Annotated in this window: 54 protein-coding genes, 1 tRNA gene and 3 pseudogenes (2 of these 58 cut by a window edge); 18 read left to right on the top strand and 40 right to left on the bottom strand. The window is 67.3% G+C overall.

The window, feature by feature from the left end; genetic code table 11:
* Nucleotides 1-979, bottom strand: the 5' portion of a protein-coding gene (locus AB0B25_RS18940) for an isocitrate/isopropylmalate family dehydrogenase (protein WP_357180858.1). Its footprint begins 122 nt before the window's first position; the window shows 979 of its 1101 coding nt (coding positions 1-979); it begins with the start codon at nt 977-979; its stop codon lies beyond the left edge, outside the window.
* An 80-nt stretch (nt 980-1059) separates the two neighbouring features.
* On the opposite strand from AB0B25_RS18940, the gene AB0B25_RS18935 reads away from it, so the two are divergent.
* Nucleotides 1060-1590, top strand: coding sequence for a 2'-5' RNA ligase family protein (locus AB0B25_RS18935; RefSeq protein WP_357180856.1), 531 nt, complete (start codon nt 1060-1062; stop codon nt 1588-1590).
* Between the two features lie 48 nt (nt 1591-1638).
* The gene (gene trxA / locus AB0B25_RS18930) at nt 1639-2019 is read left to right on the top strand and encodes a thioredoxin (RefSeq protein ID WP_357077942.1); all 381 of its coding nucleotides are present in this window, start codon (nt 1639-1641) and stop codon (nt 2017-2019) included.
* A gap of 134 nt (nt 2020-2153) precedes the next feature.
* Here trxA and AB0B25_RS18925 read toward each other — a convergent pair whose 3' ends face one another.
* Nucleotides 2154-2591, bottom strand: coding sequence for a 2-keto-3-deoxygluconate kinase (locus tag AB0B25_RS18925; RefSeq protein WP_357180853.1), 438 nt, complete (start codon nt 2589-2591; stop codon nt 2154-2156).
* A gap of 1263 nt (nt 2592-3854) precedes the next feature.
* Here AB0B25_RS18925 and AB0B25_RS18920 point away from each other — a divergent pair.
* Both AB0B25_RS18920 and AB0B25_RS18915 read left to right on the top strand, forming a co-directional pair.
* The gene (locus AB0B25_RS18920; protein WP_357180850.1) at nt 3855-4307 is read left to right on the top strand and encodes a hypothetical protein; all 453 of its coding nucleotides are present in this window, start codon (nt 3855-3857) and stop codon (nt 4305-4307) included.
* Nucleotides 4307-4675: an Imm8 family immunity protein gene (locus AB0B25_RS18915; RefSeq protein ID WP_357180847.1), complete on the top strand. Its 369-nt coding sequence runs from the start codon at nt 4307-4309 to the stop codon at nt 4673-4675. Before AB0B25_RS18920 ends, AB0B25_RS18915 begins: the two co-directional genes overlap by 1 nt.
* 104 nt (nt 4676-4779) lie before the next feature.
* Here the strand turns inward: AB0B25_RS18915 and AB0B25_RS18910 are convergent, their stop codons facing one another.
* From AB0B25_RS18910 to AB0B25_RS18870, 9 genes and pseudogenes are all read right to left on the bottom strand, one after another.
* Nucleotides 4780-5274 (bottom strand): carbonic anhydrase, encoded by a 495-nt coding sequence (locus AB0B25_RS18910; protein ID WP_357180844.1) that lies wholly within the window; start codon nt 5272-5274, stop codon nt 4780-4782.
* 196 nt (nt 5275-5470) lie between these two features.
* Complete coding sequence (polA, locus tag AB0B25_RS18905; protein ID WP_357180918.1) at nt 5471-8137, bottom strand: DNA polymerase I; 2667 nt, start codon at nt 8135-8137, stop codon at nt 5471-5473.
* A 192-nt stretch (nt 8138-8329) separates the two neighbouring features.
* On the bottom strand, nt 8330-10006 hold the full coding sequence (locus AB0B25_RS18900; protein ID WP_357180842.1) for a DUF885 domain-containing protein: 1677 nt from the start codon (nt 10004-10006) through the stop codon (nt 8330-8332).
* Between the two features lie 50 nt (nt 10007-10056).
* Nucleotides 10057-10752: an ABC transporter ATP-binding protein gene (locus AB0B25_RS18895; protein ID WP_357180915.1), complete on the bottom strand. Its 696-nt coding sequence runs from the start codon at nt 10750-10752 to the stop codon at nt 10057-10059.
* A 204-nt stretch (nt 10753-10956) separates the two neighbouring features.
* A pseudogene (locus tag AB0B25_RS18890) lies at nt 10957-11901 on the bottom strand (ABC transporter ATP-binding protein); the annotation flags it as partial.
* Entirely contained in the window at nt 11898-13316 is a 1419-nt protein-coding gene (locus AB0B25_RS18885) for a branched-chain amino acid ABC transporter permease (protein WP_357180839.1), read from the bottom strand. The gene AB0B25_RS18885 and the pseudogene AB0B25_RS18890, both read right to left, overlap by 4 nt.
* On the bottom strand, nt 13313-14341 hold the full coding sequence (locus tag AB0B25_RS18880) for a branched-chain amino acid ABC transporter permease (RefSeq protein ID WP_357180836.1): 1029 nt from the start codon (nt 14339-14341) through the stop codon (nt 13313-13315). The genes AB0B25_RS18885 and AB0B25_RS18880 overlap by 4 nt, the downstream gene beginning before the upstream one ends.
* Nucleotides 14342-14436: 95 nt before the next feature.
* On the bottom strand, nt 14437-15648 hold the full coding sequence (locus tag AB0B25_RS18875) for a branched-chain amino acid ABC transporter substrate-binding protein (RefSeq protein ID WP_357180834.1): 1212 nt from the start codon (nt 15646-15648) through the stop codon (nt 14437-14439).
* A 216-nt stretch (nt 15649-15864) separates the two neighbouring features.
* Entirely contained in the window at nt 15865-16482 is a 618-nt protein-coding gene (locus AB0B25_RS18870) for an ANTAR domain-containing response regulator (protein WP_357077916.1), read from the bottom strand.
* Between the two features lie 204 nt (nt 16483-16686).
* On the opposite strand from AB0B25_RS18870, the gene AB0B25_RS18865 reads away from it, so the two are divergent.
* A tRNA-Leu gene (locus AB0B25_RS18865) sits at nt 16687-16773 on the top strand.
* Between the two features lie 597 nt (nt 16774-17370).
* Here AB0B25_RS18865 and AB0B25_RS18860 read toward each other — a convergent pair.
* Nucleotides 17371-17575 (bottom strand): annotated as a pseudogene (locus tag AB0B25_RS18860) (VOC family protein); the annotation flags it as partial.
* Nucleotides 17576-18091: 516 nt separating this feature from the next.
* Here AB0B25_RS18860 and AB0B25_RS18855 point away from each other — a divergent pair.
* The 3 genes from AB0B25_RS18855 (at nt 18092) to AB0B25_RS18845 (ending at nt 19989) form a co-directional block, all read left to right on the top strand.
* Complete coding sequence (locus AB0B25_RS18855) at nt 18092-18625, top strand: DUF4188 domain-containing protein (RefSeq protein WP_357180831.1); 534 nt, start codon at nt 18092-18094, stop codon at nt 18623-18625.
* A 184-nt stretch (nt 18626-18809) separates the two neighbouring features.
* Nucleotides 18810-19430: a low molecular weight phosphatase family protein gene (locus AB0B25_RS18850; protein WP_357180828.1), complete on the top strand. Its 621-nt coding sequence runs from the start codon at nt 18810-18812 to the stop codon at nt 19428-19430.
* 139 nt (nt 19431-19569) lie between these two features.
* The gene (locus AB0B25_RS18845) at nt 19570-19989 is read left to right on the top strand and encodes a hypothetical protein (RefSeq protein ID WP_357180825.1); all 420 of its coding nucleotides are present in this window, start codon (nt 19570-19572) and stop codon (nt 19987-19989) included.
* Nucleotides 19990-20014: 25 nt separating this feature from the next.
* Here the strand turns inward: AB0B25_RS18845 and AB0B25_RS18840 are convergent, their stop codons facing one another.
* The 11 genes and pseudogenes from AB0B25_RS18840 to AB0B25_RS18790 form a co-directional block, all read right to left on the bottom strand.
* Complete coding sequence (locus AB0B25_RS18840) at nt 20015-20824, bottom strand: acyl-CoA thioesterase II (RefSeq protein ID WP_357078007.1); 810 nt, start codon at nt 20822-20824, stop codon at nt 20015-20017.
* 95 nt (nt 20825-20919) lie between these two features.
* On the bottom strand, nt 20920-22338 hold the full coding sequence (pyk, locus tag AB0B25_RS18835) for a pyruvate kinase (RefSeq protein WP_357180823.1): 1419 nt from the start codon (nt 22336-22338) through the stop codon (nt 20920-20922).
* Between the two features lie 104 nt (nt 22339-22442).
* Nucleotides 22443-23111, bottom strand: coding sequence for an amino acid ABC transporter permease (locus AB0B25_RS18830; protein ID WP_357180820.1), 669 nt, complete (start codon nt 23109-23111; stop codon nt 22443-22445).
* An 11-nt stretch (nt 23112-23122) separates the two neighbouring features.
* Complete coding sequence (locus AB0B25_RS18825) at nt 23123-23875, bottom strand: transporter substrate-binding domain-containing protein (protein WP_357180817.1); 753 nt, start codon at nt 23873-23875, stop codon at nt 23123-23125.
* 178 nt (nt 23876-24053) lie between these two features.
* The gene (locus AB0B25_RS18820; protein ID WP_357180814.1) at nt 24054-24656 is read right to left on the bottom strand and encodes an NINE protein; all 603 of its coding nucleotides are present in this window, start codon (nt 24654-24656) and stop codon (nt 24054-24056) included.
* A 632-nt stretch (nt 24657-25288) separates the two neighbouring features.
* Nucleotides 25289-26155 (bottom strand): annotated as a pseudogene (lgt, locus tag AB0B25_RS18815) (prolipoprotein diacylglyceryl transferase); the annotation flags it as partial.
* A 271-nt stretch (nt 26156-26426) separates the two neighbouring features.
* Nucleotides 26427-27227 carry a tryptophan synthase subunit alpha gene (gene trpA, locus AB0B25_RS18810; RefSeq protein WP_357180811.1) on the bottom strand — a complete coding sequence of 267 codons (801 nt, stop codon included), beginning with the start codon at nt 27225-27227 and terminating at the stop codon, nt 26427-26429.
* Between the two features lie 46 nt (nt 27228-27273).
* A complete protein-coding gene (gene trpB, locus AB0B25_RS18805; protein ID WP_357180912.1) occupies nt 27274-28542 on the bottom strand; it encodes a tryptophan synthase subunit beta in 1269 nt (422 codons plus the stop codon).
* Nucleotides 28539-29357, bottom strand: a complete 819-nt coding sequence (gene trpC / locus AB0B25_RS18800; protein ID WP_357180809.1) for an indole-3-glycerol phosphate synthase TrpC — start codon at nt 29355-29357, stop codon at nt 28539-28541. Before trpC ends, trpB begins: the two co-directional genes overlap by 4 nt.
* 183 nt (nt 29358-29540) lie before the next feature.
* The gene (locus AB0B25_RS18795; RefSeq protein WP_357180806.1) at nt 29541-30347 is read right to left on the bottom strand and encodes a TIGR02234 family membrane protein; all 807 of its coding nucleotides are present in this window, start codon (nt 30345-30347) and stop codon (nt 29541-29543) included.
* Nucleotides 30344-31903 carry an anthranilate synthase component I gene (locus AB0B25_RS18790; protein ID WP_357180803.1) on the bottom strand — a complete coding sequence of 520 codons (1560 nt, stop codon included), beginning with the start codon at nt 31901-31903 and terminating at the stop codon, nt 30344-30346. Before AB0B25_RS18790 ends, AB0B25_RS18795 begins: the two co-directional genes overlap by 4 nt.
* Nucleotides 31904-32177: 274 nt before the next feature.
* On the opposite strand from AB0B25_RS18790, the gene AB0B25_RS18785 reads away from it, so the two are divergent.
* The 4 genes from AB0B25_RS18785 to AB0B25_RS18770 all read left to right on the top strand — a co-directional run bounded on the left by AB0B25_RS18785 (nt 32178) and on the right by AB0B25_RS18770 (nt 34348).
* The gene (locus tag AB0B25_RS18785; protein WP_357180800.1) at nt 32178-32411 is read left to right on the top strand and encodes a hypothetical protein; all 234 of its coding nucleotides are present in this window, start codon (nt 32178-32180) and stop codon (nt 32409-32411) included.
* 174 nt (nt 32412-32585) lie between these two features.
* A complete protein-coding gene (locus tag AB0B25_RS18780; protein ID WP_357180797.1) occupies nt 32586-33041 on the top strand; it encodes a peroxiredoxin in 456 nt (151 codons plus the stop codon).
* Between the two features lie 67 nt (nt 33042-33108).
* Nucleotides 33109-33687 (top strand): permease, encoded by a 579-nt coding sequence (locus AB0B25_RS18775; protein WP_357180794.1) that lies wholly within the window; start codon nt 33109-33111, stop codon nt 33685-33687.
* 145 nt (nt 33688-33832) lie between these two features.
* On the top strand, nt 33833-34348 hold the full coding sequence (locus AB0B25_RS18770; RefSeq protein WP_357180791.1) for a MarR family transcriptional regulator: 516 nt from the start codon (nt 33833-33835) through the stop codon (nt 34346-34348).
* Here the strand turns inward: AB0B25_RS18770 and hisI are convergent.
* The 5 genes from hisI to AB0B25_RS18745 all read right to left on the bottom strand — a co-directional run bounded on the left by hisI (nt 34343) and on the right by AB0B25_RS18745 (nt 37636).
* Nucleotides 34343-34702, bottom strand: a complete 360-nt coding sequence (hisI, locus tag AB0B25_RS18765) for a phosphoribosyl-AMP cyclohydrolase (protein ID WP_357180788.1) — start codon at nt 34700-34702, stop codon at nt 34343-34345. The two genes, AB0B25_RS18770 and hisI, sit on opposite strands and share 6 nt — an antisense overlap.
* 84 nt (nt 34703-34786) lie before the next feature.
* Complete coding sequence (hisF, locus tag AB0B25_RS18760; RefSeq protein WP_357180785.1) at nt 34787-35560, bottom strand: imidazole glycerol phosphate synthase subunit HisF; 774 nt, start codon at nt 35558-35560, stop codon at nt 34787-34789.
* A 4-nt stretch (nt 35561-35564) separates the two neighbouring features.
* Nucleotides 35565-36380 (bottom strand): inositol monophosphatase, encoded by an 816-nt coding sequence (locus AB0B25_RS18755; RefSeq protein WP_357180783.1) that lies wholly within the window; start codon nt 36378-36380, stop codon nt 35565-35567.
* Complete coding sequence (gene priA, locus AB0B25_RS18750) at nt 36377-37108, bottom strand: bifunctional 1-(5-phosphoribosyl)-5-((5-phosphoribosylamino)methylideneamino)imidazole-4-carboxamide isomerase/phosphoribosylanthranilate isomerase PriA (RefSeq protein ID WP_357180780.1); 732 nt, start codon at nt 37106-37108, stop codon at nt 36377-36379. The genes AB0B25_RS18755 and priA overlap by 4 nt, the downstream gene beginning before the upstream one ends.
* A gap of 63 nt (nt 37109-37171) precedes the next feature.
* Complete coding sequence (locus AB0B25_RS18745) at nt 37172-37636, bottom strand: MarR family winged helix-turn-helix transcriptional regulator (RefSeq protein WP_357180777.1); 465 nt, start codon at nt 37634-37636, stop codon at nt 37172-37174.
* Between the two features lie 97 nt (nt 37637-37733).
* Here AB0B25_RS18745 and AB0B25_RS18740 point away from each other — a divergent pair, with 97 nt between their 5' ends.
* Nucleotides 37734-38255: a nuclear transport factor 2 family protein gene (locus AB0B25_RS18740; RefSeq protein WP_357180775.1), complete on the top strand. Its 522-nt coding sequence runs from the start codon at nt 37734-37736 to the stop codon at nt 38253-38255.
* Nucleotides 38256-38438: 183 nt separating this feature from the next.
* Nucleotides 38439-38900 (top strand): hypothetical protein, encoded by a 462-nt coding sequence (locus tag AB0B25_RS18735; RefSeq protein ID WP_357180772.1) that lies wholly within the window; start codon nt 38439-38441, stop codon nt 38898-38900.
* Between the two features lie 45 nt (nt 38901-38945).
* On the opposite strand, the gene hisH is transcribed toward AB0B25_RS18735, so the two are convergent.
* From hisH to AB0B25_RS18690, 9 genes are all read right to left on the bottom strand, one after another.
* On the bottom strand, nt 38946-39581 hold the full coding sequence (gene hisH / locus AB0B25_RS18730) for an imidazole glycerol phosphate synthase subunit HisH (protein WP_357180769.1): 636 nt from the start codon (nt 39579-39581) through the stop codon (nt 38946-38948).
* A 67-nt stretch (nt 39582-39648) separates the two neighbouring features.
* Nucleotides 39649-40263 carry an imidazoleglycerol-phosphate dehydratase HisB gene (hisB, locus tag AB0B25_RS18725; RefSeq protein WP_357180766.1) on the bottom strand — a complete coding sequence of 205 codons (615 nt, stop codon included), beginning with the start codon at nt 40261-40263 and terminating at the stop codon, nt 39649-39651.
* Between the two features lie 46 nt (nt 40264-40309).
* The gene (locus tag AB0B25_RS18720) at nt 40310-41443 is read right to left on the bottom strand and encodes a histidinol-phosphate transaminase (protein WP_357180763.1); all 1134 of its coding nucleotides are present in this window, start codon (nt 41441-41443) and stop codon (nt 40310-40312) included.
* Entirely contained in the window at nt 41440-42777 is a 1338-nt protein-coding gene (gene hisD, locus AB0B25_RS18715; RefSeq protein ID WP_357180760.1) for a histidinol dehydrogenase, read from the bottom strand. Before hisD ends, AB0B25_RS18720 begins: the two co-directional genes overlap by 4 nt.
* Before the next feature lie 283 nt (nt 42778-43060).
* A complete protein-coding gene (locus AB0B25_RS18710) occupies nt 43061-44698 on the bottom strand; it encodes a serine/threonine-protein kinase (RefSeq protein WP_357180758.1) in 1638 nt (545 codons plus the stop codon).
* A 98-nt stretch (nt 44699-44796) separates the two neighbouring features.
* Nucleotides 44797-46548: a penicillin-binding transpeptidase domain-containing protein gene (locus AB0B25_RS18705; RefSeq protein ID WP_357180755.1), complete on the bottom strand. Its 1752-nt coding sequence runs from the start codon at nt 46546-46548 to the stop codon at nt 44797-44799.
* Between the two features lie 54 nt (nt 46549-46602).
* Entirely contained in the window at nt 46603-47469 is an 867-nt protein-coding gene (locus AB0B25_RS18700; protein ID WP_357180753.1) for an arylamine N-acetyltransferase, read from the bottom strand.
* A gap of 42 nt (nt 47470-47511) precedes the next feature.
* Nucleotides 47512-47676, bottom strand: coding sequence for a hypothetical protein (locus AB0B25_RS18695; RefSeq protein WP_357180751.1), 165 nt, complete (start codon nt 47674-47676; stop codon nt 47512-47514).
* 981 nt (nt 47677-48657) lie between these two features.
* A complete protein-coding gene (locus AB0B25_RS18690; protein WP_357180749.1) occupies nt 48658-49122 on the bottom strand; it encodes a MarR family winged helix-turn-helix transcriptional regulator in 465 nt (154 codons plus the stop codon).
* 99 nt (nt 49123-49221) lie between these two features.
* Between AB0B25_RS18690 and AB0B25_RS18685 the strand changes: the two genes are divergently transcribed.
* The 3 genes from AB0B25_RS18685 to AB0B25_RS18675 all read left to right on the top strand — a co-directional run bounded on the left by AB0B25_RS18685 (nt 49222) and on the right by AB0B25_RS18675 (nt 53087).
* Nucleotides 49222-50154 carry an NADP-dependent oxidoreductase gene (locus AB0B25_RS18685; protein WP_357180747.1) on the top strand — a complete coding sequence of 311 codons (933 nt, stop codon included), beginning with the start codon at nt 49222-49224 and terminating at the stop codon, nt 50152-50154.
* Nucleotides 50155-50208: 54 nt separating this feature from the next.
* On the top strand, nt 50209-51633 hold the full coding sequence (locus tag AB0B25_RS18680; RefSeq protein WP_357180746.1) for an FAD-binding oxidoreductase: 1425 nt from the start codon (nt 50209-50211) through the stop codon (nt 51631-51633).
* A 275-nt stretch (nt 51634-51908) separates the two neighbouring features.
* Nucleotides 51909-53087, top strand: coding sequence for a winged helix DNA-binding domain-containing protein (locus AB0B25_RS18675; protein WP_357180744.1), 1179 nt, complete (start codon nt 51909-51911; stop codon nt 53085-53087).
* Nucleotides 53088-53144: 57 nt separating this feature from the next.
* Here the strand turns inward: AB0B25_RS18675 and AB0B25_RS18670 are convergent, their stop codons facing one another.
* Nucleotides 53145-53900: a thioredoxin domain-containing protein gene (locus AB0B25_RS18670; RefSeq protein ID WP_357180742.1), complete on the bottom strand. Its 756-nt coding sequence runs from the start codon at nt 53898-53900 to the stop codon at nt 53145-53147.
* A gap of 251 nt (nt 53901-54151) precedes the next feature.
* Here AB0B25_RS18670 and AB0B25_RS18665 point away from each other — a divergent pair, with 251 nt between their 5' ends.
* Nucleotides 54152-54844 carry a nitroreductase gene (locus tag AB0B25_RS18665; protein WP_357180740.1) on the top strand — a complete coding sequence of 231 codons (693 nt, stop codon included), beginning with the start codon at nt 54152-54154 and terminating at the stop codon, nt 54842-54844.
* A gap of 77 nt (nt 54845-54921) precedes the next feature.
* On the opposite strand, the gene AB0B25_RS18660 is transcribed toward AB0B25_RS18665, so the two are convergent.
* A complete protein-coding gene (locus tag AB0B25_RS18660) occupies nt 54922-55707 on the bottom strand; it encodes an oxidoreductase (protein ID WP_357180738.1) in 786 nt (261 codons plus the stop codon).
* A 181-nt stretch (nt 55708-55888) separates the two neighbouring features.
* Nucleotides 55889-56691, bottom strand: the 3' portion of a protein-coding gene (gene nadC, locus AB0B25_RS18655) for a carboxylating nicotinate-nucleotide diphosphorylase (RefSeq protein ID WP_357180736.1). Its footprint extends 58 nt past the window's final position; the window shows 803 of its 861 coding nt (coding positions 59-861); its start codon lies off the right edge, out of view; its stop codon occupies nt 55889-55891.

Below are 56691 nucleotides of genomic sequence, written 5' to 3'. Positions count from 1 at the left end.
CACTCGCCCGCAGCCACGATGGCTCCGCGTCACGGGTTGCCAGCCACCGCAAAAGCATCCCTGCCGACAGCTGCAACGCGACCGGGTTGGCGCGATTTCGGCCCGCCAGCGACGGCGCGGCGCCGTGCACGGCCTGCGCCATGGCCCTGGTCGCCGAGCAGTTGAGTGCGGCGGCGGAGCCGAGTGAACCACTCAGCTCGCCCGCCAGATCGGACAGGATGTCACCGAACAGGTTCTCGGTGACCAATACGTCGTAGTCGGCCGCGGCGCGCACCAGGTGCGCGGCTGCCGCGTCGACGTGCTCGTCATCGACCTCGATGTCGGGATATTCCGTGGCGATCTCGTAGCAGACGTCGCGGAACAGGCCCATGGTCATCGGCAGCACATTCGCCTTGTGGACGATGGTGACCCGCTTGCGCCGCGTCGCGGCCAGACGAAATGCCTGGTGCGCGATTCGCTCGGACGCTGCGCGGGACACCACCGCGACCGACATCGCGAGATCAGGGGTCGGCCGGAACTCCCCCGCCCCGGCATACATATTGCGGTCGGCGTAGAACCCTTCACTGTTCTCCCGCACGATCACCATATCGATATCGCGCGCGGTCGCGCGCACGCCGGCGAACGCCCGCGCCGGACGGATATTCGCGTAGAGATCGAATCGCTTGCGGATGGCGCCGCCGGGCGGGACCACCGCGCGATATTCGGGCGGATAGGAGGCGTTGTCGTGCGGGCCGAGAATCCAGGCGTCCACCTCGGCGAGCGCGTCCAGCGTCTGCTTCGGCAGCGGGTCGCCGAACTCGGCGATGGCCCGCAATCCCATCGACAGTGGCACCCATTCGACCGGCGGGGCCCCCACGGCGGACATCGCCTCGTCGACCACCTGCCGCGCGGCCCCGACCACCTCGGGGCCGATGCCGTCACCGTCGATCAGACCGAGCCGCAGCGGGCGTGCTGCTCGCCGACTGTCCGCGTCGCTCATCACCACATCCTCCCGCCGCGGCGCCCATCGCGCACGAATCGGCCCGCGGACACGCGGGATACGGCTACCTTCTGGAGACCATGGTGCAGTCGGTCGAACTACTCCTGGACGAGGCCGCCGACGCGGAGATCCGCCGGCAATGGCAGTTGCTCGCGGAGGCCGGCGTGCCGAGCCTCGCCGCGCAGACCGCTGCATCGAATCGCCCGCACATCACCGCCGCGGTGGCCAAACAGATCTGGCCGCGCATCGAGCGAGCGCTGGACGAGCAGTCCGTCGCGCCGATTCCGGTCCGGCTCGGCGGGTTGGTGGTGTTCGGCGCGCGTCACCCGATCCTGGTGCGGCTGGTGGTGCCGTCCGAAACGCTGCTTGCGCTGCACCGTCGGATCTTCCACGCGATCTCGCCCTGCCCGGGCATTCCGGCCAACGTCCATCCGGACGCGTGGACCCCGCATATCACGCTGGCCAGGCGAGTTCCCGCACACCAGATCGGCGAGGCGATCCACGCGGTCGCACGCGACCGCGATTTTCCGGCGACTGTGCTGGGTATCCGTCGGTGGGACGGCGATCAGCGGCGTGAGTGGCGGGTCGGCCGGGACCGTTATGGAAGATAACGAAACCAGCCCGCGTTACAGCTGGCATACCGAACACGAGAGGACGTCATGGCCACCCAGACGCTGACCCAGCAGAACTTCGATGACATCGTCACCGGAAACGACGTGGTACTCGTCGATTTCTGGGCCGAGTGGTGCGGTCCGTGCAAGAGCTTCGCGCCGACCTTCGAGGCATCCGCCGACAAGCACCCCGACGTGGTGCACGGAAAGGTCGACACCGAGTCCGAACAGGGTCTCGCGGCGGCGGCCAACATCCGCTCCATTCCGACCATCATGGCCTTCCGGGAGGGTGTGCTGGTGTTCGCACAGCCCGGCGCGCTGCCGCCCGCGGCACTCGAGGACCTCGTCACCCAGGTCAAGGCACTGGACATGGACGACGTACGTAAGCAGCTGGCGGAGCAACAGGCCGAGCAGGAGGCCGAGAAGTAACGTCTCGGCGGCGCGGTAACATACTGCGCCGCAACCGAACCCGACTCGGGCCCGGAACCGGATGCCGTACAACCGGCGTGCTCCGTTTCCGGGCCCGACTCATGTCCGCACTCGCACGCGTGGCGCGCCCGGTGTCACGAAACGCCGAGCAGGTTGACGCCCGCGATCATGGCGCGGACCGTCGATTCGGCGCCGTCATCGGCGAGCCCCGCACCCCAGCCGCGCCTGCCGTCGCATTCGCACTGCACGAAGGTGACGGTGCCGTCAGGGGTACGCCGCTGGTGGAACTGCAGAATCTCCACCGGGTAGCCCTCTTCGTAAAGGGCCGAGGTCATCGCCGCGACCGGACTACCTGCGGCGGTGACGGTCCGGAGGTGGTCGGCGAATTCCACCGTCGCGGTGAACTCGGCGGTGCGACTGCCCGCGGGCGACCAGTCGTCCAGTCGGATCGGGCCGTTGTGCTCGCAGTAGCGGCTGCGGAACTCCGCCGCCGTCAGGTCCGCGCTTTCGGCGCGCAGGCCCTTGGGCGCGATGGTATGGAACATGTCGGTATCAAGAGTGAGGATGGTCATCGAAAGTAGGTCTTCCCGAAGAATGTCGCGGCTCAGTTGACAGAGGGGACCAGCACTAACAAGTCGAACAGCCCGCAGCGAGGGAGCCAGCCCGGATCAGACCCCGCTACGGCGGGCTACTACGAGCGGTCGCCGCTGCGCCACTATCGCGGTAAGCGGAACTAACCCGCCGCGACCCTCAGGTCCGCCGGCGGTAGCCGGCGTAACCACGGTGGGCCCGATTAACGACGCCATCGACCCAGCGCGGTCGCGGTCTGCGACGTGGAGCGCTGCGCGGCGGTCGGCGGGTTTCGGCACGCGATCGAGGATAAGGACATCACGGCGCAATAGCAACCACATTCCACGCCCGATTTGTCTACCGGTGAGTATCAACCGCGCAGTTCAGGCCGCTACCGGCGCCGCCGACGCGGGTGCTCGTCGGCCCCGCACTCCCGGCGGATTCCGCGCCACCTGGCTCCGCCGCGTGGCGTGTCACCGGCGTCGCGTCGTTCACGTCGTCGCCGACCCCGTAGGGAATTACCGACATCCGATGTACTACAGAGGCTTTCGGGGGCTTTCGGGGGCTTTCGGGGGCTTTCGGTTTCACAGCCGCAAGCCGCTGCCTGTGTCCCGCGAAAAGTCCCGCTGAGACCTCCGACCAGTGCAGCGGGGCCAATCGCCTTGGGAGTTCCGAAGAGCCATCCGGTCAGGCCGCGAACTATCACCGGAAAGGCCTGAGCACAGCCGACCTAGGAGTTTGCGGATAGCGGCACCATTCTTCTGACGACCGCTTCTCTCGCGTAGTTATAAGCGTTTCTTCACTTGTGTGGGTAACTGCACACTTACCCAGAAGATAGCGATAACCAAATGTTTACTACACTCAACCGTCACACGCAGCCGGTGGCAGTGGACGATCTTGGAATCCACCCGCGGCGGCGCCGAGATCGCAGAGGAGTCGACGATGGACTCGATGATCCGCCGGGTCCTCGTGAGGCCGGCCCCTGCCGTCGCGTTCCGCCGGCCCGCTGCGCCGCTCGACGCTCCGGTCTGCGACCTCAGCGCTTCGCTGCCGATTCCCCGCGCCATACAGACGGTGGCCGCGGACGAAAACCGCACGACCTATCGCACAGCACGAACCCGTAAAGGCCAGCGGTGTCGGACGTCGCAGCCCAGTTCGTCGCACTAGCCGGTCGTTTGTCCGCGTACCTGCAGAGGTACGTTCAGGACGTCCGCGCCGAGGCGGGACACCTGATCGATTCCGGGTTACGGACAACGCCGCGGAAGTTGCTGGAGGTTGACGCGGCGGGCGCTGAGCAGGTCCGGCACGCCGCGCTGGGCAACAATGGGGCGGCCCGCGATATCGGAGCCGTGCCGCATCGGGATGCTGACACTGATGCGTTCGCACCAAAATTGCCAAGTGGGAAGCATCCGATTTTTCCCGATCGACAAAAAGTCGCGGATATTGTGCGCCGCGCTGGCGCACGCCGCGGCAATTTCGGCATCGGCCGAGCCGACCGAGCCGAAGCGGATGCCGCCGGCCTCGCCTGGGTTGGTGTCGATGCACGAACAATGCCGTATGGGGAAACCTATCGGTTGGTCAGCAAGGACGGGTTGTGGCAATATCGTCCGCCCCAGCAGAAGCCGTCCGGCCGAGGAGTGGAAGCCAATTACGAGTGGCGGCCCGATTCCGACAGACACTGGGAAAGCAATGCGCATTTGGCGATAGAGGAGCGGTGATGAAAGCCGAACTGAAAGGAATCTACAGCCCGGATACCGATCTCGCCGACAGCAGTGCCGAGCTCCCGACCGATACCCTGTTGGTGCAGTTGATGATCGGACCGGAGAACGCACCGGGAGAAGAGTCGTTCGATGTCCTCGTCTGCACGCCCGAGTGGAACGTGCGGACCAGCGACTCGCGCCGACCCGAGACGAACGAACACACATTGGTTCTCGACCGTATTGATATTGCTTTGGTTCGCCGATACGTCAATGACTTCCTTCGGGACCTCGAACGCCCCACCTGGCAAGAGTTGGCCACGGAAATCAGCCGTGTCGGTAAATGGGAATTCCAGGATTACCGTCGTTATTCAGAGGAGACCGAGTAGGCGCCGACCGGGTGGATGGCGGCCATCGGAGTAAGACTGTACAGAGCAGTGGGATCCGGGGACAGTCGCCCGGATCCCACTGTCGCAATGTGACGTTCGGTCGATCAGCTGGTGACCACTTCGTTCAACGTGCCCGTGGCGACATCGAAGACGAAGCCGCGGATCGAGTCCTTGTGCGGCACGAATGGGCTGGCGACGATGCGCGCGATCGACTGGCGCACATCGGTATCCAGATCCGAGAACGCCTCAGCCGACCATTCCGGCTTGATCCCGGTCTCCTGGTAGATGGTCGCGGTGAAGTCGTCGTCGGTGAAGGTCAGCATGCCGCAGTCGGTGTGATGGATCAGAATGATCTCCCTGGTACCGAGCAGCCGCTGACTGATGGCCAGTGAGCGGATCTCGTCAGCGGTGATCACTCCGCCCGCATTCCGGATGACGTGCGCCTCGCCCTCGCCGAGACCGAGCGCGCCGTAGACGTTGAGCCGTGCGTCCATACACGCGACGACGGCGACACCTTTCGAGGGCGGCAGCGGTAACGGGCCCTGGAAGGTACTCGCATATGCCACGTTGTTCTGCAGGTACTCATCGGTGACGGTCATGGGTGATCCCCTACGCTCGGTATGCGTGCATCCCTTGTTGTCGTGTGCCTGACAGTAGGGTGCCGAGCGTAGCGGGACACGGCTTCCGTTCACCGTGATTCGTTTACTGGTGTGGCGTGTTGTGCGGGTGTTCGATCGACGGCAGGCGGACCGGCGGCCGCCCCGAAGCCGGCCTGCCTGTCGTCGTTCGGCGTGTTCAGTGCGCTGCCGCGTCCCAGCTGCGGCCCACGCCGACGGAAACCTCGAGCGGCACCGACAAACTGATCGCCGACGACATCTGCTCGCGCGCCAGCGTCTCCAGCGTGTCTCGCTCCCCGTCGGCGACCTCGAACAACAACTCGTCATGGATCTGCAACAGCATCCTGGACCGCAGATCGGTCGCCTGGATCGCGTTGTGCACGTTGATCATCGCGACCTTGATGATGTCGGCCGCGGTGCCCTGGATCGGCGCGTTGAGCGCCATTCGCTCGGCCGCCTCGCGGCGCTGCCGGTTGCTGGAGTCCAGATCCGGCAGATAACGGCGACGGCCGAACAACGTCTCGGTATAGCCGACCTTGCGTGCCTGCTCGACCACCTCGTACAAGTAGTCGCGGATCCGTCCGAAGCGGGCGAAATAGACCTCCATCTGCTCTTTTGCCTCGGCGGTGCTGATCTTCAGCTGTGCGGAGAGGCCGTAGGAGCTCAGGCCGTAGGCAAGGCCGTAGGACATCGCCTTGATCCGGCGGCGCACCTCGGGGGTCACCTCGCTGATCGGGATGTCGAACGCCTTCGACGCGACGAAGCTGTGCAGGTCCTCGCCCGAATTGAACGCCTCGATCAGGCCCTCGTCACCCGACAGGTGCGCCATGATGCGCATCTCGATCTGGCTGTAGTCGGCGGTCATCAGCGACTGGTAGCCGGAGCCGACCACGAAGGTGTCGCGGATCTGCCTGCCGGTGTCGGTGCGGATCGGAATGTTCTGCAAATTCGGCTCGGTGGACGACAGCCGGCCGGTGGCGGCGATCGTCTGGTTGAACGTGGTGTGGATACGGCCGTCGTCGGCCACACACTTGAGTAGGCCGTCGACGGTGACCTTCAGCCGGGTGGCGTCGCGGTGCGCGAGCAAATGTTCCAGGAAGGGGTGCTCGGTTTTCTCGAACAGCGACTCCAGCGCGTCCGCGTCGGTGGTGTACCCGGTCTTGGTGCGCTTGGTCTTCGGCATGTCCAGCTCGTCGAACAACACCACCTGCAACTGCTTGGGCGAGCCGAGGTTGATCTGCTTGCCGATCACCGCATAGGCCGCGTCGGCCGCCGCGTTGACCCGATCGGCGAACCGGCGCTGCAACGTCTGGAGTTGGTCGGTGTCCACCGCGATGCCCGCGTCCTCCAGTGTGGACAGCACACCGAGCAGCGGCAGTTCCATCTCGGCGAGCAGCGGGGTGGATTCGATCGCGCGCAGTTCCGCGTCGAGCGCGTCGGCGAGATCGGCGACGGCGCGGGCACGCAGCATCTGTGACCGCGCCAGCTCCGCATCGACGGTGTCCTCGTCGTCGAGCAGCGACAACTGCGGAGTCTCATCGGTTTCGGCGCGCAGCTCCCGATGCAGATAGCGCAGCGAAAGATCGTCGAGGTTGAAGGTGCGCTGTCCGGGCCGTACCAGGTAGGCGGCCAACGCCGTGTCGGTACTCATCCCGCCGAGGGTCCAGCCGCGCCCGCGCAGCGCGTGCACGGCGGCCTTGGCTTCGTGCAGTGCCTTCGGCACGGCCGGGTCGGCCAACCAAGCGCCCAGCGCGGTCTCGTCCTCGGGGGTGAGCACGGTGACATCGATGTAGCCGCTCTCGCCATCCCCCGCCGCGATCGCCAGCGCCCGCACGTCGCCGTGCGCCGGGGCGCCCGTACCGACGACCGAGAGGCCATGGCGCACACCGGCTTTCGCGTGCTCGGCGAGCCAGTCCGCGACCGCGCCGATCTCCAGCGCACCGCCGCTGATCTCGAAGCCCGCCTCGGCTTCGGGCTCCGGCGGAGCCAGCGTTTCGAACAGACGATCACGCAGCACGCGGAACTCGAGATCGTCGAACAGCTGATGGATCTTGTCTCGATCCCATGGCGCCTGCGCCAGCTGGTCGGGGGTGTAGGGCAGCGCCACGTCACGCACCATCTCGGTGAGCTGCCGGTTGAGCACCACGCTGCTCAGATTGGCCCGCAGCGCGTCACCGACCTTGCCCTTGACCTCGTCGACCTTGTCGACCAGGGTGTTCAAGTCGCCGTATTCGCGGATCCACTTGGCGGCGGTCTTCTCGCCCACGCCGGGAATGCCGGGCAGGTTGTCGCTCGGGTCGCCGCGCAGTGCCGCATAGTCCGGATACTGACTCGGGGTGAGGCCGTACTTGGCCAATACCTCCTCCGGGGTGAACCTGGTCAGGTCGGAAACGCCTTTGCGCGGGTACAGCACGGTGACACTGTCGTTCACCAGCTGGATGGAGTCCCGATCACCGGTGACGATCAGCACGCGAAAACCCTCGGCCACCGCTCGGGTGGTGAGCGTGGCGATGATGTCGTCGGCCTCGAAGCCGTCGATCGACATCACCGGAATGCCCAGTGCGCCGAGCACGTCCTTGGTGAGCTCGACCTGCCCGCGGAACTCGTCCGGCGTAGCACTGCGATTGGCCTTGTACTCCGGGTACGCCTCGGTGCGGAAGGTCTGGCGGGACACGTCGAACGCCGCGGCGACATGTGTCGGCTTCTCATCGCGCAGCAGGTTGATCAGCATCGCGGTGAAGCCGTACACCGCGTTCGTGGTCTGCCCGGTGACCGTTTTGAAGTTCTCCGCAGGTAGCGCGAAGAACGCGCGGTAGGCGATCGAATGCCCATCCAGCAACAGCAGCGTCGGCCGATCTCCCGACGCGGGATCGCTGGAGCCGGGTACGGTGGCGGGACGCGGGGAGGTCGTGGATGAACTCACGCCCCAGAGTCTAGGGACCGGCACCGACACGGTGATACGCCACACCCGCCCACGCCCGCAGCGCTGACGCGTCCGTGTCCTGGCGCGCCGCGGACGATCAGCGCGCCACCGCGCTCACAGCGTCGCGACCAACTCGCGCAGAACCGGCAGACTGACCGAACCCGAACCGAGCACCACGTCGTGGAAGGCCTTGATGTCGAAGTCCGCACCGAGTCGCTCGGTCGCCGCCACCCGCTGACGCCGGATCTCCAGCTGGCCGACCTTGTAGCCGACCGCCTGCCCCGGCATGGCGATGTAGCGGTCCACCTCGACGGTGATCTCGGCCAGCCCGACCGGCGCGTTGGCCACCATGAAGTCCACCGCCTGCTGTCTGCTCCAGCCCTTCGCGTGCAACCCGGTATCCACCACCAGACGGCAGCTGCGCCAGGAGTCACCCGCCAACATGCCGAGGCGGCCGAGATCGTCCTCGTACAAACCCATCTCGTCGGCCAGCCGCTCGGTGTAGAGCGCCCAGCCTTCGACGAACGCGGTGTTGGCGAAGGACTGCCGCTGGAAGCGAGGGAGGTGGTCGAGTTCGTTGGCGATGGCGAACTGAAGGTGGTGACCGGGAATCGCCTCGTGATAGGCCACCGACACGGTCTCGAAGCGCCCGCGACCGGTGGGATGGTGCTGGTTGACGAAGTAGGCGCCCGGCCGCGACCCGTCGGCGGCGGGCGAGAAGTAGTACGCCGCAGGCGCATCCGCGGCGAGGAACTCCGGGACCGGCAGGATGTCGCAGGATTGCTTCGGCAGCCGTCCGAACCAGTTTCCCATCTCGGCCTCGGCCAGTGACAGCGCCCGGCGCGCGTCGAACATGATCTGCTCGGCGTCGTCGTAGCGCAATGCGGGATCGTCGCGCAGCCGGCTGAACACCTCGGCGAGGTCCTCGGTGCCGAAAAGCCGTGCGCCCACCGTGGCGTACTCCTCGCGCAGCTTCGCCAGCTCGCTGAGGCCGAGTTCGTGGATCTCCTCGGCGCCGAGATCGGACAGCGTTGTGTGATGGCGCAGCAGCCGTCCGTAGATGTCCTCGCCATCGTCGCCCAGCCAACACAGGCCGGGCTTGTCGTCGGGCCGGCTCACCGGCAACAGTTCGTCGTGCAGCGCATCCCGATAGCGCTGGAACGCCGGCCGGATGACATCCCGTGCCACTTCGGCCAATTCGGCGCGCCAGGCCGGCTCACCATCCCAGCCGTCGGGTCCGGCGAAGGTGACGAACGGGTCGGCGGTGTGGTCGGAGGCCAGGTAGCCGTCGAGCTGATTGAGCGAGCGCTCGATGGTGATCCGCGCGGGCGGACGTCCCGCGGCCAGACCCGACCGGAACCGCTCCACGGCCTGGCCGAGCATGTCGCCGAATTGCCGATAACGTCGCACCAGCGCCAGCGCATTCTCCGCCTGCGGCGCGTTGATCTGCGGCGCCACCATCAGCACCGCGGAGTGCACACCGTTCATCTGGTCGGAGGCCATTTCCACCGGCCGCCATTCCAGGTGCTCGATGGCGCCGCTCAACTCGGTGCGCAGCAGGCTACGGGTGATGCGGTCGGTCGGGTTCAGCCGATCGGCGCCGAGCGCGTCGACCGCGCGCAGCAGATCGCGCCAGGTCGACAACAGCCGCTGCTCGGCGTCGACGGACAGATCCTCGATCCGGTCGTCGAATCGGCGGTCGCCGAGCAGCGTCGCGTCGCTCGGCGCCGCCGCAAGCACGCTGTCCCAGTACCGCTCGGCCAGGCTCGTCAGCTCGTCGTGACCATTCATGATCACGATCATGCCTCGAGCCCGGCCGAGCGGCACCGCCGTCGTCGGCCCTATCCCACCCCGAGATAGGCCGACTTCACCGCGGGATCGGTGAGCAGTTCGCCGCCACCACCGGTCTTGGTGACCTCGCCGGTCTCCATGATGTAGGCGCGGTGGCTGCGGGCGAGTGCCTGCTGGGCGTTCTGCTCGACCAGTAGGACGGTGGTGCCCTGCTGATTGATCTCGCTGATGATCCGGAAGATCTGCTGGATCACCATGGGCGCCAAACCCATCGACGGCTCGTCGAGCAGCAGCAGCCGCGGCTGGGCCATCAGCGCGCGACCGATGGCCAGCATCTGCTGCTCGCCTCCGGAGAGCGTGCCACCGACCTGTTTGCGTCGCTCCAGCAGCCGGGGGAACAACTCGAACACCCACTCCAGCGTCCGGTCGTACTCCGCCTTCTGCTTGAAGCCCCTTCCGTAGCACCCCATATCGAGGTTCTCCTGGACCGTCATGCCGGGGAAGACCCCGCGACCCTCCGGCGCCTGGATCAATCCGTGGGTCACCCGTTCGTGCGCTTTCATCTGGGTGATGTCGCGGCCCTCGAACAGGATTCGCCCGCGGGTCAGCGGCAGCAGACCGGACATCGCACGCATGGTCGTGGTCTTGCCCGCGCCGTTGGCACCGAGCAGCGTCACCAGTTCACCCTCCGCCACCCGCAGCGAGATCCCGTGCAGCGCCTGGATTCTGCCGTAGTTGACGACCATGTCCTCGACCTCGAGCAGCGCGTCGGCCGAACCGGCAGCGCGCCGGCCCGGTGTGCGGAGGCGATCGGCCCGCGAGCGTGGCTGCGCCGCCGTCGGCCGAGCGGAGGCACTCCGCTGCGACCGGTGCTCGGCAGAACCGGACTCCGCGTCGTCCTCGGCCGGCTCGCTCGCGGTCGAATCCCCGGCGGATCCGATCACGTCGCTATCCGGCACACCGAGGTAAGCCGCGATCACGGCCGGGTCGTCGCGGATGTCCGCGGGCAACCCGTCGGCGATCTTTCGGCCGAACTCCAGCACCACGATCCGATCGGTCACGCCCATGACCAACCGCATGTCGTGCTCGATCAGCAGCACGGTGAACCCGTCGTCCCGAATCTTGCGGATCAGATCCATGAGCGCGGATTTCTCGCTCGGATTGAACCCCGCCGCAGGCTCGTCCAGGCACAGCAGCTTCGGCTCGGTGGCCAGTGCACGAGCGATCTCCAGCCTGCGCTGGTCGCCGTAGGACAGATTGCGCGCCTTCTCCACCGCCCGCGGCGCGATACCGACGAACTCCAGCAACGCCATGCCCCGCTCGATCGCGTCGCGTTCCTCGCGGCGATGCCGCGGAGTGCGCAACACCGCGCCGGGCACCGACGTCTTGTGTCTGGCGTCGGTGCCGACCACAACGTTCTCCAGCGCCGTCATCTCGCCGAAGAGCCGCACATTCTGGAACGTGCGCGCGATCCCGAGCCGGGTGATCGCGTTGCGCTTGGTCTTGGTCAGCGGCTTCCCGTCGAAATACACCAGGCCCGCCGCCGGCTGGTAGACCCCGGTGATGGCGTTGAAGCAGGTGGTCTTTCCCGCGCCGTTGGGACCGATCAAGCCGAGGATCTCGCCGCGGCGGATCTCGAAACTCACATCGTCCAGTGCGGTGAGGCCGCCGAACTGCACGGTGAGGCCGTCGGTGCGCAGCAGCGGAGAGCCCACGGCAGTGTCGATCTCCCGATGCGGTGCGACGACATCCGCGACCGTCTCGGCATCGGCGAGATCGGGGACCACCGCGGTCAGGTCGACCGTGCCCGCGCTGCGCACCTCCGGCTCGGGCGCGTAACCCGCCGCCATGTCCTCGTTGTCGAAAAGCGCGTCGCCCGCGCCCGGCCCGGTCATCGTCCCGCTCCGATCGGCTCGCTCACGGCCGGTCTGCGGACCGCCTGATATACCTGCCTGCCATAGGTAAGCAGCTTCTGCCGCACCGGGAACAGACCCTGCGGACGCAGAATCATCATCACCACCAACGCGATACCGAAGTACAGATACTTGAGGTCGCCCAGCGTCTGCGCGCCGCCCTTGCGGAACAGCAGCACGCTACCGAGCAGCAGCAACGCCAGCACACCGGTGACCACCATGCCGGTGATCACCCCGCGTCGCGGCCACCCGACGAGCCGATCACCACGCAGCTTCCATCCGACGAACAGCACGACGAACAGCGCGACATCGAGCACCAGTAGCAGATATCCGGTCGACTCGTTGCTCACCAGGTTCACCGACTGCAGCCGCGCGGGCAGATAGGCGACCACGAACGCGCCGAAAATCACCCCGAGTTTGTTGCCCTGGCCGCCGATGACCACCGCGCACAGGAACAACATCGAGTTGATGATGTTGAAGCCGGTCGGGTTGATGAACTGCACCTGTCCCGCGTAGATCGCGCCGGACATGCCACCGACCGCGGCGCCGATCATGAAGGCCCACAGCTTGAACTTGAACGTCGGCACCCCCATGATCTCCGCCGCGTCCTCGTCCTCGCGGATGGCGACCCACGCGCGGCCGACCCGGCTGCGTTCCAGGTTGCCGACCAGCACCAGCACGATGATCACGAGCACCATGCCGAACCAGAACCAGTACGTGCCGTAACTGGCGCGCTCCAGAATGTTCGCGCTGTCGGAGTTCCCGCTGTTGCCGCCGGAGAACACGCCGTCCGGCCTGCTCTCGGACGCGCCGATGTGCGGATAGGCCACCCCGGACAGGCCGAGGCTGCCGTTGGTGACCTCGGTGAGGTTCTCGGCGAGCAGTCGGACGATCTCACCGAAGCCGAGCGTCACGATCGCCAGATAGTCCCCGCGCAGCCGTAGCGTCGGCGAACCTAGGACCAGGCCGGAAACCGCGGTCACCACTACCGCGATCGGCAGGCACGCCAGCCAGGCCCACTTCGAATCCAGCCAACCGCCGTCGGTCTGGTTCCACGGACTGTTGGGGCTGGTGAGCAAGCCGACGGTGTAGGCGCCGACCGCGTAGAAGCCGACGTAGCCGAGGTCGAGCAGACCTGCCTGCCCGACCACCACATTGAGACCGATGGCCAGCAGCGCGTACATCGCCACCTGCGCCATCACCAGGCCGAAGTTGTAGGACGGGGTGTTCAACAGCGGAGGGGGGAACACCGGCAACAGCGCCAGCAGCAGCAGGAACGGGACGCCGACACCCCACTGCGCGGGCCTGCTCAGGCCCTCCCACCAGGTGCGCAGCGCGTCACCGAGGCCGCGGCGCGCGGTTTCCGGCGCGGACGCCGTCGTAGTCGTTGCGGTCATGCGCGTGCCCTTCCGAGACTTTCGCCGAGGATGCCGGTCGGGCGAACCATCAGCACCAGGACGAGCACCGCGAACGCGACCACGTCACGCCACTCGGTGCCGAACAGGATCTGGCCGTACTGCTCGACGACGCCGAGTATCAAGCCACCCAGCAGCGCGCCCCGCAGGTTGCCGATTCCGCCGAGCACCGCGGCGCTGAACGCCTTGATGCCGAGAATGAACCCGCCGGAGTAGATGATCCCGTTCGGGATCTTGAGCGTGTACAGCATCGCCGCCGCGCCCGCGAGCACGCCGCCGATCAAAAAGGTCAGCATGATGACCCGCTCCCGCGACACGCCCATCAGCGTCGCGGTGTCGGGGTCCTGGGCGACCGCACGGATGCCACGACCGAACTTGGTCCGGTTGATCAGGATCTCGGTGACGATCGCCAGCACCACCGCGGCGATCACGATGAGAAGCATGATGTTGGTGACGTCCGCGCCGCCGAAGCTGAACTGCACGGTGGGCTCGACCAGTCGAATCGCTTGCTGTGCATTGGTGCCGCCGAGATCGGGGCGGATCTTCGGCAAGACGAAGTGCAGCAGCTCCTGCAGCACGAACGACATGCCGATCGCGGTGATCAGAAAGCTCAGCGGTTTGGCGCCGCGTCTGCGCAACGGGCGATAGGCCACCCGTTCCAATCCGACGGCCGCGCCACCCGATACCAGCATGCCCACGACCATTGCCAACCCGAGATAGACGACGGTCAACACGACGCCCTGGGTGTAGACATCTGGGCTCGCGACGAATCCGAAGATCATCAAGCCGATCAGTTGCCCGAACAAGCCGAGCATGAATATCTCCGAATGGGCGAAATTGATCAACCGCAATACGCCGTAGACCAAGGTATAACCCACGGCGACCAAGGCATAGATCGCGCCATAGGTCGCTCCGTCGACGGTCAGTCGCCAGAAACTATCGATCAACCCGTGATAGTTGAAGTCGATCGAGCCGCCGGCGAGTTGTATCACGCCGGCCGATGCCATTGTTTTCATTTTGTTCAGCCCTCATCCGATCGCCCACCGGACCACAGCACGTACCGGGATGCACTCCGGTACGTGCTGTGGTCCGGGAATCCGGGCTACTTGACCTCGTACACCCAGATCAGCGCGTTCGACAGTTCGCCGTTGGGGTCCCACTTGTACTGACGCGCGAGGCCGGCACCTTCATACGTCCGCACATATTCGAGCAGGTCGGGGCGGGTCGCCTTGCCGCTGTCGATGCCCTTGGCCAGTACCGTGGCCAGGTCGTATGCCTCGACCGAGTAGACGCCCGGCGCCTGGCCGTAGAGCGCCTGGTACTCCTTGGCGAACTTCTCCGGCGCCGGACCACACGGGCACGACAACTTGGCGCCCTTGGCAGCGCTACCGGCCTGAGCGACGAACTGAGGGTCGTTGGTGCCGTCGGCGGAGACGAAGACCGCCTTCACACCGCCGGACTTCAACTGCTGGGCGAGTGGAGCTGCCTCGGAGTAGTACCCGGAGTAGAAGATGGCGTCCGGATTCGCGCCGGCCACCTTGGTGACCGTCGCGGAGAAGTCCTTGTCACCTTTCTTGATGCTGGCGGCGCACGCCGGATCGGCGGCCGCGCCCAGCCCCTCGGTGATCGACTTCGCCAAGCCGGTGCCGTAATCGGTGTTGTCCTGGATGACGCAGACCTTCTTGTAACCTGCCGTGTTGACCAGGTACTTCGCCACCGACGGGCCCTGCACGTCGTCATTGGCCAGACCGCGGAAGAAGCTGGTCCAGCCGTTCTGGGTCAGCGTCGCATTGGTTGCCGACGAGGTCACCGACACCAGGCCCGCGTCGCTGAGGATCTTGCCGGTCGCCTTCGTCTCCCCGGAAAATGCGGGGCCGACCAGGCCGATGATCGACTTGTCGTTCACGATCTGCGGAATCACCTGGGTGGCCTTCTGCGGGTCGCCCTCGGTGTCGAACTGCCTGAGCTCGATCTTGCAGCCGGGGTTCGCCTTGTTGTGCTGGTCCAGCGCGAGCTTGACACCATTCACGATGTTGATGCCCAGTGCCGCGTCCGGGCCGGTCAGTGCACCCGCCATGGCGATGGCGGAGCCAGGGGCGCAGGCCGCCTTGCCATCCCCGGCGGGATCGGCCGCCTTGGCCGAATCGGTCTTCGGCACCTCCTTGCCCTGCTGATCGACCTGCAAGACCGGCTGGATGGACAGACCACCCGCGCCGCTGGTGCCCGAAGACTCCGAACCGCTGCTCGTGGATTTGTCACTACAACCTGTCAGCACCAGTGCGGCGGCAGCGCCGACGACCAGAAAACCTCGCATCGTACGACTCCGGCATGTCGAACTACGCACGTTTCACCTCTACGTTCTGTGCTCCCCCGGGATCACCGAGGAGGCCGACCACTGTCAGCCCGGTCAGAACATAGCGTTGGTGCGTTATTTCCGCATCACATCGGGATCATGCCTGTGACTTCACCGCGAATTCTTCTTTAAGTTCATGTTTCGTGGATGTTAAATCCGGGTCGGCCGAAGCCGATGTCACTGCGGAGCCAAGTTCTCCAACACGACCTCCGCGACCGCCTTCATCGTGGTCCGCCGATCCATTGCCGTGCGCTGAATCCACTTGAAAGCCTGTGGCTCCGTCAAACCTTGCGTCTGCATCAGAACACCTTTGGCGCGCTCCACCAGTTTGCGCGTCTCCAGACGCTCGGCAAGATTCGCCACCTCGCTTTCCAACGCGGTGATCTCATGGAATCGGCTCGCCGCCAATTCGATGGCGGGCACCAGATCCGACTTCGTGAACGGTTTCACCAAATAGGCCATCGCGCCCGCGTCACGCGCCCGCTCCACCAGATCGCGCTGACTGAACGCGGTCAAAATAACTACCGGCGCAACACGTTTCGACGCTATCTCCGCCGCCGCATCGATACCGTCCCGGCGCGGCATCTTCACGTCCATGATGACCAGATCCGGCCGGTGCTCCACCGCGAGATCGACCGCCTGCTGGCCATCGCCCGCCTCGCCGACCACCTGATAACCCTCTTCGGTCAGCATCTCGACCAGATCCATGCGGATGAGCGCCTCGTCCTCGGCGACGACGACCCGCTTCGTCCCGGCGTCTCGCTTCGTGCCGGCGCCCCCGGCTGCTGTGCTCATAGATAGACCCCTCTGGTTTCGATGCCTGTCCCGACCCACTGTAAGGCGGCGGCGATGCCAGCGCGGCCAACCGTCCGGGGCTGTCGAGTGATGTAAAGAGTACCTTTCACTCGGGCCTGGACCGCATATACCCTGCGCTCACACCGCGAAGAACAGCACATTCGCTTCCGACCCGCAGTACCCGCTATAGTTTCCAACCGGTGCGCCGAGTTGGCGGAACTGGCAGACGCGACGGTCTCAAAAACCGTTGTCCGAAAGGACGTGTGGGTTCGAGTCCCACACTCGGCACCAAGGTGAAACGCAGTGTGAGTGCCACTCCGCTCACCCAGTCACACAGTCCGCAGCTGCGCGACAGCTCTCGCATCCTGGTGTCGGCCACGGTGTCGAGATCGCCCGGGAAGAGATGTCTGTAGCGGTCCCAGGTCAGGTCGCGTTCTTGTGTCCGAGCATCCGCTGAATGACCTCGATGTTCAGGCCCGCGCAGATCGCCAGCGACGCGGCAGTGTGTGCGCAGTCCATGCGGTGCCGGCCGGTCCGACCTCATTCGCCGCCAGACCGAACCAACCCACCGGAACTCAGTCGGGTGAGTTGGCCTCCCATGTGACTCGGAGTCGACACTGGCTGTGCGCAAGGCGATGGCCGCACCGAACCTGAGTCCGGTGGAGCCCAGCGTGAACATGAACGACAGGAACGGACCAGCAGCCATAACCAGCCGCGTGACCTCCGGGTGTGAGATAGCGCCGCTCCCCCGGCAACATCGACGGCAGATCGATATCTTCGACCGGAATGCACCCGAAGCCGCTCGGCCTCGATTGCGAACTTCAGAGCTCGGCTGAGTACCCGATAGGCAGCGGTCTGCGGATAGAAGCGATCTCGCCGCGTCCGACGTCACTCCGGCGGCGCGAAGAACTCGAGGGCGATGCCGTCCGGGTCGCGGAAGCTCAGTGCCGAGCCGTAGCGCGCGTCCACGATGCCATCATGCTCGATGCCCAGCTCATCGAGCCGTGTGACCCACCTGCCCAAATCGGCGCGGTTCGCACAGCCGAAACCGACATGGTCGAGGCCGACGCGTAACTCGCTGAAATCGGCGATTTTCGACGCGGCGTTCCCCGTACCCTGCCGACAATGCCGTAAGCGGACCTCTATCCTGGCCGACATAGCCACCATCTTCGTCCGGATCGAATCAACCCTAGCGCTCCGCCGTGGATAGCCGACGAATTCTTCCGATAACCTGCTACCTCACCTCGACATACCCTGATCACGCGCGGGTGAATCCGGTTACCTGAGCGCCATTGCTGAATTTCGAGCGTCGGGCGACGTAGAACCGGCGACGATCGGCGAGAATATCCATTCGGCGTATCCGGCTGTCGCGTCCGGCTGAATACGATTTCGCGTGGCCATCGAGTTCGGAGTCGGCCAGGCCTGACCGAACGGCACTCGCGGAGCTGCCGTGTCGGGCCGGCCAGGCTCGACCCAGGTGCTTGCGCGCGGGATTCCTCGGTCCGGAGGGCCGATTCGAACGAAAGTTACTTCTATCGAACCAATTCGGCCGCAGGATCGTTGTTCTGCGTAGAGTGGGCGGTAGATGCGCGTTCAGCGGAGGTTTGCGATGCGGGTGAACCGGACTACCGTCGATCTGTCCGACTATCCGGACCTGGTTGTCATCTATCTGGGAATGCGCGTCAGACGACCCCGAGGTGTACTGCGGCTGCTGGGACTCGGGCCGAAACTCTATCGCTCGCACCAGGATCGGCCGGATGGGCTGCTCCTGCACGAAGACATCATCTGGGCGTTGCTCCCACCGCACTGGGGTGCGCGACAGTATTGGCGCGACCTCGACAGCCTCGAGGCATGGACCCGCACCGCACCGCACCGGGACTGGTGGCAACGGTTCCTGCACGACTCCGGCGGCACCGGGTTCTGGCACGAGGCATACTTCGCGCGCGGCGGAATCGACGCCATGTACGACGACATGGACGCCTCGACCGGGCTCGCGAGGTTCGCGCCCGTAATCGGCTCCCGCGGACGGATGTTCTCCACCCGGGGACGCGTCGAGAACAAACCGGCCACCATCGCACCCGTGGTAACCGAATCCGCGTTGTACGGCATCGAATCCGAGTCGGAGCCCACCCAGGCGGAATAGTACGAATTCGCCATCTGGGCGTTCGGACAGCGACGTCGCGCAGTGACGGACGTCGCAGGCCGCGGCCCGAAATCAGTACGTCTAGTGTACGGCGGGCAACCAGCAGATGAATATGTATTCCCACTACTGGGATCAGGCGCTTCAAGGGGTTCTGGTATGTTCCGCGCCGTTTATCGTGTCCGGTATGCACGTCCTGTTCGTCTGCAACGGCAACGTCTGCCGTTCGGTGATCGCCGAGCGTCTCACGCGCGCCCTCGCGGTCGAACACGGCCTGCCCCACCTCACCGCTGAGAGCGCGGGCACCCGCGCGCTGGTGGGCTTCCCGGTCGAGCCGCTCGCCGCGCAGGCCATCATCGGGCTCGGCGCCGACCCTGGCGATTTCCGAGCCCGCCGCCTGACGCCCGCGATGATCGACGATGCCGACCTGATCCTCGCGATGACCGAGAAAATCCGCGACCAGATAGTCGGCCTGGGCTTCGGTGCGCAGCGGCGCACCTTCACGCTGGTGGAAGCGCACCGGATCGCACACGTCACCGGCGCCCGGACGGTCGGCGAACTACACCGGGCGCGCAATAATCTGACGCTGGTCGGGCGGGAGAATATCGCTGACCCCGTCGGATTGTCGGCCCCAGCGTTCTGCGAGGTCGGTGACCGCATCGCCGGGGCGCTCATCCCGCTGCTCCTGGCGCTCGCCCCCCAGGAGCAGCCGCGAACGCACGAGGACGACCGGGCCGGGTTGGCGCTCCGCCCCGACGCGGGGCCCGCGCCACTGGCAGTCTTCCTTGCCGCGCAGCGCACACACTGACCCGCTTCGACGTTATCGAATTCATCGGGTGCAGCCCATATCACCACGAGATTGTGTTTAATTCGGGCCCGAAAGGTTTACACTCCCCGCGGACAGCAACTTCCACCGTTGATGCTTCGACACACGACAGGAATCAGACATGCCGAAACGAATTTCGGATGTTTCGCTCCATGTTTATGTGCCACCGGAGTCCCTGGAACGCGTCGTCGAGACCGTGCGCGAGGTGGTGGACGAACACCTCGCCGACCGCGACGTGTTCGCCTGGCGCTTCACCCTGCCGGTCGACACCGACGACCCGACGCATATCGCCCTCGAAACCCGCTGGCGCACAGACCATCTCGGCCCGGAGCCACAGAACCGGGTCACCTACGAGATTGCGCTCAGCCTGGTCGGTGCACCGGATCAGTTGACCGACAACGACGTCGCCACCCTGGAACGGCAACTACTGCACGGGATCTACGCCGTCGCACAGACCGAGCCGGGCCAGGAAATCCCGGTCTCGATCCGTGCCTCGCAACGCACCGACGTCGACATCGACATCGATCTCGAACTGCTGTAGCGACTCCCCGCTCCCCCGATTTCCGCTAGCGCGACGGGAAGTGGCGGATCAGTCCCTCCTGCACCGTGGTAGCGAGCAGTTCGCCACAGCGGGAGTAGAACCGTCCGGTCGCCAACCCGCGGGAACCCGCCGCCACCGGGGACTCGGTGGCATACAGCACCCACTCGTCGAAGCGGAAAGGACGGTGGAACCAGATCGAGTGATTGACCGTCGCCGCCACGATCCGATCCAGCCCCCACGACAGTCCGTGCGTGGTGATGATCGAGTCCAGCACTGTGGTGTCGGAGGAATAGCCGAGCGTCGCCACGTGAATCAGCGGATCGTCGGGCAGTCTGCCATCCGCGCGCATCCATACCCGATTGTGGTTGAGCCGCTCCCCCGTCCCCTTCAGGATCCAGGCCGGGTCGTTGGTGTAGCGCATGTCGATCGGGTGCGGCGCCTTGATGAACATCTCCAGCTTGTCCTCCAAGCCTTCGAAGCTCTCCTCCACCCGCAGCAGCGACTCCGGATCGGGCACCTCGGGCCGCGCGTGCGCGTGCTCCAGTCCCTTACCCCAGTCCTGGAACGCGGCGAGCATCACGAACAGCTCCTGGCCGTCCTGGCTGGCGGTCACCGTGCGGTTGGCGAACGCGCGGCCGTCACGGTGCCGGTCCACCCGGTACTCGATCGGCTTCTTCACGTCGCCGCCACGCACGAAATGCGCGTTCACCGCGTGCACCGGACGGTCACCGACCGTCCGGCCCGCCGCGATGATCGCCTGCGACACGAGCTGGCCGCCGAACGTGCGGCTCCACACCTTCTCCGGGTGCTGACCGACGAACACGTCCTCGTCCATCTGCTCCAGATCCAGCAAGCCGAGCAGCACGTCCAGGTCGGAGCGCTGTGCGGGCGGCTCCTGGATGCCGACGGGACTGCTCAGGGAAGCACTCACTAATGGTCCTCCTCACCGATACGGTGCACGTGGATCAGGTTGGTGGAGCCGACGGTACCCGGCGGCGACCCGGCCACGATGACCACGAGGTCACCCTTCTGGTATCGCTCCATCGACAGAAGTGCTACATCGACCTGGTGGATCATCGCATCGGTGCTGTCCACGGTGGGCACGATGAAGGTCTCCGTGCCCCAGGTCAGGGCCAGCTGACTGCGCACATCCGGCAGCGGCGTGAACGCCAGCAGCGGTAGTGGAGTGTGCAACCGCGCCAAACGACGCACCGTGTCACCGGACTGGGTGAACGCTACCAGGGCTTTGGCGTTGAGGCGCTCCCCGATGTCGCGGGCGGCGTAGGAGATGACGCCGCGCTTGGTCCGCGGTACGTGGGTCAGCGGAGGAACCCTGGTGGACTCGGTCTCCACCGCGTGCACGATGCGCGCCATCGTGCGCACCGTCTCGATCGGATACTTGCCTACCGACGTCTCTCCCGACAGCATCACCGCGTCCGCGCCGTCGAGCACCGCGTTCGCCACGTCCGAGGCCTCGGCGCGGGTGGGGCGGGAGTTCTCGATCATCGACTCCAGCATCTGGGTCGCCACGATGACCGGCTTGGCATTCTCCCGAGCCATCTGGATGGCGCGCTTCTGTACGATCGGCACCTGCTCCAGCGGCAGCTCGACGCCCAGGTCGCCACGGGCGACCATGACCGCGTCGAAAGCCAGCACGATGGCCTCCAGGTTGTCGATCGCCTCCGGCTTCTCCAGCTTGCCGATCACCGGCACCCGGCGGCCCAGCCGGTCCATCACGTCGTGGACCAACTCGACGTCGGACGGGGACCGCACAAACGACAGCGCGATGAAATCGACGCCGAGCTTCAGCGCGAATTCCAGGTCCTCGATGTCCTTGTCCGACAGCGCCGGCACCGACACATCCATGCCGGGCAGCGAGACGCCCTTGTTGTTGGAGACCGGGCCGCCTTCGGTGACCCGGCAGACGACGTCGTTGCCGTCGACACGGATCACGGTCAGGCCGACCTTGCCGTCGTCGACCAGCAGACGGTCACCGGACTTGGCGTCGGCGGCCAGTTCCTTGTAGGTGGTGGACACCCGGTCGTGGGTCCCGTCGATATCGTCGACGGTGATGCGGACCTCTTCACCCGTCGCCCAGACGGTCTTGCCCTCCAGGAAGCGGCCCAGGCGAATCTTCGGCCCCTGGAGGTCGGCCAGAATGCCGACCGCCCTGCCGAGGTGGTCGGAGGCCTGCCGCACCTTTTTGTAGTTTTCAGCGTGATCCGCGTGTTCGCCGTGGCTGAAGTTCAGCCGAGCCACGTCCATGCCGCTCTCGACGAGTTCGCGGATACGGTCCTCGGTGGCAGTAGCCGGGCCGAGCGTGCACACAATCTTCGTCCGTCGCATCACGGGTAGAGCCTAGTCCCGCCCGGTGCCCGGGTCCTGCCCTGGCCGGGGTGAAACCTCGATGAAATCTATGTACCGGACGTTCCGCGGACGCCAGCAACCGGCACTCAACGCGCGACATGGCGGGCCAGGCGCGTTTCCAGCCGGGTCTGTCCGAATCCGAGGATCAGGCAGATCACCCAGTAGTACAGCGCCGCGACCCCGTAGAGCGCGAAGAAATCGAAGGTCGGCGCGGCCGCCAGCTGCGCGACCCGCAACAACTCGGTCACCAGGATGGTCGAGGCCAACGAGGTCTCTTTCACCAACGAGATGAGCGTGTTGGACAGCGGCGGCACCGCGATCCGCGATGCCTGCGGGAGGATGATCAACCGCATCATCATCGGATACGACATCCCGAGCGCCTTGGCCGCCTCCCATTGCCCGCGCGCGACGCTGAGAATGGCGGCACGCACCACCTCGGCGGCGTAGCCGCCGACATTGAGGCTGAACGCGATCACCGCGGCGGGGAATGGATCGATCACAATGTGGAACTGCGGCAACGCATAGAACACGATGAACAGCTGGACCAGCAGCGGCGTGCCACGAATGATCGAGATATAGAACCGGGCGGCCGCCGACAGCGGCCACACCGGCGACATCCTGGCGAGCGCGACGAACAGCGCGATCGCGACGCCGATGGCGAAGCTGATCGCCGTCAGCGGAATCGTCTTGGTGATGGTGGCCTGCAGCATCGGCCAGAGGTTGTGCCAGATGAGATCTCTGGTGGTGGGGTGCATCTCTGGGTCCGCTACTGGCTGACGTCGGTACCGAAATACTTCTCGGAGATCTTCGCCAGGGTGCCGTCGGCACGCAACTGGTCCAAGGCCTTGTCCACCTCGGTGACCACCGCGTCGCCCTTCCGAGCCACGAACGCCTGCCTGGTCACGGCTCCGGGCCTGCCCGCGATCTTCACGCTGGTGTCGCCGGTCTTCTTCGTGTATTCGGCGACGACGAGATTGTCGTTGACGGTGGCGTCGACGCGGCCGGCCTTGAGCAGCTGGATGGCCTGCACGAAGCCCTCCACGGCCTCGATCCTCGCGCCAGCTTCCGCGGAGACCGTGGTCCAGTTGCTGACGGCCACCTGCGCGCAGGTCTTGCCTTTGAGATCGGCGAGGGTGGAGATGGCGGTGTTGTCGGCGCGAGTGACGATCACGCCCGCCGAGGTGGTGTACGGCATGGACAGCGCGTACTTGGCCGCGCGCTCCTCGTTCACCGTCACCTGGTTGGCGACCAGGTCGAAACGCTTGGACTCCAGACCGGCGAAGATGGCTTCCCACGGCGTCTGCACGAACTCGACCTTCTTGCCGAGCCTGTCCCCGACCGCCTGGGCCACGTCGACGTCGTAACCGCTGAGTTTGCCGTCGGCGCCCTGAAAGGTGAAAGGTGCGTAGACTCCCTCGGTGCCGACCTTCAGTACGTTCGGGTCGCTGCCCGCGCAACCGGTGAGTCCGCCGGCGGCGACCACGGCGAGCATTGCGACAGCGAACAGCTTGCGGCGCATAGGGATTCCTATCTTCGGTGCGTGGAACTCCACACAAAGCAAATCCGGCTCATGCTACGCCCGAACCTGTGGGGCGGACAGGGTTCTCATCGGGCGTACAGAGTCGGCTCACGGCTGGCATCAGAAAGGGCGGGCCCATCGTGCGCCCGCCCTCCGGTTCGTCCCGCCGCCGCTGTGATCAATCGCGCAGCGGGAGCCCGTTGCTGTCGGGCACCTTCCCCACGAGGATCATGATGCCGTCGATCAGGCCCCAGATGCTGCCGAGACCGCAGGTCACGATGGTGACCAACAGCTGGGCGACGCCGAGGCCGTTGTAGCCGAGGTAGAACCGGCCGACGCCGAAACCACCGAGGAAGATCTGCAGCAGACCCGCGATCAACTTCTGCTTGTCCGACAGTGGCACACCGTAGGGATCGCGGCCCCATGGCGCTTCCGGGTCATTCGGGTTGTACCCCTGCGGACCACCGAAGTACGGCGCCGGCGGGTAGCCACCCGGCTGCTGACCGTAGGGGCCCGGCGGCTGACCGTATTGCGGCTGACCGTAGGGGCCGGGCGGCTGACCGTACTGCGGCTGGCCGTACGGGCCCGGCGCCGGGGTGTACTGCGGCTGGCCGTGGGCACCCGGCGAGGGGCTGTACTGCGGCGGGCCATCCGGGCCGGACGGCGGGGTGTACTGCGGCTGACTCGGCGTATCCTGCGGCTTGCTCAGATCCGGACCCGTACCGGGTGGGCCGTACTGCGGCCCACCTGCTCCTGGGTTCTGCTGGTAAGGGTCGGTCACTCATGTCCTCCTCATAATGCGGGCACCCTCTTCTCGGCCCCCGGTCTTGATGAACCGCCGAATTGCTGCTCGCGACGGATCATGAGTCATTGTTGCCGGGTCGACCGGTTTGTCGCCGCCGGCCAACCCGCCACGAAGGGTAATCGCGGCGTATCTCAGGTTCGTTGCCACAGCGAAATCTCGGCATCGGCGGTGGCGGGTCCGCGTGTCAGCTGGTTCCCACCGACGCGCGGCTCGCACCGCACGCGAGATCAGCCGTTGTCCGTATTCGCGTTGTCGGACTCCGCATGTCCGGACTTTTCTCGGTCGGACGCGCCTTTGCCGGACCCAGCCGCGTCGGACTCCGCCTTGCCTGCAACGGATTCGACGGACTTCTCGGAGTCGGTGACGTCGCCGGACTGGACCACCCCGGTGTCGGCGGATCCGCTCACCGTCGACGCGCCATCGGTCTGCTCGCTCGACTCGGCCGTGGCGGCCCCGGTCTCGGATTCGCTATCGTCCTCGACCGCGGCGGCACCCGCGTCGTCGTCCGATACGCCGGTGCCCGACGATGGCTCCTCCGGCGGTGCCGCGGCGCCCGCGGCCCCCAGCGCACCGATCTGCCATGGCCACGGGCGCGGGCCCGCGCTCGGCTGCAACTGCTCGGCGGTCTCGCGACCCTTCGTCGCGAAAACGAAGTAGGCGATGGCGGCCAGGAACACCACCGCGGAGGTGAAGGAATTGATCCGGATACCGGCGATCTTGGTCGCCTCGTCGTCACGCATCAGCTCGACGAAGAAGCGCCCGAAGCAGTAGCCGGCGACGTACAGCGCGAACAGCCGGCCGTGCCCGATCTGGAAGCGCTTGTCCACGAATACCAGAAGCGCGACTACGAGCAGGTTCCAGACCAGTTCGTAGAGGAAGGTGGGGTGCACGATCTTGTCGACGACGCCGGTCGAGACGCCGTTCATCAGGTCGAGTCGACCGTCGGCGTCGACCCGGCGGAAGATCTGCAGCCCCCACGGCAGGTCGGTTTCGCGGCCGTACAGCTCCTGGTTGAAGTAGTTGCCGAGCCTGCCGATGGCCTGGGCGAGCAGAATCGGCGGCGCGACCGCATCACCCAACGCGGGCAACGGGATTCGGTACATTCGGCAGCCGATCCACGCGCCGACGCCGCCGAGTAGCACCGCACCCCAGATGCCGAGCCCACCCTGATAGATCTTCAGCGCGTCGATCGGATGCCCGCTCGCGCCGAAGTACTTCTGCCAGTCGGTGGCCACGTGGTAGAGCCGGCCGCCGACAAGGCCGAACGGTACCGCGAACATCGCGACATCCAGGATCGCGCCGGGCTTCCCGCCGCGTTCACGCCAGCGCCGCTCGCCCCACCAGATCGCGACGATGATGCCGACGATGATGCAGAGGGCGTAGGCCCGCAACGGGAACGGCCCGAGATGCCAGACACCCTGCGAGGGGCTGGGGATGTAGGCCAGCACGGCGCCGCTTACGCTACCGTCGGCCAGGACACTGTCTGCCAGGACTCGTAAGGTCACGGGGCCACCGTAGCGGAGATCCGCGACCGCGCTGCGACCACCGCACCGCGGTTGCCGCGGCAACGCTCAGCACTGCGACACCGAGCGCGGCACGGGCGCGTTGATCGCTGGTGGCGGGAGCGACCACGGACGCCACTGCGAAGAGTACGACGAGGGTCGCGGCGGGAGCTTCTGCTGCTGCTCGAGGCACAACCGGTCATACGACGGCGACGGCGATATGGTTCATCGCCTCGCGTGTCGGCTACGGTGCGACGGTTGCCGAGCGCACGCCCTGGGCCAGTTCCGCGGTGAGCGCGCGGACCGCGTCCAGCCCCTCACCCACGGCGCTCACCAGTGCCGAGCCGACGATGACTCCATCCGCGTACGAGGCGATCTCGGCGGCTTGCGCCCCCGATCGCACGCCGAGCCCGACACCGATCGGGATGTCGGAGTGGGCGCGGATGCGCGCGCAGAGGGTGGGCGCGGCCGAGGATACCGCGTCGCGGGCACCGGTCACACCCATCGTCGAAGCCGCGTACACGAAGCCGCTGCTGGCTTCGAGCGTTTTCACCAGTCGTTCCTCCGTGGACGACGGCGCGACCAGGAAGATGCGGTCCAGATTGTGGGTGGCCGAGGCGACGAACCAGTCGTCGGCCTCCTCCGGGATCAGGTTCGGGGTGATGATTCCCGCGCCGCCCGCGGCAGCCAGATCCCGGGCGAATCGATCCACGCCGTACTGGAGCACCGGGTTCCAGTAGCTCATCACCACCGCTTTGCCTCCGGCGCCGGCGATGGCCTCGACCACGGAAAATACGTCACGTACCCGGACGCCACCGCGCAGCGCCTGCTCGGCGGCGGCCTGGATGGTCGGGCCGTCCATCACGGGGTCGGAGTAGGCGACGCCGACTTCGACGACGTCGCAACCGGATTCGACCATCGCCCGCACGACCTCGATCGAACCGGCCAGGTCGGGGAAGCCCGCGGGCAGATAGCCGATCAGCGCGGCACGTCCGTCGGCGCGGCAGGACGCGAAGGTGTCGGCCAGACGCGACTGCTGACTCACGATTCGGCCTTGCCCGCGCTCGGCGCCGTCGGCGTGGTTCGCTCGCTCACTGTGCTTCCTCCGGCTCGGTATCTTCGAACAGCCCGAACCATCGTGCTGCTGTGTCCATGTCCTTGTCGCCTCGGCCGGACAGGTTCACCAGGATGATCGCGCCGGGGCCGAGTTCCTTGCCGAGGCGCAGCGCGCCCGCCACCGCGTGCGCCGACTCGATCGCCGGGATGATGCCCTCGCTGCGGCTGAGCAACAACAGCGCGTCCATCGCCTCGTTGTCGGTGATCGGCCGGTACTCGGCGCGTCCGATGTCCTTGAGGTACGCGTGCTCGGGGCCGACACCCGGGTAGTCCAGGCCCGCCGAGATCGAGTGCGACTCGATGGTCTGGCCGTCCTCGTCCTGCAGCAGGTAGGAGTACGCGCCCTGGAACGCGCCCGGCGTGCCACCGGTGAAGGTGGCGGCGTGCCGCCCGGTGTCGACGCCGTCACCGGCAGCCTCGTAGCCGATCAGACGGACCTGAGGGTCGTCGAGGAAGGCGTGGAAGATACCGATGGCGTTGGAACCGCCGCCGACACAGGCGGTGACCGCGTCGGGCAGCCGCCCGGTCGATGCCAACACCTGGGCTCGGGCCTCCATGCCGACGATCCGCTGGAAATCACGCACCAGCATGGGGAATGGGTGCGGGCCCGCGGCGGTGCCGAAACAGTAATAGGTGTTGTCGGCATTGGTCACCCAGTCGCGCAATGCCTCGTTGATGGCGTCCTTGAGGGTCTGCGAGCCGGTGGTCACCGAGATCACCTCGGCGCCGAGCAGCCGCATGCGCGCGACATTCAGCGCCTGGCGTGCGGTGTCGACAGCGCCCATGTAGACGACGCAGTCCAAACCCAGCAACGCGCAGGCGGTCGCCGTGGCCACGCCGTGCTGGCCCGCACCGGTCTCGGCGATCACCCGGGTCTTGCGCATTCGCTTGGCGAGCAGGGCTTGCCCGAGCACATTGTTGATCTTGTGCGAACCGGTGTGGTTCAAGTCCTCACGCTTGAGCAGGATGCGTGCGCCACCCGCGTGCTCGGCAAGGCGTCGGCACTCGAACACCGGCGAGGGACGGCCGGTGTAGTCGCGCTGCAACCGGTCGAGTTCGTTGAGGAAGGAGTCGTCGAGGCGGGACTTCTCGTACTCGGCGGTGACCTCCTCGATCACCGCCATCAGCGCCTCGGGGACGTGCCTGCCGCCGTAGACGCCGAAGTGCCCGCCCGCATCCGGCTCATGGCCGCTGCGCTGGGCAACGCCCTCGCTCGCTCGGGGAAGGGTGGCCACAGCCTTCACCGGCCCCGCCGCGCCGGCTTCGGGCAAGACGGATGGGTGCCCGCGGTCACCAGCTCGGATACCGCCGCGCGCGGATCGCCGCTGGTCACCAAGCCCTCGCCGACGAGGACAGCGTCCGCGCCCGCGCCCGCGTAAGCCAGCAGGTCGGCGGTGCCGCGGATGCCGGACTCCGCGATCCGGATGACTTCGGTGGGCAACCCGGGCGCGATACGAGCGAACACGTCCCGGTCGACCTCGAGCGTCTTGAGGTTGCGGGCGTTCACGCCGATCACCGAGGCGCCGGCCTCGAGCGCGCGATCGGCCTCCTCCTCGGTGTGCACCTCGACCAGCGCGGTCATGCCCAGCGACTCGGTGCGGTCGATCAGCGCGGACAGCACATCCTGCTCCAGCGCCGCGACGATCAGCAGGATGACGTCCGCGCCGTGCGCACGCGCCTCGTGGATCTGATACGGGCCGACGACGAAGTCCTTGCGCAGGATCGGAATGTTCACCGTGGCGCGGACCGCGTCCAGATCATCGAGCGATCCATTGAAGCGGCGGCCTTCGGTGAGCACACTGATGATCCGGGCCCCGCCGTCCTCGTAGGCCTTGGCCAGGCTCGCCGGGTCCGGGATGTCCGCGAGATCACCCTTGGACGGACTGGCACGCTTGACCTCGGCGATCACGCCGATGCCGTCTTCGAGGAGCGCGGCGCGGGCGTCCAGCGGCGCGACCGCCGCCGCGGCGGCGGCCTTGACCGCCTGGAAGTCGAGAAGGGTTTCCCGAGCGGCCACATCCGCGCGGACCCCGTCGAGAATCGAGTCGAGTACCGTCATCTGGCTCGAATCCTTTCTGGGGAGACGGACTTGCTACCTGAGAATCCCCCCAGGCGCTGTCTCACCGATGCTGTCAAAGAATAAATGGACGTACCGGCCGCGTTTGCGCCGGGGTTTGTCTTGGACCACGCGGAAGGATCCGGCACAAGGTAATACCCGCCACAGCCGCCGCGCGAGGACCGCTCACCCGCCATATCGGCCTACCTCACCACGATCCGGATCGCCCGGCCGCGCGGACTCCTCGGTCGGATCGGTGCCCGCGTCCAGCGCGTCCCACAGCACACGCTCGGACAGCTGTGGTGACGGCTCGTCGCCCGCACCCGGCGCACGGCGCTGCCTGACCTGCGCGGTGGCCGCGGCGCGCCGGAACACCGGGTTGTCGTACTTGCCGGACAGCCGCGCCGCTTCGGCGGGCATGCGCGCCGACACCACGCCCGCCGCGAACGCGGCCACCGCACCGAGCAACGCGAGCACGGCCGGGAACGCCGACGTGGTCGCCGCACCGACCTGTGCCCTTGCCGGGAGTTCGGCGAGTTTCGCGGCCCGCGCCGCGATTGCTCCGGAGTCGGTCAGCAGCGCGAACGACGGCACCGCGGCCACCGCGGCGACCAAGGCGATGAGTACGCCGACCACCCGGCGCAACCACCCCTTGGTGGCCAGCACGGCCGCGATCGAGGCGAGCAGCACCAGCGCCAACGGAGTCAGCGCGCCGAACCACACGCCGCCGTTCAGGTGGTCGGTGCGCGGCTGGGTGAGGCCGTCGGAGGAGGTGACCGTCACCCAGGTCATCCGAGCCGAACCCCAGAGGGCGGCAGCGGACAGGGCGAGCAATACGACGGGACCGACCGGGTATTCACGGTGCGAGCGTCCGCCCGGGGCGGCTGTCGCCGCTCGGGAATCGTCCGCCGACGACAGGATGGCTGCCCGCCCGGCTTCGCCGATCGCCTCGGTCGCCCGAACCGGACCCGACTCGTCGGTGGATTCGGTCATCGAGATCCGCCGTTCGCCGCACGGGGTTGCGCGCCGTAGGCCCGAACCGTCTCGGCCGCCGCGATCGCTTTCAACACCGCCATCGCCTTGTTCCGCGATTCCACGTCTTCGTAGTCCGGGTCCGAATCAGCGACGATGCCCGCGCCGGCCTGGACGTAGGCCGTGCCGTCCTTAAGCAGCGCGGTGCGGATGGCGATCGCGGTATCCGCGTCGCCGGCGAAGTCCAGGTAGCCGACGACGCCGCCGTAGACACCGCGCCGAGTCGTTTCCAGCTCCTCGATCAGTTCCATCGCCCGCACCTTGGGCGCGCCGGACAGCGTGCCCGCCGGAAAGCAGGCCCGCACCGCGTCCAACGCGATCCGGCCGGGTGCCAGTTCGCCCGATACGGTCGACACCAGGTGCATCACGTGACTGTAGCGCTCGATGTGCCGATACTCGGTGACCCGCACGGTGCCCGGCCGGCATACCCGACCCAGATCGTTGCGGCCGAGATCGACCAGCATGAGATGCTCGGCGTTTTCCTTCTCGTCCGCGAGCAACCCCTTCTCCAGCAGCAGGTCGTCCTCCTCGGTGGCGCCGCGCCATCGGGTGCCCGCGATCGGATGGGTCGTCGCGACACCGTCTTTCACCGTCACCAGCGATTCCGGGCTGGAGCCGACGATGGAGAACGCGGTGCCGCCGTCACCATCCGGCACGTGCAACAGGTACATGTACGGACTCGGGTTCGACGCGCGCAACATCCGGTACAAATCCACCGGCGCGCCGTCGTAGTCCATCTCGAAGCGCTGCGACAGCACCACCTGGAACGCCTCGCCCGCCTCGATCTCCTTGACCAGGCGACGCACCCCGGCGCCGAACTCCTCGGTGGTCCGTCGGCGCCGGTACCGCGGCTCGGGCCGATCGAACACCGACACCGTGGAATCGGCGGGCGCGCCCAGCGCCGCCGTCATCCGGTCCAACCGGGCCACCGCGTCGTCGTAGGCCTCGTCGACCCGCTCGGCGGTGCCATTCCAGTTCACCGCGTTGGCGATCAGCGTGATGGCGCCCTCGTGGTGGTCGAAAGCGGCCAAATCGGTGGCCAGCAGCAGCACCATCTCCGGTAGGTGCAGGTCGTCCACCGCCAGGTTGGGCAACCGTTCTATCCGGCGCACCGCGTCGTAGCCGAGATATCCGACCATGCCGCCGGTCAGCGGCGGCAGTCCGGGCAGCCGCTCGGTCCGCAGCAGTTCCAGCGTCTCGCGCAACGCGAGCAGTGGATCGCCACCGGAGGGCGCGTCGACCGGAATGGCGCCGAGCCAGGCGGCCTCGCCGTCGACGACGGTCAGCGCCGACGGGCTGCCTGCCCCGATGAACGACCAGCGCGACCAGGACCGTCCGTTCTCCGCGGACTCGAACAGGAAGGTTCCGGCCCGGTCGTCGGCCAGCTTGCGGTAGGTCGACAGCGGGGTTTCGGAGTCCGCCAGTACCTTTCGGATCACCGGGACTACCCGGTGCTCCGCGGCCAGCTGATGGAACTGTTCGCGGGTCGTGGTGGTGGGAGTGGACGCGCCTGGCATGTCCTCATCATCCCAGGCCGGGTCGACACGCCGGCCAGCGGTGTCGGCGACCGCGACAGAACGGTTGGTACGCACGACAAATCAGAGAGTCGACCGACCGGTTCCTACGCGGCTGCATCACCTGTGTCCGCCGTCACTACACTCGCTGCGTTCCACGTCGCACGCGGTATCCACCCCCGAGAGGAAACTACTGATGTACCCCTCGCAACCGGCAGCGCCCGGGGGCACTCGGCACGTCCCGGGTCACGGCGTTCCGCCGACCCACGCTCGGCAGATGGCACGTCCGAATCCGACCGGCCATCAGCACGGCGCCGGTTCCATCAACGCCCTCGCGTCCTTCGTCACCTATGTCAAAGCACTCGAGTCCCTGGACAAGAACCGATTCCCGGACGAGTACGCCACGTATCGCGACCGCATCAAGCAACTGAAGCCGTTCCTGCGCGCGCACGGCATCCTCGACGTGATGGCGATCAAGAACCCCGAGGTGGCCGCACTCATCGGCGCATAGCCGCACTGCGGCGCTCGCGCCGCGCACCCCTCGGCTCGTGCCCGGCCACCGACGCCGGCGATCGCCTCGCAGGCGCCAGGTCGGCGGGCACGAGCAATAGGAATCGACACGATCCAGACCGGCGCGGCCCAGGCGAATACCGCACTGCGCACCTGCCCGGTAATGTCCCCCCTCATGCAGCCAGGACAGCTCGCACCCGACTTCGAGCTTCCCGATCAATCCGGCGCCACCCGCTCGCTCGACACACTGCTCGGGGACGGCGTAGTGGTCCTGTTCTTCTACCCAGCGGCCAATAGCCCGGTGTGCACGGCCGAAGCGTGTCACTTCCGCGACCTGGCGGCCGAATTCGCCGCCGTCGGCGCCACGTGCGTGGGCATCAGCACCGACCGGGTCGACACCCAGGCCGGGTTCGCCGACAAGCAGCGGCTCGGCTACCCACTGCTCTCCGATGCCGACGGCGCTGTCGCGGCGCAGGTCGGCGTCAAACGCGGACTGCTCGGCGCACTGGCGCCGGTGAAGCGGAAGACGTTCGTCATCGACACCGATCGTAGGATCCGCAAGATCATCAGCGGCGAACTGCGCGCCGCCGTGCACGCCGACGAAGCCTTGGAGTTCCTGCGCACCAGGTAGGGCGCCGTACGACTCGCCGCGTTCGCGAAGTCGGGGTCGCGCCGGTAACCCGGCTTACGCTGAGTTCATGACTTCGACCGAGGTTCAGCCGGGCGGACAGAAATCCACGGTGGCCGTCTGGCGCACGCGGATCATCGCTGGACTCGCAGTCCTCGCGGTCCTTGTCATCGCTTATTTCATCCTGTCCGCATTCATCCCGCGCTGGTGGGCGCAGCGGATTGCGGAGATGGTGGGCGGCAGCTTCGCCAAGGGCATCGGCTTGGGGCTGACCTACGGCGTATTGTGTACCGCCGTACCACTTTTCCTCCTGCTGTTCGCCGTGCTGGTCTGGCGCCGCAGAGCGGGCAGATTCTTGGCGGGCGCCGCTGCCGTCATCGCGATCCTTGTCGCGATCCCCAACCTGATGACCTTGACCATCGTGCTGGGCAACGGCAATGCCGCGCACGCGGGCGAGCGAATCCTGGACGTGGACGCCCCCGCGTTCCGGGGCGCCTCCCTGGTCGGCGCGATCGTGGCGATACTGGCCCTCGTGGCGGTCGTCGGCTTGATGATGCTGCGCAGGTGGCGGCGCACACACCCGAAGGAGTCGGCCGATCAGCCGGGTCCCACGGCGAGCCCGAACTCCGCCCACCCCGACGGCCTGTGAGCGAACTCACGTCCCTCGACATCTTTGTGACGACCCGAGCGAAGTCATGGCAAACTCGAAGATGCGAGTGACTGTGAACATACTTCTCAATAATCACTAGGCTTCCCACCAACGACGCGTCACTTGGCTTGAAAGAAGGCACCCAGTGACGAAGTGGCTCGACCCCGTCGAACAGCGAGCTTGGCGCGCAATCGTCGCGTTGATCACCCGCCTACCCGGAGCTCTGGACACCCAGCTGCAGCGTGATTCCGGAGTGACGCACTTCGAGTACTGGGTACTGACGCTGCTGTCCGAAGAACCGGGACACCGACTGCAGATGAGTGATCTTGCACACAAGGCAAACGCATCGCTATCGCGACTGTCCCATGTGGTGTCCAAGCTGGAGCGGATGGGCTGGGCGCAACGGTCGGCGACCGCCGGTCGACGCGGCGTCCAGGCCGTGCTCACCGACAGCGGCTACCGGAAAGTGGTCGAGGCCGCGCCGGGATACCTGGACACCATTCGACAGTTCGCGTTCGACGGCTTGGACGACGGACAGAAGGCCCAGCTGGCCGAACTCGGCGAACGGCTGGCCGAGCACCTCACCGACGCGCTGAGCCGATCCGAATCCGGCGGGCTCGCCGCGTCGACGCCAGCCGACGACCACACACCCGGCTCATAGGTCTGTTCCGGGCTGCGCGGCGAGCAGCACATCCGCGTCGAAGCATGTGTGCGTGCCGGTGTGGCAGGCAGCGCCCTGCTGATCGACGACGAGCAGGATCGTGTCGCCGTCACAGTCGAGCCGCACTTCGTGCACATGCTGAGTGTGACCGGAAGTCTCTCCTTTGACCCAGTACTGGCGCCGCGAGCGCGAGTAGTAGGTCGCCTTGCGCGTCTGCAGCGTCCGTGCCAGCGCTTCGTCGTCCATCCACGCGACCATCAAGACGTCACCGGTGGCGCGTTCCTGCGCGACGGCGGACACCAACCCGGCGTCGTTGCGTTTCAGGCGGGCCGCGATGGCGGGATCGAGACTCATGAGACCGTTATAACAGGCGCGCGATGCACCACCCGCCCAGAGGTTCTCGCGCAGATCGTGCGCGACCGCTGAAGCTCGCCGCTGCTACCGCACAATGATCTGCTCCGCCCGCATCGAATCCTTGACCTGACCGATGGTCAGGTCGCCGAAATGGAACACGCTGGCAGCGAGCACCGCATCGGCGCCGGCGTGCACGGCCGGAGCGAAGTCCTCGACCGCGCCTGCTCCCCCGCTGGCGATCACCGGCACCGTGACCGCCGCCCGGACCGCACCGATCATCGGCAGGTCGAAACCAGCTTTGGTGCCATCCGCGTCCATCGAGTTGAGCAGGATCTCACCGACACCGAGTTCGGCGCCGCGTACTGCCCATTCGACCGCGTCGATCCCGGTGCCGCGCTTGCCGCCGTGCGTGGTCACCTCCCAGCCGGAAGCAGTCTCCGGCCGACCGGCCGGCACGGTGCGCGCGTCCACCGACAGCACGATGCACTGCGAGCCGAATCGCTCGGACATTTCGCGCAATACCTCGGGTCGCGCGATCGCGGCGGTGTTCACCGATACCTTGTCGGCGCCCGCGCGCAGCAACCGGTCCACGTCATCGACGGTGCGCACACCGCCGCCGACGGTGAGCGGAATGAATATCTGCTCCGCGGTGCGGGTCACCACGTCGATCATGGTGCCGCGGTCGCCGGTGGAGGCGGTGACGTCGAGGAAGGTCAGCTCGTCGGCGCCCTGCGCGTCGTAGCGAGCCGCCAGCTCGACGGGATCACCCGCGTCGCGCAGGTTGTCGAACCGCACGCCCTTGACCACTCGGCCCGCGTCGACGTCCAGACACGGAATCACACGTACCGCCAACGTCATTGCCTCACCCTTCCGCCGTGGTCGTCGGGTCGGCGACCGTGCAGATCATGTCGAGCAGTTCTTCATGCACTCCGGGCGCCGCCGCGAGCACCGAACCGGAGGTGATGGTCCACGGCGCGCCCGCCAGGTCGGTGACCACGCCGCCCGCGGCGCGCACCAACGCGACACCGGCCGCGTTGTCCCACGGATGGTGCCCGAAGACGATCGCGCCGCCGAGCACGCCGGAGGCGGTGAACGCCAGGTCGATACCGGTGGAGCCGTGCATGCGCACTCGCGAGGACAGCCTGCTCAGCGGACCGAGCAGGTCGAAGCGGAACTGTCCGGGGATGCGGCCGTGCGAATCCACGTTGAAGGCACCGAAACCGATCATCGCCTCGGCCAGCTTGCCGCGGGGCAGCGGCGGCTGTGCCGCGCCGTTCACCAGCACCGGGCCTCCGGCCATGGCCGCGTAGCGGCGGCCCAGCAGCGGCAACCAGGTCAGGCCGAGCACCGGTTCGCCGTCGCGTACCAGCGCGAGCAGCATGCCCGAGAGCGGGTGTCCCGACGAGTAGTTGAACGTGCCGTCGATCGGGTCGAGCACCCAGGCGGTGCCCGAGCCGAGTTGCGGACCGCCGAACTCCTCGCCGTGCACCTCGATCCCGGTGCGTCGCTCCAGTTCACCGGATACGGTCCGCTCCAGCTCCAGGTCGAGCTCGGTAGCGAAATCGTTGCGCCCCTTGGTGACCGCGCTCGGCGCGCCGACCCCCTCGACGAACCGCGGGCTCACCGAATCCAAGATCTCGCTCGCCACGGCGAACAGTGTCGACAGATCGCGGCTCATCTCACCGCGGCCAGCGCCTCGGGCAGTGTGAACCGGCCCGCGTAGAGCGCCTTGCCGACGATCGAGCCCTCGACCCCCTCCGGCACCAACCCGGCGATCGCGACCAAGTCTTCGATGGTGGAGACGCCGCCGGAGGCGATCACGGGCGCGTCGGTGGCCCCGCAGACCTCGCGCAGCAAGTCCAGGTTGGGACCGGTGAGCGTGCCGTCTTTGGTCACGTCGGTGACGACGTAGCGCGAGCAGCCGTCCCGCTCGAGGCGTTCGAGCACCTCCCACAGGTCGCCGCCGTCACTGACCCAGCCACGACCGCGCAAGCGGTGTTCGCCGTCGATCACGCGCACATCCAGGCCGACGGCGATGCGCTCACCGTGGCGTGCGATCGCCGTGGCGCACCAGACCGGGTCCTCCAGCGCGGCGGTACCGAGGTTCACCCGGGCGCAGCCGGTGGCCAGTGCCGCCGCCAGGCTCGCGTCGTCGCGGATCCCGCCGGACAGTTCCACTTTGACGTCGAGTTCGCCCACGACGTCGGCGAGCAGTTCCCGATTCGAGCCGCGTCCGAAGGCCGCGTCCAGATCGACCAGATGCACCCACTCGGCGCCTGCTTCCTGCCAGGCCAGCGCCGCCTCTCGGGGCGAGCCGTAGCTGGTTTCGCTACCGGCCTCCCCTTGCACGAGGCGCACGGCCTCTCCATTGGCAACATCGACAGCCGGTAGCAGCACAAGACTCACGAGAGCAGCGTAGTGGTTGGCCACCTGCGTTCGAGCCTCGGGCTTGCGCTGATGGGACCTCGATCACCGGTCAGACGGCGCGCCGGCGTGGGTGTCCAGGATGCGGGTCAGCAATGTGACCAGCGTACGGCGATCCGTGCTGGAGAATCCGGCCAGCAACTCGTCCTGGGCGCCGGCCAGACGCGCATCCAGATCGTCGAGATGGCGGGTGCCGGCGGCGGTGAGAGCGACGACGTTGCGGCGGCGGTCGACCGGGTCGGGACGGCGGTCGACGAAACCACGGTCGGCGAGGTCGTTCACCGCGGCGACGATGTCGCTGCGGTCGATGTGGGTACGTCTGCCCAGATCGGCCTGGCTGGACGCACCGAACTCGCCCAGCGTGGCAAGCAGTGCGTAGTGGTGGCGGCGGGAGCCGGTGGACTCCAGCGCCCGCTCGGTCGCCCGATTCGCCACGAGCGCAACTTGGTTGACCAGCCGGGTCGGCAGCGCCCGCAGCCTGCTGGGGGCGTGCTCGTGTGCGATCTCCATTCCGGCCAATCTACCCGCTTGTTGGTGACACCCACCTCTGATATGTTGGGAACACCAACATTGGAAACCCCAATGTTTGGGTCGAAAGGCAGTACCGATGAACACGTTTCGCCGCGCCCTGTCGCTGTGGACCCTTCCGCTGGCCGTCCTCGGCACCGCATGCACCCCTGCCGGACAACACGACTCCGCCGGCGAGCTGCGCGAGGCGCTCGACCATCACCAGATCACCGCGCTGATCGACCGACTCGGTCGCGCCCTCGACGAGGGCCGCTTCGACGAACTCCGTGCGATCTACACCGCTGACGCGACCGCACAGACGCCCGGCGGCATTGCCGAGGGCCGCGACGCACTGATCACGCAGGCTCGCCGGAACCATTCCGCCGACCAGCGGATTCAGCACTTGATCAGCAATGTGATGGTCGACATCCGTGGCGATGCCGCGGACGTTCGGGCCAATCTCGTTGCCACCTTCGCTCCTGCGGCGCCGGCCGGGGCGATCGCAGCGCCGCAGTTCACCCTTGGCGAGATCTACCGTTTCGACGCGGTCCGCACCGCGCAGGGCTGGCGACTGTCCCGGGTGCAGACCACTCCACTCTGGTCCACCGGCACCCGGCCGTGACTCGCACGGCGAGCGTACGTGCGCGAGAGCAGTCGGCACGGCCACCGGCCGTCCCCATCGTCGACGGCCGACGGATACCGCACAGCTGAGGTACGACCACCGCGGATCGGGTGGCCCGGCCGGTAATGTCTCGGCTCGGCGATCACCCCCGGTCGCCATCTCCACCTCGCATTGAGGATGTGCATGTCACGATCGACTTTCTTTGCCACACTGATGATTTCGGCAGCCACCTGCGCCGCGGCACTCGCTACCGCACCCGCTGCTGTCGCGGCGCCGCCCGAAGAGGCACGCCTGGCCGGATGCGAATTCGGCACCGCGGCAGCGACATACGACTACGCGCGGTTCGATGACCACGCCCGCAGAATGCTCGAACTGAGCACCGGCGACTTCCGGACCGAGTTCCAGAACTTCCGGACCAATATCCAGACAAGCGCCGAGGCCGTGCACGCGCGGGCCGAGGCGAACTCGGCGGACTGCCGCATCGTCTCCGGCGACGACAACCGGGCCGAGGTGACCGTCGACGTGGTGCGGACGGTGACGAGCGACGAAACCGAAGGTCTGCCCGAGACGGGCCGCGTATCGATGACTGTCACCGTGGACAATGTGGACGGACGTTGGTTGGTCAGCAAGGTGCAGTCGCACTGAGGACGCCGGAATCCCGCGCGCCGGACGCGCGCGGGATCACCCGGGTTACAGCGATCGCACCCAGTTGCGCAGCAGGTGGGCGCCCGCGTCACCGGACTTCTCCGGGTGGAACTGCGTCGCCGACAACGCTCCGTTCTCCACCGCCGCGAGGAACGGCACACCGTGCTCGGCCCAGGTCAGCTTCGGCGGAGCGAAATGCTCACTGTGCGGTAGATCCCACGTCTGGGCCGCATAGGAGTGCACGAAGTAGAACCGGGTGTCGATATCGAGGCCCGCGAACAGGACGCTGTCGGCCGGGGCAGCGACGGTATTCCAACCCATATGCGGCAACACCGGAGCGGACAGGCGCTCGACGGTGCCCGGCCATTCGGCGCAGCCGTCGGTTTCCACACCGAACTCGACACCGCGCTCGAAGAGGATCTGCATTCCGACGCAGATACCGAGCACGGGACGACCACCGGCCAGCCGCTGGCCGATCATCCGCTCCCCCCGCACTGCCCGCAGCCCCGCCATACAGGCGGCGAAGGCGCCGACGCCGGGCACGACCAGACCATCGGCGCCCAGCGCGACCTGCGGGTCGGCGGTCACCTCGACCTGTGCGCCCGCACGGGCCAGCGCCCGTTCTGCCGAGTGCAGATTGCCGGAGCCGTAGTCGAGCAAGGCGACCGATTTCGGGCTCATCCCCGCACCTCGTCGACGCCGCGCGCCCACCCGACCGCACTGGTGGCCGCGTCGATGGTTCGCTCGTTCACAGCGTTCCCTTCGTCGACGGAACTCCGCTGACCCTCGCGTCCAGTTCCACCGCGGCGCGCAATGCCCGTGCGACCGCCTTGAATTCGGCCTCGGTGACATGGTGCTGGTCGCGGCCGTAGAGCACCCGCACATGCAGGGCGATGCGCGCGTTCAGTGCGATCGACTCGAACACGTGCCGGTTCAACACGGTGGAATACGGTGCGCCGGGACCGGACCCCGGAATTACGGCATGCAGCAGATGCTCCGGCTCGCCGGTGTGCACGCAGTACGGGCGACCGGACAGGTCGACCGCGGCGTGCGCCAACGTCTCGTCCATCGGGATGTACGCGTCACCGAACCGGCGGATGCCCGCCTTGTCGCCGAGCGCTTGCCCGAGGGCCTGACCGAATACGATCGCGGTGTCCTCCACCGTGTGGTGCGCCTCGATCTCGATGTCGCCCTCGGCGCGCACGGTCAGATCGAAGCCGGCGTGCGCGCCGAGCGCCGTCAGCATGTGATCGTAGAACGGGACGCCGGTGGAGATCTCGGTCCGGCCGGTGCCGTCCAGATCCAGTTCGACGACGATGCCGGATTCCTTGGTGACCCGCTCCACCCGGGCGGTCCTAGTCATGCTCACTCCCAATCACGTTGTCGCCGAAGGCGTACCGAAGCAAGGGTCATCGCGGCGCGAGGTCGGTGCCGACCAACGCGCCGCTGACCTTCAGCAGTTCATCGTTCTCGGCGGCCAGGCCGATGGTGGTCCGGAGGTAGCCGGGGATACCGACGTCACGGATCAACACGCCGCGGTCCAGATACCGCTGCCAGGTGCGGCCCGCGTCGGCGAAGCGGCCGAACAGCAGGAAGTTGGCGGTGCTGGGAATCACGTCGAACCCCATGTTCCGCAACGCCGCCGCGACCCGGTCGCGCTGCGTGGCCAGTTCGGCGACACTGCCGAGGGTCTCCTCGGCGTGTCGCAAGGCCGCGCGCGCGGCGGCCTGAGTGACCACCGACAGATGGTAGGGCAGCCGTACCAGCAGCATCGCGTCGATCACCGCAGGCGCGGCGACCAGGTAGCCGAGGCGCCCGCCCGCGAACGCGAACGCCTTGCTCATCGTTCTGGTCACGACGAGCTTGGTCGGGAACCGGTCGATCAGCCCGATGGCACTCGGCTGCGCCGAGAACTCGCCGTACGCCTCGTCGACCACCACGATGCCGGGTGCGGCCGCGAGGACGCGGGCCAAGTCCTCCTGCGGAATGCTGTGCCCGGTGGGGTTGTTCGGGCTGGTGACGAACACCACATCCGGGGATCGCTCGGCGATCACCGCCAGCGCGTAGTCGATATCGAGGGAGAAGTCGTCGTTGCGCAGGGCTTCGATCCACTCGGTGTCGATGCTCGTGGAGATGATCGGGTGCATCGAGTACGAGGGCACGAAACCCAGTGCACTGCGGCCGGTTCCCCCGAATGCCTGCAGCAGTTGCTGCAGGATCTCGTTGGATCCGTTTGCCGCCCAGACGTTGTCGGTGGTCACCGCGACGCCGGTCTGTCCGGTCAGGTACGCGGCCAGGTCGGAACGCAGACCCACCGCGTCCCGGTCCGGATAGCGATGCAGATCGGCGGCCGCGACGCGGATCGACTCGGCCACGTCGTCGATCAGCGCCGCGCTCGGCGGGTGCGGGTTCTCGTTCGTGTTGAGCTGCACGGGGACGGTCAATTGCGGTGCGCCATAGGGCTTCTTGCCGCGCAGACTGTCCCGCAGCGGTAGATCGTCCAGGCTCACGTTCGCGCCGGGCGCGCTCACCGCACGGGTCATGACAACGCCTCGAAACGCGCCTGCACGGCCTGACCATGCGCGGGCAGGTCCTCGGCGTTCGCCAGCGTGACCACGTGGCCGGCGACGTCCTTCAGCGCCGCCTCGGTGTATTCCACCACGTGAATGCCGCGCAGGAAGGTCTGCACGCTCAGGCCCGACGAGTGGCGTGCGCAGCCTGCCGTGGGCAGGACGTGGTTGGAGCCCGCGCAGTAGTCGCCGAGGCTGACCGGCGCGTACGCCCCGACGAACACCGCCCCCGCACTACGGACGCGGGCGGCGACCGCGGACGCGTCGGAGGTCTGGATCTCCAGGTGCTCGGCGGCGTAGGCGTTCACCACACGCAGACCCTGGTCGATGTCGTCGACGAGGACGGTCCCGGACTGCTTGCCATGCAGCGCCTCACTCACCCGGTGCGCGTGCTTGACCACGGTGAGCTGGGTATTGAGCGCCGCGTCCACCGCGTCGGCCAACTGCGGGCTGTCGGTGACCAGGACGCTGGCGGCCAGCACGTCGTGCTCGGCCTGGCTGATCAGATCGGCGGCGACGTGTGCCGGATCCGCCGTGGCATCGGCGAGGATCGCGATTTCGGTCGGGCCCGCTTCGGCGTCGATACCGACCAGGCCGCGGCACAGCCGCTTGGCCGCGGTGACGAAGATGTTGCCGGGGCCGGTGATCAGGTCGACCGGCTCCAGCGTGACGCCATCGGTGTCGAGGCCGCCATACGACAGCAGCGCGACGGCCTGGGCGCCCCCGACCGCCCACACCTCCTCGACGCCGAGCAGGTGCGCCGCGGCCAGAACGGTGGGGTGCGGCAGCCCGCCGAACTGCGCCTGCGGCGGCGAGGCCACCACCAGCGAGCCGACGCCCGCGGTCTGCGCGGGCACCACATTCATCACGACGCTGGACGGGTAGACGGCATTCCCGCCGGGCACATACAGGCCGACCCGCTCGACGGGCACCCACCGTTCGGTGACGGTACCGCCCGGCACCACCTCCGTGGTCTTGTCGGGGCGCCGCTGATCGGCGTGCACCGTGCGTGCCCTGGCGATGGACTCCTCCAGTGCCGCGCGGACCGAGGGATCCAGCTGGTCCAGCGCTGCTTCCAGCTCGGCGGCGGGCACCCGCACAGTCGCGGGGATCACGCCGTCGAAGCGTTCGCTGAACTCCAACGCCGCGGACACGCCGCGATCGCGGATCGCCTCGACCACCGGCCGCACCTGATGCAGCACCGAGTCGACGTCGACTCCCCCGCGCGGCAGCGCGGCGCGCAGCTCGGCAACGGAGGGAGTACGACCGCGCAGATCGACGCGGGCGAGCTCGATGCGGGTTGTCATGTGGATTCGATCCTTGTCTCCAGAAGATCCGCAACAGGAAAGTTGCCGCTACCAGCCTAATGGACGCCGCCGGACGCGGTTCTTCCACAGCCGCTGCGGCACCGAGCGCAGGTGAGCCCGCTGACGGCAGTCATTACCCGCTGACGGCAGTCATTGTCGGAGGGAATTATGCGGCGATATTGCGCAGAGTGTGCGGGACGGCTCACAGCGGGCTATCGGCCGCAGAGGTGCCGCGTTCGGGTGCCCGCCGGCCACGCTCGCGGCTGTCGCATCGGAAGTAGCGTCACCGGGTGTCGCTGTCGATCAGCGGAGACCCGCTGCCGGGGTTGATCAACCGAAGCGTCACCGACTTGTTCTGGCCCGCCGAGGTCACGCTGGCCACATTGATGTCCACCGAACCGTCCGCGTTGCCCGTGGGGTCGCCGGAGGAATCGACAGTGTTGAAGCCCGTGACCTGATTCTGCGTCCAGTAATCCTGGAAGGCTTGCTGGCTGCCGTAGACCTGCTGTGCCGCTGGAGTCAGCTGTTTCCATGCGGAGACGAGTCGCAGATAGGTGAGGTTGTTGTAGAAGTCCACCACTTGATCAATGGATTGTCGCTGGTCGGCCCGGCCCACGCTCTTCGTCTCCCCCACCGAGGGGACCGATGACGGCGTGTTGCCGCCGGGGTACGCCGATGCGGTCACCGACGAGGAACCACCCTGGGATGCGTTGCTGCTCGAGCCCGATGAGCTCATCATGTTCACCACGATGACCCCGCCGACCGCGACCGCGCCGACCAGCACGCCGATCAGCACCCCACGCCGCATGCCCCCCGACCGTTGTTCGGGCACCGGGCGCGGATGTGCCATGGTGCGTGGATGCGTCTCGGTGTCCGACTGAGCGACGGGTCGTGCCGGTGCGGGTCGTGGACGCGGACGCGGCTGTCGCTCGGTCGGGTTGTACGCCGCCGAGGCCATCGCCGACGGTCGCAGCGCGCGAGTCGCCGATTCGGGCTCACCCGCCCTCGGCCGGGCGAAGGCCTCACTGGCCGGGACGAACCCGGCGGCCACCGGCGCCGGGCCGGCATCGGCGAACGCGGCGAGCTGCTCACGCGCCACCCGCATGCTCGGGCGCTCGGACGGCTCGGGACTCAGGAGGTCGAGCAGGAAATCCGTTGCGGGACCGGCGTTGCGCGGCTCGCTCAACTGGCCGTTGGCAGCGGCATAGAGCACGGCGAGCGGATTGGACCCTGCGCCATAGGGCGGTTCGCCCTCGAGCGCGTGGAACAGCGTGGCGCCCAGCGCGAATACATCGGACGCGGGGCTGGGATCGGAACCACGGGCCATCTCCGGGGCGAGATAGGCGGCGGTGCCGCAGATCAACCCGGTCTCGGTGAGCGTGACATCGCCGGTCGCGCGGGAGATGCCGAAGTCGGTGATCTTCACGGTGCCGTGGTCGTCGAGCAGAATGTTGCCCGGCTTCACGTCGCGGTGCACGATGCCCGCCTGGTGCGCGACGATCAGCGCCGAGGCGACCTGCTCGCCGATGCGTGCGACCTGAGTCAACGGCAGAGTGCCCTGCGCCGCGATCACCGCGGCGAGGCTCTTGGACTTCAGGTACTCCATCACCAGGCACGGGTCGCCTTCGTGCTCGGTGATATCGAACACGACGATCGCGTTCGGATGCTGGAAGCGGGCGGCGTTGCGTGCCTCCCGGATCGCGCGCTGGCGCACCACGTCCCGCTCGGCCTCCGGCAAGCTCGGCTGGATATGGATCTGCTTGACGGCAACGGAGCGCTGGAGGCGTTCGTCGACGGCACGCCAAACCACGCCCGTGCCGCCGCTACCAATCCGCTCGACCAGGCGGTAATGCTCCGCGATCAACTGACCGGTATCGATGGCGCCTACTCCGAACCTTCTCGAAATCGTGACATCCCGCATATTGATTACTCACGCGGTCCGGGAATGAGTGTAGCGGGCTCTGGAATACCGCACGCGCCAGCCGGGCTTGTTCTGCGCCCGAATCGCCCGGAACGGACCTATCGTGCGGCCCGCAGCATCCGGCCCGCCGCGTCCACCGCGGGACCCGAACTGCTCGCATCGCTGACGAACACGGCAAATGCCAGGTCACCGTCGATGCCGACGAACCAGCCGTGCGCGTGGGTGTCGTCGATGTATTCCGCGGTTCCGGTTTTGCCGAGCAGACCGGGAATATCGCTCAGCTGGGTGGCGGTGCCGCCCGTAATCGTCTCGCGCATCATGGATTTCAGCTGGTCGGCGACGGTGGGCGGGAGTGCGGCCGGGGTCTGGTCCGGGGTACCGGACTGACCGGCGACGAGGGTAGGCGCCGGCACCGCGCCGTGGGCGATGGCCGCCGCGACCAGCGCCATCCCGAAGGGAGATGCTGTCACCTGCCCTTGACCGATCGCGGATTCCACCCGCAGGGCGGACGTGTCGGCGGGCGGAACCTTCCCAGTGACGGTGGTCAGGCCCGGTGTGACGTAGTCGATCCCGAGTCCGAGTTGCGCCGCCGCTTTCGTCAGCGCGTCGGCGGGCAGTCGCACCGCGAGCGCGCCCATCGTGGTGTTGCAGGAACGTGCGAACGCGGTATGCAGCGCGACCTCGCCCAGATCGAAATTGTTGTCGTTGGGAATGCGGCGGCCCTCGATATTCGCGGTTCCCGGACAAGGCAGCACGGTATCGGGAGTGACCGTGCCCGCCTGTAGCGCGGCCGAAACGGTGACCGTCTTGAAGGTCGAGCCCGGCGGGTACAGGCCGGTCAGCGCGATCGGGCCCTGCGCGTCGGCGGCAGTGTTCTGCGCCACCGCGACCACGCCACCGGTGGACGGCCGCAGGGCAACGATCGCGGCGGGCTGGTCGATCGGCGCGAGCGCGGCCTCCGCCGCGCGCTGCAGGCCGACGTCGAGGGTGGTCGCGATGTCGGCGGTCGGCGTCGGATCGGTACCCGCGACGCGCTGAGTGCCGTCCGGCGTCTGGGCCCGCACCGCCCAGCCCGCGTTCGCCTCCGCGGACTTCTGCCATAGTTCGGCCAGCCCGGACAGGGTCGGGGAGGCGAGCGCCTTGTCCGTGGCCAGTAGCCGGGTCTGTGGGGCGAGGGTGACCCCGGGCACCGCGGCGAGCCGGTCCCGGATCGGCGCGATGTCGGTGTCACGCAGGGTGATCGCGGTGATCGGTTGCCCCTGCGCGGCAGCCAACTCCGCTTGCACCGATCGCACGGTGATGTCCGGGGCGAGCGGGCCGAGCAGCTTCGCCACCGCGGCAAGGTCCGCATCGGGTGCGACATTCACCAGTGTGACGACCTGCTCGGTCATCAACTCACCACCGCCGGAATCGAGAACACGGGCCGGTTTCGGATAGTTCAGGCTGTAGCTCAACGGCCCCGTGGCCAGCCCGGGGGCGACGGTGGCCGGATCCCATTTCACCTTCCACCCCGCGCCGGTGTCGCTGGCGGCGCCGTTGGTGGTGTAGGCCCACTCCGACCTGCCGCTGGTACCCAATTTCCAGGTCGCGGCCAGTGCGAAACCGTTCTCATCGATCGAGCGGACCTCGAAATGCACAACCTTGCCGAGCCCGTCGTAGAGCTTGCCGAGCGTCTCGGCAGCCAGGGTCGGATTGTCGGTGAGCTGGGCGGCCGCGGCGATGTCGTCACGGTTCAGCGCGTCGACGAACTCTCCGGCCACGGTGTCCGGCTGCTCCGGTCCGGACGAGCAGGCGGCCAGGACGAGCGCTGGTGCGGCGAACAGGACGAGGTACTTCCGGTAGGTACGCACACCGTCGACCCTATCCGGCCGCTACGACCGACCCGGGTAGGTCGGGCCACGGTGTCAGGTCCGCGGCCACGGCGTCGCCACCCATGCCGCCGCGTCCGGCGGGGCGAGTTCGATGTCGAAAACTTCGGCGAGGATCTGGGGCAGGTCGGCCGGATCCAGGTGGCGTGAATCGCCGGTGCCGTCCGGGCGTTCGGCGGTGAGAGTGGTGCCATCCAGCACGTAGTGCACATCCGGGCGGAAACGCTGCGCGTACGGACGTGTCGTGAACGGCGAGCGGGGCGAGGTGGACACGAAGTGGCTGCCGACGGCGTAGTCGATGCGGTACTGCGGGTTCAGGGTGAAGGTGTAGCGGTCGATCCAGCCCGCGCTACCGAACTGGTGCAGCACCCACAGGTCACTGTCCAGTTCGCCAACCGTGTTGTCCAATCGGAACTTCCACGCACCGGCCGCGAACTCGCCGGTCGTCGCGGACAGTTCGTACGGCTCCAGCGGGCCGGCGCCGAACCCCACGTCACACAGCCAGACCCGGTCGTCGTCGGCGGTCGTCACACGGAGCAAGGCGTGCGTGGCGGGTCGCAACCCGGCGCCCGCGCCCATACTCACCCGGCCGCTGAGACCGGTGACACCGAAACCGATCCGCTCCAGCGCCGCCGCGAACAGCTCGACGTTCTCGTAGCAGTAGCCGCCACGGCGCCGCCGAACCATCTTGTCCTGCAATGTCGCCAGGTCCAGGTCGATCGACCGACCGAGAATGATCTCCAGATTCTCGAACGGGATCGAGGTGGTGTGCGCACGCACCAACGCCCGCAGGATGGCCACGGAGGGTACCCGGCCGCCGTCGAATCCGATCCGAGCCAGGTAGTCGTCCAGGTCGAGATCCGTGCCGTTCCAGTGGTACGCCGGATCCGTCGGCTTGCTCATCGTCCCCTCACTTCGTTGCCGGTCTCGCTTCGGGCAACCGCGTCACGACGCGGTCGGGTTCCCGCTCAGGTCACGACCGGTGACAACGGTGTACATCGAGGTGGGCTTGCCCGCAGCGGCCAGTCCGGCGCGCATCTGCACGCTGGTCGCGTACGGCACCACGTCGTCGCCGGTGCCGTGTACGAGGACGGTTCGGCGCACGTCCATCCGGTTCGCCAGCAGCGCAGGAGAACGCTGCGCGTACGCCTGCGGACAGACAGCGGGCGAGCAGCCGCCCGCGTCGCGCTCGATCTGGGCGGGGCAACGCGGGATCGACTATCGCGGCACCCAGCCACATCGTGAAATCGTCTGCGGGACCGTAGTTGTCGACCCAATAGTCGAACAGTCCACGTGGGCCGTGCGCCGCGGCGAGGCCGCTGGTGATACCGCCCTGACTCCAGCCCCACAGCACGGTGCGAGTGATGTCGCGGTGGGTGTCCTTGTACCACCGAGTCGCGACGACGATGTCGCGCGAGCCTGCTGTCAGGTTCCACTGGCCGGTACGCCAGACACTGGTCGTCGAACGCAGGTCCATCGCCAGGATCGGAGTTCCGGTCCGTCGCGAGATCGATGTGAGGTAGTCGGCGAAGTCCGCGGACGACCCGTCGTGCCCGTGCACGGCGACCACGAGCCCCTGTGGAGTCAGGTCGCCCTCGGCGCAGCGGTAGGGCTCATAGACCCGGCCGGTCGCGTCCTCGCCGTCGACTGGCACTGTCACCGGTCGCACCGTCACCCGGATCGCACACCCCTACTGCTGCGCCCAAACCATCGGCGCGACAACGCTTGTCGACGCGAATAGGAGCACAAGTGCACCGCACACGGCCAGTACCGGATATCCGCGCCTCATGCTCGCATGATGTCATGGGCGACCGTCCCGAACGTTCGCCCTTCGGCATGGCGTTTCAGCGATTGGTCACCGATCCGGGACCCGGTCGGGATCCGGATCACCGACTCGACTTTCGCGGATCGTGACGAACGGGTGTTCGATGGACGTTGCCCACTCAGCGGCTGGTATCGTCCGCCGATTTCGGGTGAAGTTCCTGCCGGAACGTTCGCACGCCTGGTGACGTGTGCGGTCGCTCGCCCTACGTCGCGACCGGCCGAAGTCGAGGCCGCCGGCCGGCCCCTCTTGCTATCGGGAGCGGCAGATCAGCCGTGTTCCGCCGTGATGATCCGTTCCAGGGTATGCCGCAGGGCCGCAAGGTTTTCGGGCCCGACGAGGCGCGCTCGCCGGGCGTCGATCTCGGCGAGGATTCGCTCCGAGGCCGCGCGTGCCGCACGCCCCTGCGTGGTCAGGCGGATGATTTTCACCCGCCGGTCCACCGCATCGGCCGCGCGTTCGACGAAGCCCAGCTCTTCGAGTTCGGCGACCGCTTCACCGACCGACTGCTTGGTGATCCCGGACCGCTCCGCGAGGTCGGTGAGCCGGGCGCCGGCGTCGTCGATGAACCGGAAGACGACGCCATGCCGGGGTTGTATCGCGGAAAAGCCCTCCTCGGCCAGCCGGCGATGCAACTCGGTCAGGGTCATGACCTTCACCTGATCGAGCAGGGCAGGGAGCGGGCGCTGCCGTTGACCGAATATCCGCTCGACCACTCCGGCCTCCCACCTCACGTTCGTCAGGCCATCTTATCAGGTCGCTTGACAATTATAGTCAGGTCACCTTACGTTCTTGGTGTCTCGACGTTCGAGACATAGCGACAGGGAGAAACCATGAAGGCAGTGCGTTACCACTCCTACGGCGACAGTGACGTCCTGGTCGACGAGGAAGTGAAGCGGCCGACGGCCGGCCCCGGGCAGGTGGTGCTCCGCGTGGCCGGAACCTCGTTCAACATGCTGGATGTCGCGCTGCGCGCGGGCGTACTGCGCGAGGCGATTCCGCTGACGTTCCCGCACACCCCCAACTGCGACGTGTCAGGTGTCGTCGTCGAGGTCGGGGACGGCGTCGCCGGATGGCACGCCGGGGATCCGGTGATCGCGCTGCTGCCACCCGACGCCCCGGGTGCCGCCGCGGACTACGTCGTCGCGCCCAGCGAGGCTCTGGCCCCTGCCCCCGCGGCCGTGGACCTCGCCGACGCCGCGGCACTGCCGCTGGCCGGACTCACCGCATGGCAGGCGCTGTTCGAATACGCCGAATTGGGCTCCGGCCACACCCTCTTGATCAATGGCGCGGGCGGCGGCGTGGGGGGATACGCCGTCCAACTCGCGGTCCGGACCGGTGCGATCGTGACTGCCACCGTGAGCCCACGCAGCCGCGACCGAACCACCGCCCACGGCGTCGCCCGGATCATCGACTACACCACCACGCCGATCTTGCGGGCGGTCGAGGACCAGCGATTCGACGCGGTTCTGCAGCTCGTGCGCGACACCCCCGAGCAGAGCGCGCGACTGGCAAATCTGGTCACGGACGGCGGAATCTTCGTCAGCACGGCCACTCCCGGCCCGACCCATTCCGGACGCGGACTGCGGGTGAGGCAGGTCTTCGTGCGCAGCGACGCCGCCCAGCTCGCCGAACTCGCCGCTCGGGTGGACGTCGGAGAACTGCGGATCGATGTGGCCCAGCGACGACCGTTGACCGATCTGGCCGCCGTCCACGACGACGCCGTCGCCGGACGGCTCGCCGGCAAGACCGTCCTGATCCCATGACCTGCACACCGTCGGGTCCGATGCACTGCTGTCCCGCGATCAGCGAGGATTGAGATGACCGAATCGAATTCCGGCACACCGCAAAAGCGTCGACCGTTCGAGGTGAGCCGACGCACCCTTCTCGCAGCCGGGAGCGCCGCCGTGGTCGCCGCCTGCGCGAACTCCGGCGCCCACGCCTCGGCCTCCGATAACGAGAAACTCCGCTCTATGGTCCGCGGCCGCGTACTGCTACCCGGCGACGCCGGTTTCGACCACGCCCGCAAGCCCTGGAATCTGGCTGTCGAGCAACCGGTCGACGCCGTAGTCGAAGTCGCCGATGCCGCCGCCTTGGTCCGATACGCCCGCGACGCCGGCCGCAGACTGACGATCCAACCGAACGGTCACGGCGCCTCCGGAGCCACCGGCGGCGCAATCCTGGTGCGCACCAACCGCCTCGGCGAAATCCGCGTCGACCCGGGCCGCCGGACCGCACGCGTCGGCGCTGGCGTGTCGTGGGGCCGACTCCAGGACGCCGCGAGCCCGCACGGGCTGACCGGAATGGTCGGCAGTTCCCCGGCGGTCAGCGTCACCGGATACGTTCTCGGAGGCGGACTGAGCTGGTTCTCCCGCGCAGCCGGTTGGGCCGCCGACAGCGTTACGGCCTTCGACGTGGTAGACGCTCAGGGCCGCGCGCTCCACGTGACAGCATCCTGCGAACCGGACCTCTTCTGGGCCCTGCGCGGTGGAGGCGGCGACTACACACTGGTCACCGCGGTCGAACTCGACGTACGTCCGGTCCCGGCGCTCTACGGCGGCGGGCTGCGCTGGCCCGCCGAGCGCGCCCCGCAGGTCATGGCCGCGTTCCAGGAGATCACCGCGGCGGCGCCGCAGGCGCTGACACTGTGGTGGAGCCTGACACAGATCCCGTTTCGCCCGGCGCAAGTCGGCATCGACGTGCTGCATCTCGGTGACACCGACCAGGCCCGCGCCCTGCTGCGGCCACTCGAACACATCACTGGCCCCGTCGCCGACACCCGCAGGGTCCTACCGCTCACCGACCTCGGCACCATCGGCAATGAGCCGGCCGCCCCCACCGCCGCCCGATCACGCACCGAACTGCTGACCCACCTCGACCCCACCGCCGTGGACAACATACTGACCACACCGATTCCGCCGCTGATCACCATTCGAATCCGCCACCTCGGCGGCGCCCTCGCACGGCAGACCACCACCGCGCCCGGACCGATGACCGAGCCGTATCAAATCACCTTCGTCGCACCGCACACAACACCACAAACCGCCGCGAACATCGACACAAGCATCCGTACGCGTCTCGAATCCCTAGGTGAAACACGCAGCGGTCGAACACCATTCACCTTCCTGGCACCGGGACAAACAGCCGCGGACGCCGTCGCACCCGACACCCTGCGCCGACTGCGCACCATCAAACAGCGCCTGGACCCGCAGGGCATATTCCGCAGCAACTACCCCGTCGGCTGACTCGCTGCGCAACCAATCACGCACGATCCTCCGGCTGTATCGAACCCACCCGCGAGGCCAGCGAACCTCGCTCGATCCGAGCCGGCACGCCAGAGAAAGCACCCGACTACACACTCAACTCGGTTAGTTATAGATCGCCTGTGGCGGCCTGGCCGAGGAACCGGGCGCATGACATGGGCCGGTGGCATGGCCGGTGAATCGCGTGATCCCGAGTGTCGAACGTCGCCACCTGACTGCGAAACACGAGTCACCGAATCGCACGCTAGGATTCGCCTATGCGTTCGATCGATGCCGCCCAGCGCCGCGCTCGGCTGGCCGTGCGGCACCGGCTGGCGACGACGGAGCGGTCCGACCGGGCCGCCGAGATCGCCGAGTCGCTGGTTGCCCTGCACGCGACCGATCCGGCCACCGTATTCCTCGCGGTCGCGGCCCGCGGCCGCGATATCACGCCGGCCGAGGTCGAACAGGCCCTCTACGAAGACCGCACGCTGCTGCGCATGCTGGCTATGCGGCGAACCATGTTCGTCGTGCCGGTCGACCTCGTGGCGATCCTGCAGGCTTCGTGCGCGGATGCGTTGGCGCACAAGCAGCGGCGCACCTACAGCAGGTACCTGCACCAGGCAGGCATCGGCGACGGTGATGCGCTGGGCTGGCTCCGCCAGGTCGAAGCCGAGACCCACCAGGCGCTGTCGACCAGGGGCGCCGCAACCGGCATACAGCTGAGCAAGGACGTCGCGCGCCTGCGCACCCAGGTGAATACCGCTCCGGACAAGGCCTATTCGAAACCGACGAACATCACCACCTGGGTGCTGGTCACGCTGGGCTGCGAGGGCCGCATCGTGCGGGGCAGGCCGAACGGCAGCTGGGCGAGCAGCCAGTACACCTGGGCGCCGGTCGAATCCTGGCTGCCGGACGGCATCGCGACCGTCACCGCCGCGCAGGCCCGAGTCGAACTGGTCCGTCGCTGGCTGCGCGCGTTCGGGCCGGCGCCGGTCGCCGATATCACGTGGTGGACCGGCTGGACTCTCCGCGACGTGCGCTCGACGCTCGGCGCTCTCGATCTGGTCGAGGTCGATCTGGACGGCACGGTCGGCGTGCTGTTGGCCGACGACCTCGAGCCCGTGCCGGCACCGCAACCCTGGGCGGCGCTGTTGCCCGCCCTGGATCCGACGCCGATGGGGTGGCAGTCGCGGGATTGGTTTCTCGGACCGCACGCACCGCGCCTGTTCGACCGCAACGGCAATATCGGCCCCACTGTCTGGTGGGATGGGCGGATCGTCGGCGGCTGGGCACAGCGCAAGGACGGCGAGATCGTCTGGCGCTTGCTCGAGGACGTGGGGGCCGACGCGGAGGCGCTGATCGCGACAGAGGCGCAGCGAAGCACCGAGTGGTTCGGCGATGTTCGCGCCATTCCGCGATTCCGGACGCCACTGGAACGCGAACTCACCGCCTGAACGCCGAGCACCACCGCGATCTCCCGACGCACCCGCCGGCGCGTCGGACCACGGCACCTACCGTGCGGCGACGATCACCGGACCGAGCCCGCCCCGGGTCATGAGCTGTCCGGGATCGGTGACCTGCACACCGTTGACGAAGACAGATGGGGTGCTGTTGACGCCGCTGTCGAGCACCTCGGTGGTCTTCTGCCTGAGGTACGCGTCGTACTTGCGATCGGTAATGCATGTGGCCACAGCAGGATCGGTGTAACCGGCCTGCTTGGCGATCTCGATCAACTTTCCGTCGGAGAGACCGGCGCCGCCCTCCTTGGGCTGCTTGTCGAACATCGTCGCCAACCATCCCTGGTACTTCGACGGATCGAACCGGGCCACACAGTACGACGCGTTACCCGCCCGCGACGAGTACTTGTCGGTGGACGCCCGGTCCAGAAAGGAGATGACGTTGTACTCCACCACGGCGGCGCCACTTTTCGCCGCGTCCTCCAGCACCTTGCCGTTCGCTCGCTCGAACGACCGGCACGCGGGGCACTGCAGATCCGCGACCACGCGGACAACAACCTTGGCTGCAGGCTCGCCGATCCGGATCGCACCGTTCGCGGCGACGCCCGCGGGGGCCCGACCGTCGCTTCCCGCAGCCGTCGCGATGCCACCGACCACATTCGAACGCACCGACCGCACCGCGACTCCAGTGCCGATCGTCACGACCAGCGCCACCAGCAAGCCGGCCGCCACCATCAGGCTGAGTTTGCTGTTGTTGCTGTCCCGTGGCACGGGCGGCGGGCTCGACCAACCCCCCTGGTAGGTGTCCATTCCGAGTTCCCACTACTTTCCGTTCGCCGAACAATTCGCTCCGCAACGATAGCGGCTGCCGAACCGACCGAAGGTCGCCGAGAGCCGAATCCGGCTCCGGCGCGGGTGGCGAGATCGCGGCTCGTCGGAGTGCTCGGTCTCGGATTCCGGACGGGTAGTCTGACGATTCGAAGCTCTGGCCTGAATTCAGGCCGCCGGCACCGCGACGAGCAGGTCGGTCGCTAGCTGCTTCGCCGCGCCGGGGTCCGACGATGAACCGACCACTGTCCGTGCCCGGGTTGGAGGAGTTCGTGTTCGACCTCGAGGAAGTGATCAAGGAACGCCGTTCGACGCGGATGTTCCTGCCTGATCGACCGGTGCCGCGGAGATTGGTGGACGAGGCGCTGGCGCTGGCGATCCGTGCGCCGTCGAGTTCCAACATCCAGCCATGGCACCTGGTGTTCGCGTCCGGAGCTGCCCGGGACCGTCTCGTGGTCGCTTTGCTGCGCGAGGCTCACGGACGGCCGCCGCGAGTCCCTGTGCTACCCCCCTCGTTCGCTCATCTGCGCCGGCACCTGGGCGCCCAGGTCTATGGGTCGATGGGAATCGCGCGCGAAGATACCGACGCCAGGCGAACAGCAGTTCTGCGCAACTGGGAGTTCTTCCGCGCGCCGTTGGCCGGGATCGTGTGTATGCATCGCGACCTCGGTTGTGTCGATGCCATCGGCGTGGGGATGTTTCTGCAGACATTGCTCTTGGCCTTGACCGCACGCGGCCTGGGAACGTGCGTTCAGGTTTCTATCGCGGGTTACCCCGAGATCGTCCACGCACAGCTCGCCATCCCACCGGAGTTTTCGGTCTTGTGTGGCCTGGCCGTCGGCTACCCAGACCCGGCCTTCCCGGCGAACAATCTCCGGATCGGCCGTCAGCCCATCGATGAGAACGTCACGTTCCTCGATTACTGATCGACAATATGCATTCGATGGCGCCGAGCCGCGGGCATGAGCGCCACGATTACGACGCGGGCGACTGGTCGGCTGTCTCACAGCGTGGTGACCAAGCCGCCGTCGATTCTCATGTCGGATCCGGTGATGTTGGCGGACCGGTCGCTGGCCAGGAACACGACCAACTCGGCAACCTGTTCCGGGGTGGTGAACCGGCCCATCGGGGTGGCGCCCACTGCCGCGGACATGACCTCGTCGGCGGTCTGACCGCTGGCGCCCGCGAGCGTGTCCGCCACCCCGCCTCGGTCCAGCCACATTCCGGTCGTCACCGGCCCGGGGCTTATGGAGTTGACACGAATGTTCTTCGGCCCCAATTCCTTTGACAACGCCTTGCCGAAGTTGGTGACAGCGGCCTTGGCGGCACAGTAATCGTAGATCCGGGGGTCGGGAAGGTACGCGTTGACTGATCCGACGATGACGATCGATCCGCCACCGCGTCGGTACATCTGCGGCAGAGCGGCGCGGGTCGGCCGCACCGTCCCCATCACATTGAGCTCCCAGGAACTCCGCCACTGGTCGTCGGTGACGCCGGCGAAACCGCCCGGTTGCATTCTGAGCGCGCCGACGTTGTTCACCAGCACATCGATGCCGCCGCGCTCCCTCGCCGCCGCTATCAGGTCACCGACGCCGCCGGGCTGCGACAAATCGACGGACACGAACGTCACCTTCCCGGCTTCTTCCAGCACACCGAGATCGGGTCCACGGCCGCGTGACCCCGCCACGACGTGAGCGCCGGCCTCCACCAGCGCTCGGGTTACCGCGAGACCGATACCCTTGCTCGCGCCGGTCACGACAGCGATCTTGCCCGACAGATGTAGATCCATGCTGCTGCTCCCCTCGTCCGCGCGGTGGGTGATCCCGACCACGCTAACCCGGCTCACCTGCGCAAGGTCCAGTCCGCGACCGCCGGAGTGTCGGACCGCAGGCGACCGATCAGCGAATCGAACCCGGCCACGAAGATCAAGCAGCGTTGCCCCGGCAGGGGGGCGCGCCGACCGCGTCCGCTTACATGTCCAGCCCGAGGTCGAGCACCCGCACCGAGTGGGTGAGGGCCCCGACGGCGAGGTAGTCGACGCCGGTACGGGCGTAATCGGCGGCGGCAGCGAGGCTCAGGCCACCCGAGGACTCCAGCTTCGTCGCGGGCGCCGCGACGTTGCGACGCTGCACGGCTGCCTGTGTCTGCCAGAGCGGGAAGTTGTCCAAGAGGACGAGTTCCACATCCTCGGCGAGCACGGCATCGAGCTGTTCCAGGCTGTCCACCTCGACCTCACAGGCGATGCCGGGAGCGACCGCGCGGACCGCGCGCAATGCTTCCACCACCGACCCGGCCGCGACGACGTGGTTGTCCTTGATCAGCGCGGCATCGCCGAGACCCATGCGGTGGTTCACACCCCCGCCGACCCGGACCGCGTATTTCTGCAGCGCGCGCAGCCCCGGCAGGGTCTTGCGGCTGTCGCGGATGCCGCACCCGGTACCCGCGACCTCGTCGACCCAGGCAGCTGTCGTGGTCGCGATGCCGGAGAGGTGACAGACGAGGTTGAGCAGGGTGCGCTCGGCTGTGAGTAACCCGCGGGTCGGCGCGACCACCGTCAGTACGGACTGCCCGGGCGCCACCCGGGTCCCGTCGGCGACCCGGCCGGTGATCTCGTAGTCACCCGCGCCGATCACCTCGTCGAGCACCAGCAGCCCGACGTCGAGGCCGGCGACGGTCCCCGGCTGCCGCGACACCACCGATGCCTGCACGACCGCGTCGGCGGGCACGGTGGCCACCGTGGTGACGTCCGGGCCGTAGCGCAGATCCTCGTCCA

This window comes from Nocardia sp. NPDC049190 (assembly GCF_040648115.1).
GTDB lineage: Bacteria > Actinomycetota > Actinomycetes > Mycobacteriales > Mycobacteriaceae > Nocardia.
This window is presented reverse-complemented; position numbering and strand designations above follow the sequence as displayed.

Coding starts and splice junctions, on each gene's coding strand:
- AB0B25_RS18935 (WP_357180856.1), top strand. CDS start 1,060: ATGGTGCAGTCGGTCGAACTACTCCTGGACGAGGCCGCCGACGCGGAG.
- trxA (WP_357077942.1), top strand. CDS start 1,639: ATGGCCACCCAGACGCTGACCCAGCAGAACTTCGATGACATCGTCACC.
- AB0B25_RS18925 (WP_357180853.1), bottom strand. CDS start 2,591: ATGACCATCCTCACTCTTGATACCGACATGTTCCATACCATCGCGCCC.
- AB0B25_RS18915 (WP_357180847.1), top strand. CDS start 4,307: ATGAAAGCCGAACTGAAAGGAATCTACAGCCCGGATACCGATCTCGCC.
- AB0B25_RS18910 (WP_357180844.1), bottom strand. CDS start 5,274: ATGACCGTCACCGATGAGTACCTGCAGAACAACGTGGCATATGCGAGT.
- AB0B25_RS18900 (WP_357180842.1), bottom strand. CDS start 10,006: ATGAATGGTCACGACGAGCTGACGAGCCTGGCCGAGCGGTACTGGGAC.
- AB0B25_RS18895 (WP_357180915.1), bottom strand. CDS start 10,752: ATGGTCGTCAACTACGGCAGAATCCAGGCGCTGCACGGGATCTCGCTG.
- AB0B25_RS18885 (WP_357180839.1), bottom strand. CDS start 13,316: ATGACCGCAACGACTACGACGGCGTCCGCGCCGGAAACCGCGCGCCGC.
- AB0B25_RS18880 (WP_357180836.1), bottom strand. CDS start 14,341: ATGGCATCGGCCGGCGTGATACAACTCGCCGGCGGCTCGATCGACTTC.
- AB0B25_RS18875 (WP_357180834.1), bottom strand. CDS start 15,648: ATGCGAGGTTTTCTGGTCGTCGGCGCTGCCGCCGCACTGGTGCTGACA.
- AB0B25_RS18870 (WP_357077916.1), bottom strand. CDS start 16,482: ATGAGCACAGCAGCCGGGGGCGCCGGCACGAAGCGAGACGCCGGGACG.
- AB0B25_RS18855 (WP_357180831.1), top strand. CDS start 18,092: ATGCGGGTGAACCGGACTACCGTCGATCTGTCCGACTATCCGGACCTG.
- AB0B25_RS18850 (WP_357180828.1), top strand. CDS start 18,810: ATGCACGTCCTGTTCGTCTGCAACGGCAACGTCTGCCGTTCGGTGATC.
- AB0B25_RS18845 (WP_357180825.1), top strand. CDS start 19,570: ATGCCGAAACGAATTTCGGATGTTTCGCTCCATGTTTATGTGCCACCG.
- AB0B25_RS18840 (WP_357078007.1), bottom strand. CDS start 20,824: ATGGACGAGGACGTGTTCGTCGGTCAGCACCCGGAGAAGGTGTGGAGC.
- AB0B25_RS18830 (WP_357180820.1), bottom strand. CDS start 23,111: ATGCACCCCACCACCAGAGATCTCATCTGGCACAACCTCTGGCCGATG.
- AB0B25_RS18825 (WP_357180817.1), bottom strand. CDS start 23,875: ATGCGCCGCAAGCTGTTCGCTGTCGCAATGCTCGCCGTGGTCGCCGCC.
- trpC (WP_357180809.1), bottom strand. CDS start 29,357: ATGACGGTACTCGACTCGATTCTCGACGGGGTCCGCGCGGATGTGGCC.
- AB0B25_RS18795 (WP_357180806.1), bottom strand. CDS start 30,347: ATGACCGAATCCACCGACGAGTCGGGTCCGGTTCGGGCGACCGAGGCG.
- AB0B25_RS18790 (WP_357180803.1), bottom strand. CDS start 31,903: ATGCCAGGCGCGTCCACTCCCACCACCACGACCCGCGAACAGTTCCAT.
- AB0B25_RS18785 (WP_357180800.1), top strand. CDS start 32,178: ATGGCACGTCCGAATCCGACCGGCCATCAGCACGGCGCCGGTTCCATC.
- AB0B25_RS18780 (WP_357180797.1), top strand. CDS start 32,586: ATGCAGCCAGGACAGCTCGCACCCGACTTCGAGCTTCCCGATCAATCC.
- AB0B25_RS18775 (WP_357180794.1), top strand. CDS start 33,109: ATGACTTCGACCGAGGTTCAGCCGGGCGGACAGAAATCCACGGTGGCC.
- hisI (WP_357180788.1), bottom strand. CDS start 34,702: ATGAGTCTCGATCCCGCCATCGCGGCCCGCCTGAAACGCAACGACGCC.
- hisF (WP_357180785.1), bottom strand. CDS start 35,560: ATGACGTTGGCGGTACGTGTGATTCCGTGTCTGGACGTCGACGCGGGC.
- AB0B25_RS18755 (WP_357180783.1), bottom strand. CDS start 36,380: ATGAGCCGCGATCTGTCGACACTGTTCGCCGTGGCGAGCGAGATCTTG.
- AB0B25_RS18745 (WP_357180777.1), bottom strand. CDS start 37,636: ATGGAGATCGCACACGAGCACGCCCCCAGCAGGCTGCGGGCGCTGCCG.
- AB0B25_RS18740 (WP_357180775.1), top strand. CDS start 37,734: ATGAACACGTTTCGCCGCGCCCTGTCGCTGTGGACCCTTCCGCTGGCC.
- AB0B25_RS18735 (WP_357180772.1), top strand. CDS start 38,439: ATGTCACGATCGACTTTCTTTGCCACACTGATGATTTCGGCAGCCACC.
- hisH (WP_357180769.1), bottom strand. CDS start 39,581: ATGAGCCCGAAATCGGTCGCCTTGCTCGACTACGGCTCCGGCAATCTG.
- hisB (WP_357180766.1), bottom strand. CDS start 40,263: ATGACTAGGACCGCCCGGGTGGAGCGGGTCACCAAGGAATCCGGCATC.
- AB0B25_RS18720 (WP_357180763.1), bottom strand. CDS start 41,443: ATGACCCGTGCGGTGAGCGCGCCCGGCGCGAACGTGAGCCTGGACGAT.
- hisD (WP_357180760.1), bottom strand. CDS start 42,777: ATGACAACCCGCATCGAGCTCGCCCGCGTCGATCTGCGCGGTCGTACT.
- AB0B25_RS18710 (WP_357180758.1), bottom strand. CDS start 44,698: ATGCGGGATGTCACGATTTCGAGAAGGTTCGGAGTAGGCGCCATCGAT.
- AB0B25_RS18700 (WP_357180753.1), bottom strand. CDS start 47,469: ATGAGCAAGCCGACGGATCCGGCGTACCACTGGAACGGCACGGATCTC.
- AB0B25_RS18695 (WP_357180751.1), bottom strand. CDS start 47,676: ATGGACGTGCGCCGAACCGTCCTCGTACACGGCACCGGCGACGACGTG.
- AB0B25_RS18685 (WP_357180747.1), top strand. CDS start 49,222: ATGAAGGCAGTGCGTTACCACTCCTACGGCGACAGTGACGTCCTGGTC.
- AB0B25_RS18680 (WP_357180746.1), top strand. CDS start 50,209: ATGACCGAATCGAATTCCGGCACACCGCAAAAGCGTCGACCGTTCGAG.
- AB0B25_RS18675 (WP_357180744.1), top strand. CDS start 51,909: ATGCGTTCGATCGATGCCGCCCAGCGCCGCGCTCGGCTGGCCGTGCGG.
- AB0B25_RS18670 (WP_357180742.1), bottom strand. CDS start 53,900: ATGGACACCTACCAGGGGGGTTGGTCGAGCCCGCCGCCCGTGCCACGG.
- AB0B25_RS18665 (WP_357180740.1), top strand. CDS start 54,152: ATGAACCGACCACTGTCCGTGCCCGGGTTGGAGGAGTTCGTGTTCGAC.
- AB0B25_RS18660 (WP_357180738.1), bottom strand. CDS start 55,707: ATGGATCTACATCTGTCGGGCAAGATCGCTGTCGTGACCGGCGCGAGC.